Source organism: Salipiger bermudensis, from assembly GCF_020171625.1.
Lineage (GTDB): Bacteria > Pseudomonadota > Alphaproteobacteria > Rhodobacterales > Rhodobacteraceae > Salipiger > Salipiger bermudensis_B.
Map to the genome: position 1 here is coordinate 1 of NZ_JAIUZY010000006.1, position 56361 is coordinate 56361.

At 68.9% G+C, this 56361-nt stretch carries 50 protein-coding genes (1 of these 50 only partly in view); 31 read left to right on the plus strand and 19 right to left on the minus strand.

The annotated features are described in order from the left end of the window. Positions 1-218: SDR family oxidoreductase (locus tag LCM15_RS11995; protein ID WP_224856690.1), on the plus strand; the 218-nt coding region annotated here is incomplete at its 5' end. 195 nt (positions 219-413) lie between these two features. Here LCM15_RS11995 and LCM15_RS12000 read toward each other — a convergent pair. Then, positions 414-1148 (minus strand): FadR/GntR family transcriptional regulator, encoded by a 735-nt coding sequence (locus tag LCM15_RS12000; RefSeq protein ID WP_224856692.1) that lies wholly within the window; start codon positions 1146-1148, stop codon positions 414-416. Positions 1149-1589: 441 nt separating this feature from the next. Between LCM15_RS12000 and LCM15_RS12005 the strand changes: the two genes are divergently transcribed. The 3 genes from LCM15_RS12005 to LCM15_RS12015 are packed head-to-tail and all read left to right on the plus strand — an operon-like array spanning position 1590 to position 4138. Beyond that, a complete protein-coding gene (locus LCM15_RS12005) occupies positions 1590-2651 on the plus strand; it encodes a methionine ABC transporter ATP-binding protein (RefSeq protein WP_224856694.1) in 1062 nt (353 codons plus the stop codon). Next, positions 2641-3315: a methionine ABC transporter permease gene (locus tag LCM15_RS12010; protein WP_224856696.1), complete on the plus strand. Its 675-nt coding sequence runs from the start codon at positions 2641-2643 to the stop codon at positions 3313-3315. The genes LCM15_RS12005 and LCM15_RS12010 overlap by 11 nt, the downstream gene beginning before the upstream one ends. 46 nt (positions 3316-3361) lie before the next feature. Then, a complete protein-coding gene (locus tag LCM15_RS12015; RefSeq protein WP_224856698.1) occupies positions 3362-4138 on the plus strand; it encodes a MetQ/NlpA family ABC transporter substrate-binding protein in 777 nt (258 codons plus the stop codon). A 229-nt stretch (positions 4139-4367) separates the two neighbouring features. Here LCM15_RS12015 and LCM15_RS12020 read toward each other — a convergent pair whose 3' ends face one another. The 3 genes from LCM15_RS12020 to LCM15_RS12030 form a co-directional block, all read right to left on the minus strand. After that, positions 4368-5321, minus strand: a complete 954-nt coding sequence (locus tag LCM15_RS12020) for an MYG1 family protein (protein ID WP_224856700.1) — start codon at positions 5319-5321, stop codon at positions 4368-4370. 288 nt (positions 5322-5609) lie between these two features. Beyond that, positions 5610-6590: a zinc-binding dehydrogenase gene (locus LCM15_RS12025; protein ID WP_224856702.1), complete on the minus strand. Its 981-nt coding sequence runs from the start codon at positions 6588-6590 to the stop codon at positions 5610-5612. A gap of 22 nt (positions 6591-6612) precedes the next feature. Further along, the gene (locus tag LCM15_RS12030) at positions 6613-7215 is read right to left on the minus strand and encodes a TetR/AcrR family transcriptional regulator (RefSeq protein ID WP_224856704.1); all 603 of its coding nucleotides are present in this window, start codon (positions 7213-7215) and stop codon (positions 6613-6615) included. A gap of 448 nt (positions 7216-7663) precedes the next feature. On the opposite strand from LCM15_RS12030, the gene LCM15_RS12035 reads away from it, so the two are divergent. The 8 genes from LCM15_RS12035 to LCM15_RS12070 all read left to right on the plus strand — a co-directional run bounded on the left by LCM15_RS12035 (position 7664) and on the right by LCM15_RS12070 (position 17232). Further along, positions 7664-8545, plus strand: a complete 882-nt coding sequence (locus LCM15_RS12035; protein WP_263619638.1) for a LysR substrate-binding domain-containing protein — start codon at positions 7664-7666, stop codon at positions 8543-8545. A gap of 470 nt (positions 8546-9015) precedes the next feature. Then, the gene (locus tag LCM15_RS12040) at positions 9016-10176 is read left to right on the plus strand and encodes an acyl-CoA dehydrogenase family protein (protein ID WP_224856706.1); all 1161 of its coding nucleotides are present in this window, start codon (positions 9016-9018) and stop codon (positions 10174-10176) included. A 3-nt stretch (positions 10177-10179) separates the two neighbouring features. After that, positions 10180-12225: an acetate--CoA ligase family protein gene (locus LCM15_RS12045; protein WP_224856709.1), complete on the plus strand. Its 2046-nt coding sequence runs from the start codon at positions 10180-10182 to the stop codon at positions 12223-12225. Next, a complete protein-coding gene (locus LCM15_RS12050) occupies positions 12222-13004 on the plus strand; it encodes a carnitinyl-CoA dehydratase (RefSeq protein WP_224856711.1) in 783 nt (260 codons plus the stop codon). Before LCM15_RS12045 ends, LCM15_RS12050 begins: the two co-directional genes overlap by 4 nt. Before the next feature lie 10 nt (positions 13005-13014). Next, positions 13015-13935 carry a 3-keto-5-aminohexanoate cleavage protein gene (locus tag LCM15_RS12055; protein WP_224856713.1) on the plus strand — a complete coding sequence of 307 codons (921 nt, stop codon included), beginning with the start codon at positions 13015-13017 and terminating at the stop codon, positions 13933-13935. Next, positions 13932-15353, plus strand: coding sequence for a carnitine 3-dehydrogenase (locus tag LCM15_RS12060; RefSeq protein ID WP_224856716.1), 1422 nt, complete (start codon positions 13932-13934; stop codon positions 15351-15353). The genes LCM15_RS12055 and LCM15_RS12060 overlap by 4 nt, the downstream gene beginning before the upstream one ends. A gap of 15 nt (positions 15354-15368) precedes the next feature. After that, the gene (locus LCM15_RS12065) at positions 15369-16103 is read left to right on the plus strand and encodes a class II aldolase/adducin family protein (RefSeq protein WP_224856718.1); all 735 of its coding nucleotides are present in this window, start codon (positions 15369-15371) and stop codon (positions 16101-16103) included. 121 nt (positions 16104-16224) lie between these two features. Beyond that, complete coding sequence (locus LCM15_RS12070) at positions 16225-17232, plus strand: zinc-dependent alcohol dehydrogenase family protein (RefSeq protein ID WP_224856720.1); 1008 nt, start codon at positions 16225-16227, stop codon at positions 17230-17232. A 335-nt stretch (positions 17233-17567) separates the two neighbouring features. Here the strand turns inward: LCM15_RS12070 and LCM15_RS12075 are convergent, their stop codons facing one another. Next, positions 17568-18470, minus strand: coding sequence for a LysR family transcriptional regulator (locus LCM15_RS12075; protein ID WP_224856722.1), 903 nt, complete (start codon positions 18468-18470; stop codon positions 17568-17570). Between the two features lie 125 nt (positions 18471-18595). Here LCM15_RS12075 and LCM15_RS12080 point away from each other — a divergent pair, with 125 nt between their 5' ends. The 6 genes from LCM15_RS12080 to LCM15_RS12105 all read left to right on the plus strand — a co-directional run bounded on the left by LCM15_RS12080 (position 18596) and on the right by LCM15_RS12105 (position 24153). Continuing rightward, on the plus strand, positions 18596-19771 hold the full coding sequence (locus LCM15_RS12080) for a cytochrome P450 (RefSeq protein WP_224856724.1): 1176 nt from the start codon (positions 18596-18598) through the stop codon (positions 19769-19771). 38 nt (positions 19772-19809) lie between these two features. Further along, positions 19810-20133 (plus strand): 2Fe-2S iron-sulfur cluster-binding protein, encoded by a 324-nt coding sequence (locus LCM15_RS12085; RefSeq protein ID WP_224856726.1) that lies wholly within the window; start codon positions 19810-19812, stop codon positions 20131-20133. After that, positions 20130-21308, plus strand: coding sequence for an NAD(P)/FAD-dependent oxidoreductase (locus LCM15_RS12090; RefSeq protein WP_224856728.1), 1179 nt, complete (start codon positions 20130-20132; stop codon positions 21306-21308). Before LCM15_RS12085 ends, LCM15_RS12090 begins: the two co-directional genes overlap by 4 nt. Before the next feature lie 72 nt (positions 21309-21380). Next, a complete protein-coding gene (locus LCM15_RS12095; RefSeq protein WP_224856730.1) occupies positions 21381-22361 on the plus strand; it encodes a TRAP transporter substrate-binding protein in 981 nt (326 codons plus the stop codon). After that, on the plus strand, positions 22361-22858 hold the full coding sequence (locus LCM15_RS12100; RefSeq protein WP_224856732.1) for a TRAP transporter small permease: 498 nt from the start codon (positions 22361-22363) through the stop codon (positions 22856-22858). Before LCM15_RS12095 ends, LCM15_RS12100 begins: the two co-directional genes overlap by 1 nt. Further along, on the plus strand, positions 22855-24153 hold the full coding sequence (locus LCM15_RS12105; protein ID WP_224856734.1) for a TRAP transporter large permease: 1299 nt from the start codon (positions 22855-22857) through the stop codon (positions 24151-24153). Before LCM15_RS12100 ends, LCM15_RS12105 begins: the two co-directional genes overlap by 4 nt. Before the next feature lie 252 nt (positions 24154-24405). Here LCM15_RS12105 and LCM15_RS12110 read toward each other — a convergent pair whose 3' ends face one another. From LCM15_RS12110 to rocF, 8 genes are all read right to left on the minus strand, one after another. Further along, entirely contained in the window at positions 24406-26106 is a 1701-nt protein-coding gene (locus LCM15_RS12110) for an ABC transporter ATP-binding protein (RefSeq protein ID WP_224856736.1), read from the minus strand. Between the two features lie 9 nt (positions 26107-26115). Further along, entirely contained in the window at positions 26116-26889 is a 774-nt protein-coding gene (locus LCM15_RS12115) for an ABC transporter ATP-binding protein (protein ID WP_224856738.1), read from the minus strand. After that, a complete protein-coding gene (fhuB, locus tag LCM15_RS12120) occupies positions 26886-28823 on the minus strand; it encodes a Fe(3+)-hydroxamate ABC transporter permease FhuB (protein WP_224856739.1) in 1938 nt (645 codons plus the stop codon). Before fhuB ends, LCM15_RS12115 begins: the two co-directional genes overlap by 4 nt. After that, the gene (locus LCM15_RS12125) at positions 28820-29599 is read right to left on the minus strand and encodes an ABC transporter substrate-binding protein (protein WP_224856740.1); all 780 of its coding nucleotides are present in this window, start codon (positions 29597-29599) and stop codon (positions 28820-28822) included. The genes fhuB and LCM15_RS12125 overlap by 4 nt, the downstream gene beginning before the upstream one ends. Before the next feature lie 104 nt (positions 29600-29703). Continuing rightward, complete coding sequence (locus tag LCM15_RS12130) at positions 29704-31815, minus strand: TonB-dependent siderophore receptor (RefSeq protein WP_224856741.1); 2112 nt, start codon at positions 31813-31815, stop codon at positions 29704-29706. Positions 31816-31852: 37 nt separating this feature from the next. Next, the gene (locus tag LCM15_RS12135) at positions 31853-32770 is read right to left on the minus strand and encodes a helix-turn-helix domain-containing protein (RefSeq protein WP_224856742.1); all 918 of its coding nucleotides are present in this window, start codon (positions 32768-32770) and stop codon (positions 31853-31855) included. Positions 32771-33185: 415 nt separating this feature from the next. Next, on the minus strand, positions 33186-34250 hold the full coding sequence (locus LCM15_RS12140; RefSeq protein ID WP_224856744.1) for an ornithine cyclodeaminase: 1065 nt from the start codon (positions 34248-34250) through the stop codon (positions 33186-33188). After that, positions 34250-35182, minus strand: coding sequence for an arginase (rocF, locus tag LCM15_RS12145; protein WP_224856746.1), 933 nt, complete (start codon positions 35180-35182; stop codon positions 34250-34252). The genes LCM15_RS12140 and rocF overlap by 1 nt, the downstream gene beginning before the upstream one ends. A 120-nt stretch (positions 35183-35302) precedes the next feature. Between rocF and LCM15_RS12150 the strand changes: the two genes are divergently transcribed. The 7 genes from LCM15_RS12150 to LCM15_RS12180 all read left to right on the plus strand — a co-directional run bounded on the left by LCM15_RS12150 (position 35303) and on the right by LCM15_RS12180 (position 43206). Beyond that, complete coding sequence (locus tag LCM15_RS12150) at positions 35303-35770, plus strand: Lrp/AsnC family transcriptional regulator (RefSeq protein ID WP_224856748.1); 468 nt, start codon at positions 35303-35305, stop codon at positions 35768-35770. 325 nt (positions 35771-36095) lie between these two features. Continuing rightward, positions 36096-36737: an aldehyde dehydrogenase iron-sulfur subunit PaoA gene (paoA, locus tag LCM15_RS12155; protein ID WP_224856750.1), complete on the plus strand. Its 642-nt coding sequence runs from the start codon at positions 36096-36098 to the stop codon at positions 36735-36737. After that, positions 36734-37684, plus strand: coding sequence for an FAD binding domain-containing protein (locus tag LCM15_RS12160; RefSeq protein ID WP_224856752.1), 951 nt, complete (start codon positions 36734-36736; stop codon positions 37682-37684). The genes paoA and LCM15_RS12160 overlap by 4 nt, the downstream gene beginning before the upstream one ends. 1 nt (position 37685) lies before the next feature. Beyond that, on the plus strand, positions 37686-39866 hold the full coding sequence (locus LCM15_RS12165) for a xanthine dehydrogenase family protein molybdopterin-binding subunit (protein ID WP_224856754.1): 2181 nt from the start codon (positions 37686-37688) through the stop codon (positions 39864-39866). Positions 39867-40400: 534 nt separating this feature from the next. After that, positions 40401-41411 carry an ABC transporter substrate-binding protein gene (locus tag LCM15_RS12170; protein WP_224856756.1) on the plus strand — a complete coding sequence of 337 codons (1011 nt, stop codon included), beginning with the start codon at positions 40401-40403 and terminating at the stop codon, positions 41409-41411. Further along, positions 41408-42445 (plus strand): FecCD family ABC transporter permease, encoded by a 1038-nt coding sequence (locus tag LCM15_RS12175; protein WP_224856758.1) that lies wholly within the window; start codon positions 41408-41410, stop codon positions 42443-42445. The genes LCM15_RS12170 and LCM15_RS12175 overlap by 4 nt, the downstream gene beginning before the upstream one ends. Beyond that, positions 42442-43206: an ABC transporter ATP-binding protein gene (locus tag LCM15_RS12180; RefSeq protein ID WP_224856760.1), complete on the plus strand. Its 765-nt coding sequence runs from the start codon at positions 42442-42444 to the stop codon at positions 43204-43206. The genes LCM15_RS12175 and LCM15_RS12180 overlap by 4 nt, the downstream gene beginning before the upstream one ends. 163 nt (positions 43207-43369) lie before the next feature. Here the strand turns inward: LCM15_RS12180 and LCM15_RS12185 are convergent, their stop codons facing one another. The 4 genes from LCM15_RS12185 to LCM15_RS12200 are packed head-to-tail and all read right to left on the minus strand — an operon-like array spanning position 43370 to position 47805. Continuing rightward, a complete protein-coding gene (locus tag LCM15_RS12185) occupies positions 43370-44200 on the minus strand; it encodes a hypothetical protein (RefSeq protein WP_224856762.1) in 831 nt (276 codons plus the stop codon). Next, positions 44197-45810 (minus strand): acyl-CoA synthetase, encoded by a 1614-nt coding sequence (locus LCM15_RS12190; RefSeq protein WP_224856764.1) that lies wholly within the window; start codon positions 45808-45810, stop codon positions 44197-44199. Before LCM15_RS12190 ends, LCM15_RS12185 begins: the two co-directional genes overlap by 4 nt. Then, entirely contained in the window at positions 45807-46976 is a 1170-nt protein-coding gene (locus tag LCM15_RS12195; RefSeq protein ID WP_224856766.1) for an acetyl-CoA acetyltransferase, read from the minus strand. The genes LCM15_RS12190 and LCM15_RS12195 overlap by 4 nt, the downstream gene beginning before the upstream one ends. A gap of 10 nt (positions 46977-46986) precedes the next feature. Continuing rightward, the gene (locus LCM15_RS12200) at positions 46987-47805 is read right to left on the minus strand and encodes an IclR family transcriptional regulator (protein ID WP_224856768.1); all 819 of its coding nucleotides are present in this window, start codon (positions 47803-47805) and stop codon (positions 46987-46989) included. A 194-nt stretch (positions 47806-47999) separates the two neighbouring features. On the opposite strand from LCM15_RS12200, the gene LCM15_RS12205 reads away from it, so the two are divergent. The 5 genes from LCM15_RS12205 to LCM15_RS12225 all read left to right on the plus strand — a co-directional run bounded on the left by LCM15_RS12205 (position 48000) and on the right by LCM15_RS12225 (position 52907). Continuing rightward, positions 48000-49001, plus strand: coding sequence for a DctP family TRAP transporter solute-binding subunit (locus LCM15_RS12205; RefSeq protein WP_224856770.1), 1002 nt, complete (start codon positions 48000-48002; stop codon positions 48999-49001). 70 nt (positions 49002-49071) lie between these two features. Beyond that, positions 49072-49560: a TRAP transporter small permease gene (locus LCM15_RS12210; protein ID WP_224856772.1), complete on the plus strand. Its 489-nt coding sequence runs from the start codon at positions 49072-49074 to the stop codon at positions 49558-49560. After that, on the plus strand, positions 49553-50881 hold the full coding sequence (locus tag LCM15_RS12215; protein WP_224856774.1) for a TRAP transporter large permease: 1329 nt from the start codon (positions 49553-49555) through the stop codon (positions 50879-50881). The genes LCM15_RS12210 and LCM15_RS12215 overlap by 8 nt, the downstream gene beginning before the upstream one ends. 12 nt (positions 50882-50893) lie before the next feature. After that, positions 50894-51658 carry an SDR family NAD(P)-dependent oxidoreductase gene (locus LCM15_RS12220; protein WP_224856776.1) on the plus strand — a complete coding sequence of 255 codons (765 nt, stop codon included), beginning with the start codon at positions 50894-50896 and terminating at the stop codon, positions 51656-51658. 274 nt (positions 51659-51932) lie between these two features. Further along, positions 51933-52907, plus strand: a complete 975-nt coding sequence (locus LCM15_RS12225) for a calcium/sodium antiporter (protein WP_224856778.1) — start codon at positions 51933-51935, stop codon at positions 52905-52907. An 83-nt stretch (positions 52908-52990) separates the two neighbouring features. Here the strand turns inward: LCM15_RS12225 and LCM15_RS12230 are convergent, their stop codons facing one another. Next, the gene (locus LCM15_RS12230; RefSeq protein WP_224856781.1) at positions 52991-54769 is read right to left on the minus strand and encodes an SLC13 family permease; all 1779 of its coding nucleotides are present in this window, start codon (positions 54767-54769) and stop codon (positions 52991-52993) included. A gap of 236 nt (positions 54770-55005) precedes the next feature. On the opposite strand from LCM15_RS12230, the gene LCM15_RS12235 reads away from it, so the two are divergent. Continuing rightward, positions 55006-55962: an NAD(P)-dependent oxidoreductase gene (locus tag LCM15_RS12235; protein ID WP_224856783.1), complete on the plus strand. Its 957-nt coding sequence runs from the start codon at positions 55006-55008 to the stop codon at positions 55960-55962. Positions 55963-56002: 40 nt separating this feature from the next. Here the strand turns inward: LCM15_RS12235 and LCM15_RS12240 are convergent, their stop codons facing one another. Further along, positions 56003-56361: the end of an ABC transporter permease gene (locus tag LCM15_RS12240; RefSeq protein WP_224856785.1), read on the minus strand. It continues 472 nt past the right edge of the window; only the last 359 of its 831 coding nucleotides appear in the window; the start codon falls outside the window, past its right edge; it ends in the stop codon at positions 56003-56005.

A 56361-nucleotide genomic window follows, 5' to 3' on the forward strand; every position in this document is an offset into this window, starting at 1 on the left:
CCGTCAACGCCATCGCGCCGGGCTATATCGCGACCAACAACACCCAGGCCCTGCGCGACGATCCCGACCGCTCTGCCGCGATCCTCGACCGCATCCCCGCCGGGCGTTGGGGCGATCCCACGGATATCGGCGGGACGGCGGCCTTCCTCGCCTCCCCGGCGGCGACATACATCACCGGGGCCGTGCTCAACGTCGACGGCGGCTGGCTGGCGCGCTGAGTTTGTGTGATGCCGTGAAGGGGCCCCGTCGGATGCGACGGGGCCTTTTCGTTCGCGGTGCTGGCTCTTTTCTCGCGAAGGGGAGCTGACCCTTCAGGCTGGCCCGAGACATGCGCAGCCTCGTTGCAGTCTCCATTTGCCGCAGGCGCGCCCACGAGAACTGTCTGACAACCTTGTTCGCAGGCTGGCGCTACCTCAGACCTTCCCGACGCTGCTTGAACGCAGCAACGCCCGATAGCGCGCCTGGCTGCCCTTGAGATGCTGGCGCATGGTGGCGCGCGCCGCGTCTTCGTCGCCGTCGAGGATGGCGCCCACGATCTGCTGGTGCTCGGCGGAGATCACGTCGAGATACTCGCGCGCGACCGGCTCGGTCTCGGTGTCGGCGAGCGCCTTGCGCGGGATCAGGTTCGACCCGATCATCGACAGGAAGTCGCCGAACCGGGGGTTGTTGGTGGCCTCGGCAATGGCGAGGTGCAGCGCGAAGTCGGCATCTGCGGTGACCTCCCCGGCCTTGGCCGCGCGTTCGACCTCGCGCAGGCAGTCGATGATCTTCTCCTCCTGCGCCGGCGAGCGGCGCTGCGCGGCCAGCGCGGCGGCGTCTGCCTCGACCGCGGTGCGCAGCTCGAGCAGTTCGATCATCGAGGAGATGCGGACGAAATCGATGTTCTGGAACGGCAGCGCCACCGGGGCCGGGGGCGCGAGCACGAAGACGCCGGCACCCTGCCGCGGCTCGACCAAGCCGTCGGCGCGCAGCGAGGAGATCGCCTCGCGCACCACCGTGCGGCTGACGCCGAACTCCTGCGTCATCCGCGCTTCGCTCGGGAGGCGTGCGCCCGGTGGATAGCTGCCAGAGACGATCTGGTCGCGCAGCGCCTCGCGCACCGTCTCGACAAGCGTGCGCCCGGTTTCGGACCGGTCAGAGCGTCGCATCTTGGCTGGCATATCCATGGCTCGCGGGTTCACTTCTCAGACAGGAGGGTGCGCGCGAGTGTGGCATCTGTTCGATTCGTTGTCCATGCAGCGTGCATGAGGGGCGGGGGAGGAGATTGGCGTCGGATTGGTGCCGGGAACAACGGGTTTCAGGCGGCTCGGTGTGAATCTGTCGAACAAGCGCGTAGAAATGTATGACCGCAGGAAGGCTATCCTTCCCGGCGACGACGCGCCTGAACAGGCGGTAACCGCGTCTACCAAAGCCGCCCGCGCACCCCGCCCCATAACACCGGCCCTCCACCGGCGAGCAGAGGTGCCACAATCCGACCGTCTCGGTGGCCCCTCCGGCGCCGGTTTTGCACCGACTGCCCCTTGCGTCCGCCCCTCTAATCCGGTCTATCGCCCCGCACGGAGGAGGCCGGACGCTAGCGAGAGGCTCAGATGGCCGAGACACAGACAACCGGCGCCGCGATCAGCTTCGCGGCCCTTGGAAAGTCCTTTGAGAAAAAGGGCTCGGGTCAGGTCATGGCCCTTGAGGACGTGAGCCTCGAGGTGCCGGCCGGGACGATCACCGGAATCATCGGGCGCTCGGGCGCCGGCAAATCGACGCTTCTGCGCATGGTCAACGGGCTGGAACAGCCGACCACGGGCAGCGTGACGGTCGCCGGGCACGATGTCGGGCGCGCCAGCGCCGCCGAGCTGCGCCACATCCACCGCGATGTCGGGATGATCTTCCAGCACTTCAACCTGCTGAGCTCGCGCACCGTTTACGGCAACGTGGCGCTGCCGCTCGAGATTGCCGGCGTGCCGAGCGCCGAGATCAAGCCGCGGGTCGACGACCTGATCGCGCGCGTGGGTCTCGAGGAGCTGAGCCGGCGCTACCCGGCAGAGCTGTCGGGCGGGCAGAAGCAGCGCGTCGGCATCGCGCGGGCGCTGGCCACCCGGCCCAAGGTGCTGCTCTCGGACGAGGCCACCTCGGCGCTCGATCCCGAGACCACGCAGACGGTGCTGAAGCTGCTGGCCGACATCAACCGCGATCTCGGCCTGACCATCCTGCTGATCACCCACGAGATGGCGGTGGTGCGCGACATCGCCAGCCACGTGGCGGTGATCGACGGTGGCCGCATCGTCGAGCAGGGCACCACCTACGATGTCTTCGCCGAGCCCAAGCATCCGACCACGCGCTCGTTCCTGTCGGGCATCACCGGCGTGACCCTGCCGAGCTTCATCGCCGACCGGCTGCAGCCCGAGCGCCCGCAGGGCGCGGCGCAGGAGGTGATCCGCATCACCTTTGCCGGGCAGCACGCCACCGATCCGATGCTGGCCATGCTGACCTCTGAGCTGGGCATCGCCGTCAACATCCTTGCCGGCGCCATCGAGGAGATCGGGCCGCACCCGTTCGGCAACCTGCTGGTCTCGGTCGAGGCCGGGCGCGGCGCCGAGGCGCGCGCCTATCTGGAACGTCACGCGCTGCTCACGGAGGTGCTGGGCTATGTCGGCTAACCTGATCAACATGCTGCTCGAAGCAACGCTGCAGACGCTCTACATGGTGGCGATCTCCGGCGCGCTCGGCACGATTTTCGGCCTGCCCATCGGCGTCTACCTCGCCGTCTCGCAGCGCGGCGAGCTGCTGTCGTCTCCGGCGGTGAACAAGGTTCTGGGGCTCGTGGTCAACGCCACCCGCTCGGTGCCGTTCATCATCCTCGTGGTGGCGATCATCCCGTTCACGCGACTGATCGCCGGCACCTCCATCGGCACCACCGCCGCCATCGTGCCGCTGACCATCGCCGCGGTGCCGTTCATCGCGCGGCTGGTCGAGAACGCCATCCGCGAGGTCGACAGCGGCCTGATCGAGGCCGCCCGCGCCATGGGCGCCACGCCGCTGCAGATCATCCGCAAGGTGCTGATCCCCGAGGCGCTGCCCGGCATCACGCTGGGCCTGACCCTCGCGGCGGTGAGCCTCATCGGCTATTCCGCCATGGTCGGCGCGGTCGGTGGCGAGGGCTTGGGCGATCTCGGCATCCGCTACGGCTACCAGCGCTTCATGCCCGAGGTCATGCTGGCGGTGGTCGTCATCCTCATCGTGCTGGTCCAGCTCGTGCAGTCCCTCGGCGAGGGTCTGGCCAGACTGGTCGACAAACGCGCGCCGCGCAATCGCGGCCGCTGATCCCTAAATCAAGCATCAGAAGAATGCAGCAAGGAAGGAAAACCCCATGAAGCGACTGATCCCCGTCGTCTCCGCGCTGGCGCTCATCGCCGGCACCGCCTCTGCCGAGGACATCAAGGTCGGCGTCTCGCCCGGCGAACATGCCGAGATCATGGAAGAGGTGGCCAAGATCGCCGAACCAATGGGCCTGAACATCGACGTGGTCGAGTTCTCGGATTACGTGGTGCCGAACCAGGCGCTGGCCGATGGCGACATCGAGGCCAACTCGTTCCAGCACCAGCCCTATCTCGACAACCAGGTCAAGGACCGCGGCTTTGCGCTGGTGCCGGTGGCGACCACCATCACCACCCCGATGGGCGTCTACTCCGACAGTATCACCGACATGGAGGCCTTCCCCGAGGGCGGCTCCATGGGCATCCCGAACGACCCGACCAACGGTGGCCGCGCGCTGCTGGTGCTGCAGAGCCTCGGCCTGCTGAAGCTCGCCGAGGGCACCGGCCTCGTGCCGACGGTGCTCGACATCGTCGAGAACCCCAAGGGCATCAAGTTCCGCGAGCTCGACGCCGCGCAACTGCCGCGCTCGCTGGCCGATCTCGATGCGGCGCTGATCAACACCAACTACGCCATCGCCTCGGGCCTGAACCCGAAGGAAGATTCCATCGCGATGGAAAGCGCCGACAACCCCTACGTGAACATCATCGTGGTGCGCGAAGGCGACGAGGAGCAGCCCTGGGTGCAGCCGCTGATCGACGCCTATCACAGCCCCGAGATCAAGGCGTTCATCGACGAGAAGTACCAGGGCACCGTGCTGACCTCCTGGTAAGCGCAGTCCTCTTGTGACAGCGAAAGGGCGGCCCGTCGGGGCCGCCCTTTTTGCTTTGTGCTTGGGGGGGAATTGGCGCTGGCCCGATCCGGGGGAACGTTGCTGTGTCAGGCGCGGCACGGGCGACGAGGCCAGTGGCTTGTAGTGAAGAGCCACCGTGCGGCAGAGCGAAAGCGGCGCGCCACCGCCGTCGGCTCGTCCTGATCAGGGAAACCGCCCGCCGGAGGCCTCAGGCCTTGGCGACCGGGGCTGCGTCTGCCTCGAGACGGGCCTCGATCACGGCAAGCTCGGCCATCTTGAGGATCGCGTCGCGGCTCGAGGCCGCGGCGATGAAGCGCGCCTTGTGGCAGAACTTGGCCCCCGTCACGCCCGACGCCTGCTCGAGCTCCGCGCCCGACAGGCCTGCCCAGGCCGCCGGCAGGTCGGCCCGTTGCTCGAAGCCCTGATCGTGCTTGCGGATGCCGCCCAAGGTCCATTCGCCGGCGCCGCGCGGGGTCACCACGAAGAGCAGGTGCTCGGCACCCGCCTCGATCACCGCGGGCCGGAAGGGCATTCCCATCGGCAGCTCGAGGATCGGGCTGTCGCCCGCCGCGCGGATGGCCTCGGCGGCCAGCGTTTCGGCGCGCCGCTTGGCGGCGCTGCGCGCGACGCGGGCCTCGACGAACTGCCGCGCGATCTCGACCGCGGCGTGGAAGGCGCGGGTCTCGCTCTCGGGGTCGGTGTCGTCGAAGACCGGCTTGAGGGTCTCGATCAGCCCGGGCAGGGTCAGCGACGACAACGGGCCCCCCTCGGAGAGGCTCACCGTGCCGTTGTCGACCTGATCGACGGGCAGCACGAAGCTGCGGTCGAACGAGGCGTGGACCGTCTCGAGATCCGCCTCGGGAATGTCGAAGCTCCTCAGGAAGTCGAGGCCGAAATGCTTCCAGACAAGCCCGAACGAGCTGTAGGGGGTGCCGTCCTCGCGCAGCGGGCTTTCGCGCTGGTGATGGTCGAAGATCCCGCCCTCGGGGTCATAGGCGCCGCCGACGTCGTAGATCAGGCGGCCTTCGGCGGGCGTGATCCACTCGGGGGCGCGACTGCGCACGACCTCGGCCTCGGGATGCAGGCGGGTGAGGATGACGGTCGACAGCACTTCATCGGCATGGAAGCCGCCGGAATGAGTGACAAGGGTGCTGATGGTCATCTGGGTCGTCCTGCTGCTGGGAATGCCCGCCCCCTATGGCATCGCTCGCGGCGCCGCAAGATGCGAGGGCGGCTGGATCGGCGTGCAAGGGGGCCGGTTGGGGCGAGGAGATGATGGGGCTGGGCGACCGGTCTACGCGTCGGCGGGCGCCGCGACGCGGTGAGGCTTGCCGCCCGTCACGCCGGTGGCGGAGCCGCCGTCAAAGGGACGGGGGCCTGCCTTGGATCAGGTGAGCACCGCTGGCCGCCTCACGCGGCCAGCAGTCTTGACTGGGTGAGCGCGCGGCGCTCAGGGGCGCAGCATGACCTTTCCCGAACGGCCCGGGGTCAGCGCGGCTTTCATCGCATCGGCACATCGCGACAACGCGTAGCTGCCCTCGCTTTCGAGCGGCAGCTCGCCGCGTGTGGCCAGCTCGACCAGTTCGCCGATCAGGCGGCGGCGGGTCTCGGGGGCCATCTCCTTGCTGACGCGCGCGCCCCAGAAGCCCTTCACCGTGACATGCTTGGTGATCAGCTCGCCTGAGGACAGCGCCAGCGGCGCCCCGGTCGCGGTGCCGAAGACGACCAGCTCGCCATCGGTGCCGAGCAGGTCGACGAGGTGCGTGGCCATCTCTCCGCCCACCGAGTCGATGGCAGAGACCGCGCCGGCCTCGCCGATCAGCGCCCGGGCCTTCGATTTCCAGTCCGGATCGGCGGTGGAAAGCACGTTGGTCATGCCGGAGCGCAGCAACTCGTTGGCCGCCTCGTCGCGGCGCACGAGGTTCAGCAGGTGGATGCCGCGCGCCTTGGCGAGACCGGCCATGATCTTGCCGACCGCGCCGTTCGCGGCGGTCTGGACCAGCCATTCGCCCTTGCCGACCTTGAGCGTTTCGAGCAGCGACAGGGCGCTGAACGGCATCGCCACGAGCTGGGCGCCGGCGGTGTCCGAGATGGCCTCGGGCAGCGGCAGAAGCGTCGCGGCGGGGGCGGTGAAATACTCGGCCCACGCGCCGTGCACCCCGGCGACGGACACGCGTTTCCCGAGCAGATCGGGATCGACGCCCTCGCCAAGCGCCTCGACGATGCCGAGCGCTTCAGAGCCGCCGATGGCGCCGGGAAGCGGCGGCTTGTAGCCGTAGTTGCCGCGGATCGTCCACAGATCATGGTTGTGGATCGGCGACAGAACCATGCGGATCAGCGCCTCGCCGGCGGCCGGCTCGGGGCGCTCGATTTCGCGCGCGGCAAGTACATCGGCGGGCTCGCCGAAGGTGTCGTGGATGGCAGCGAACATGCTGGTTGGTCCTTTCGGTTGGTCAGGAGGCCCCGGTGGGGGCAAGCTGGGCAGAGGTTTCCTCGCGCGCCATGAGGAGAGCCGCGTCGCTCTGGGCGAGCTTGGCCAGCACCGCGGCGCCGAGCCACTTGGCGTAGAGCATCCGGGCCGTGGCCTCGGGATCGTCGACGCGGGCCACGGTGCCGTCTTCGGCGCCGTCCCGCAGCAGCCGGGCGATGCGGTCGACCACGGCGTCGACGCCCCGGTCGAGGATCTCGCGCATCGGCGCCGACAGGTCGGCCACCTCTGCGCCAAGCTTCACCACGAGACACTCTCCGGCGATGCCCGCCTGTCCGGCCTCGGTCAGCCACGCATCCCAGAACCGCATGAGCTTGCCGCCCGCCGGGCCGGGCGCGGCGATGAGGGCGTCGAACCGATCGAGATAGCCCGCGACGTACTCCTCGAGCAGCGCCGTGCCGAAGGCCTCCTTGGAGGCGAAGTAGTAGTAGAACGACCCCTTCGGTACGCCGCTTTCGGCGAGGATGCGCGACAGGCCCACTCCCGAGAACCCGTGCCGCAGCAGCAGGCTGCGCCCGGCGTCGAGAATGCGTTTCCGCGTGAGATCCGATTTGCTTTCCTCTGTCATGGGCGGTGAGTTAATCAGTAATAGACCGGTCGTCTAGTGCTGGTCGCGAAGCTGTGATGGGCTTGGCTGTCGCGCCGGATCTTGTCATGCGGAGGCAGGTGCGAGACCTGAGGCGAGGTCGCGGAGCGCTGCGCCGGGGAGGGCGTGCCCAAGAGAGGAGCTTGCGTGGCGGAGGAGCCGCTTTGGCCGCGCGCCGCAAGCGCGCTGGCTTTGCAGTGATGCGGAGCCGGGCCTGCGAGCCGCTTTGCCTCACCGGTCCTGATCCGCGCGACACCGGGCTGCGAGGGCTGCTCTGTCCGACGCGCGCAGCGTCCGAAACACCACGCCCCGACGCCCCACGCGCCACAACGCGGCGCGCCATGCCTCGCAAGCAGGCGCCCGTCGGTGTATCCAGCGCCGACACCCACGCGCGAGGCCCGTCATCAAACGCTACCCCTCCATCCAGGCGCTGCGCGCCATCGAAAGCGTTGCCCGCCATGGCGCGCTCTGGCGTGCCGCGGCCGAGCTCAACGTCACCCGCAGCGCGATCAGCCACCAGCTTCGGCTGCTCGAGGCTGATCTGGGCTTCAAGATCGTCGAGCGCAGCGGCAACAAGTCCGAGATCACGCCCCGCGCGCGGGCCTATGCCGAGGACGTGCGCCGCGCCCTGAGCATGATCGCCAGCTCGACCGCGCGGGTGGCGCAGGCGGGGCTGACCGGGTCGCTGACGATCAGCGCAACGCCCGGCTTCGCCGACGGCTGGCTCTGTCTGCATCTCGGCGATTTCGTCGCCGAGCATCCCGACGTGGTGGTCAGGGTGCTCAGCTCGCACAGGATGGCCGACACCACCAATCCCGAGATCGACACCTTCATCACCTTCGGCCACGAGCCGCGCCCCCATCTCAGAAGCACGCCGCTGTTCTCGGTCGAGTTCACGCCGCTGTGCAGCCCGGCCTATCTCAGCCGGTTCGAGAATTTCAACGACCTGCGCATTCTGCAGCAGGCCACGCTTCTGCACATGACCGATTTCAGCGACTGGGAAGACTGGATGACCCGCTCGGGGCTGCCCCCCGAGGAGGCCCGGCGCGGCATCTGTTACTCGGACATGAACATCGTGCACACGGCGGTGCTCGCGGGGGAGGGGATCGCCATCGGCGACACCGTCCTGTGGGGCAAGGACCTGCGCGCGGGGCGCCTGATGCGGCCCTTCGCGGCCTCCCTGCACAAGAAGACGGGGTATTTCATTTGCACGCCGGAGGAAAACATCGACAACCCCATTGTCGAGGCGTTCCACAAGCGGCTGTTGTCAAAGGTGGAATTCGAGCCTCTCTCACCGGATCGGACCGCGTGACAAATTTGGTTTGTCGCGCGCCTGAATAGGTTTCATTTGCAGTCCACCGCCTCACGCCGCAGTTTCGGGCCAACACGGACAGCAATGAAGAGCGAGGCGATTGTGGGCGACACAGCGCAGATCGAAGCCCGTTCGGTCGGACGGACATGCGGGGCCTCCCGTGCGCGGCGAGACACGTTTCAGCGTAACACCCGAGGCGCGGTGCTTGCCCTGCGGGGTCCTTTCGGCGCGGGAAAAACCCCCTGTCTCATACCGCCCGGCGGCAAAGCGCAGATGGCCGCGACACCCGCATCGATGACGTGACCGACGCCCCGCCGCGCTTACGTCGGCGCGTCTGACCCTCACCATCCCGGTGCTGCCCGCCAGTCGCGCCGTCAGGGGCGTGTGCCCGGCGTGACCCGATCCGCTCCGGACGTGCGCGGCTTCCCCCTGCAACCCACACACTCCCGACGCCAAGAAAAGGGTGACCCATGCATTTTGGACTGACCGAAGAACAGGAGATGATCGTCTCCACCGTGCGGAGCTTTGTCGAGAACGAGATCTATCCGCACGAGGCGCTTGTCGAGCGCACTGGCGAGGTCCCGGCGGAGATCGCGCAGGAGATCAAGCAGAAGTGCCTCGACCTCGGCTTCTACGCCTCGAACTTCCCCGAAAGCGTCGGCGGGCCGGGCCTGAGCCACGTCGATTTCGCGCTGGTCGAGCGCGAGCTTGGCCGTGGCTCTATGGCCCTGACCCACTTCTTCGGGCGCCCGCAGAACATCCTGATGGCCTGCGAGGGCGCGCAGGTTGAGAAATACCTGATGCCCGCCGTGCGCGGCGAGAAGATGGACGCACTTGCGATGACAGAGCCGGATGCGGGCTCGGACGTGCGCGGCATGAAGTGTCAGGCGGTGCGGGACGGGGGCGACTGGGTCATCAACGGCTCGAAGCACTTCATCTCGGGCGCCGAGCACGCCGATTTCGTCATCGTCTTCGTTGCCACCGGCGTCGACGAGACCCCGCGCGGCCCCAAGAAGCGGATCACCTGTTTCCTCGTGGATCGCGGCACGCCCGGCTTCGAGATCGCGCGCGGCTACAACTCGGTGTCCCATCGCGGTTACCAGAACTCGATCCTCTATTTCGACAATTGCCGCCTGTCGGATGCGCAGGTGCTGGGCGAGGTCGACGGCGGTTTCGAGGTGATGAACGAATGGCTCTATGCCACCCGCATCACCGTGGCGACCAACTCGGTGGGCCGCGCCCGCCGGGTCTATGATCACGCGGTCGCCTATGCCGCCGAGCGCAAGCAGTTCGGCCAGCCGATCGGCAGGTTCCAGGGCGTGAGCTTCCAGATAGCCGACATGATCACCGAGATCGACGCCGCCGACTGGCTCACCCTCGCCGCGGCATGGCGCCTCGATCAGGGGCTGCCCGCGAACCGCGAGATCGCCTCGGCCAAGCTCTATGCCTCGGAGATGCTGGCGCGGGTGACCGATGCGGCGCTGCAGATCCATGGCGGCATGGGCCTGATGGACGAGCTGCCGATCGAGCGGTTCTGGCGCGACGCGCGCGTCGAGCGGATCTGGGACGGCACCTCGGAGATCCAGCGCCACATCATCAGCCGCGAGATCTTCCGGCCGCTGGGGGCCTGAGCCATGTCGCCGCTGAGCCGTTTCTTCTCTCCGCAGGCTATCACCGTGATCGGCGGTGGCGCGTGGTGCGAGGCGGTGGTGCGCCAGTGCCGCGCCACCGGCTTCACCGGCCCGATCTGGCCGGTCCACCCGACGCGATCCGAGGTCGGGGGCGAGCCGGCCTATCCCGACCTCGCCGCGCTGCCGGGGGTGCCGGATGCTGCCTTCATCGGCGTCAACCGCGCGCTGACCGTCAGGATGGTGGGGGCGCTATCCGAGATGGGCTGCGGCGGCGCTGTGTGCTTCGCCGCCGGCTTCTCGGAGGCGGTGTCCGAGCTTGCCGACGGCGAGGAGCTGCAGGCGGAGCTGGTCGCCGCGGCGGGCGAGATGCGCGTGCTGGGGCCGAACTGCTACGGCATCGTCAACGCGCTTGACGGCGTGGCGCTCTGGCCCGACCGGCACGGCATGAGCCCGGTCGAAAGCGGCGTCGCGGTGATCGGTCAGTCGTCGAACGTGCTCATCAACCTGACCATGCAGCGCCGGGGCCTGCCGCTTGCCGCCGTGGTCGCGGCTGGCAATCAGGCGCAGACCTCGATGTCGGCTCTCGGCATCGCGCTGCTGGAGGACCCGCGCATCACCGCGCTTGGCCTGCATATCGAGGGCATCAGCGACCTGCGTGCCTTCGAGGCGCTTGCCGCCCGCGCCGCCGAGCTCGGCAAGCCCATCGTGGCGCTGCGGGTCGGCGCGTCCGAGCAGGCGCAGGCGGCGGCGGTCTCGCACACCGCCTCGCTCACCGGCTCGGATGCGGGCGCGCGGGCGCTGCTACGGCGGCTGGGGATCGCGCAGGTGGACACGCCCTCCGAGCTGGTCGAGACGCTGAAGATCCTGCACGTCACCGGCGGTCTGCTTTCGGCGCGCATCGCCTCGGCCTCGTGCTCCGGCGGTGAGGCCTCTCTGATGGCCGACATGGGCGCGCGCGCCGGGGTCGCATATCCCGCGCTCACCGACACGCAGGAGACCGGGTTGCGCGACGCGCTCGGCCCCAAGGTCGCGCTCGCCAACCCGTTGGATTACAACACCTATATCTGGGGCGACGAAGACGCGCTCACCGCCACGTTCACGGCGCTCTGTGATCCCGGGGCGGAGCTTGGCCTTGGCTGCGTGGTGGTGGATTATCCGCGTGACGACCGCTTCGACGCACCCGATTACGAGCAGGTTCTGCGCGCCGTGGCCAAGACCCGCGATGCCACCGGCACGCCGATGGCGGTGGTGTCGCTGCTGGCGGATGGGCTGCCCGAGGCCGTGGCGCAACGGGCGCTCGGGATGGGCATCGTGCCGCTCTGCGGCATGGGCGACGCGCTGACCGCGATCCGGGCCGCCGTCGCGGCGCCCTCGGGCGCCAACGCCCGCCCCGAGCCGGTGACCCTGCCGCTGAACGGCCAAGGCGCGGCGCGGGTGTTCTCGGAGGCCGAGGCGAAGACGCTGCTGCAACGCTTCGGTGTGCGCGTCCCCGGATCGGGACGCGCCGGTGAGGCCGGGGAGGCCGCCGAGACCGCGACGCAGATCGGCTTTCCGGTGGTGCTCAAGGGCGAGGGCATCGCCCACAAGACCGAGGCCGGGGCCGTGGTGCTCAACCTCGGCTCCGCGCAGCAGGTCAGCGACGCTGCGGCAGGGATGCCGGCGACGAGCTTCCTCGTCGAGGAGATGATCACCGACACCGTGGCCGAGCTGATCCTCGGGGTGACGCGCGATCCGGCGCATGGCTTCGTGCTGACGCTGGGCCTCGGGGGCATCCTCACCGAGCTGATCCGCGATACCGCCTCCGTGCTGATCCCGGCCAGCCGCGAGGACATCCGCGCGGCGCTCGAAAGCCTGCGCACCGCGCCGCTGCTCACCGGCTACCGCGGCCGACCCGGCGCCGATATTGACGCGGTCATCGAGACCGCGATGGCCGTGCAAACGCTGGTGCAGGACCACGCCAGCGCCCTGCACGAGATTGAAATCAATCCGCTGATCTGCCGTGCCACGGACGCGGTGGCGGCGGATGCCCTCATCAGGATGGAAGAATGACCCAGAACGTCTTGACGACCCGCCGCGGCGCGGTGCTCGAAGTCACCCTGAACCGGCCCAAGGCCAACGCCATCGACATGGCCACGAGCCGCGAGCTGGGCGAGATCTTCACCGAATTCCGGGACGATCCAGAGCTGCGCGTGGCGCTCCTCACCGCGCAGGGTGAGAAGTTCTTCTGCCCGGGCTGGGATCTCAAGGCCGCGGCCGAGGGGGAGGCGGCGGACGCAGATTACGGCGTCGGCGGCTTCGGCGGCCTGCAGGAGCTGCGCGGCCTCAACAAGCCGGTGATCGCCGCGGTCAACGGCATCGCCTGCGGCGGCGGGCTCGAGCTGGCGCTCGGCGCCGACATCATCCTCGCTGCTGATCATGCGAGCTTTGCGCTGCCCGAGATCAAGTCCGGCACCGTGGCCGATGCCGCGACGATCAAGCTGCCCAAGCGCATCCCCTACCACATCGCCATGGAGCTGCTCTTTACCGGGCGCTGGTTCGATGCCGAGGAGGGCCATCGCTGGGGTCTGATCAACCGCATCCTGCCCGCCGCCGAGCTGATGGCCGAGGCGCGCAAGATGGCCGACGAACTGGCCGCGGGCCCGCCGCTGGTCTTTGCCGCGATCAAGGAGATCGCCCGCGAGGCCGAGGACATGAAGTTCCAGGACGCGCTCAACCGCATCAACGCCAGCCAGTTCGAGACGGTGGAAAAGCTCTACCGCTCCGAGGACCAGAAGGAAGGCGCCCGCGCCTTTGCCGAGAAACGTGACCCGGTCTGGAAAGGCCGGTAAGGAGACCCCCATGACCCTCCAGATGAACCGCAAGCCCTTCATCACCGCCGCCATCACCGGCGCGGGTGCCACGCAGGACAAGAGCCGTCTGGTGCCGCGCTCCCCCGCCGAGATCGCCGATGCCGCCATCGACGCCGCCAAGGCCGGGGCCGCGGTGGTGCATTGCCACGTCCGCGATCCCGAAACCGGCGCGCCCTGCCGCGACCGGGCGCTGTTCCGCGAGGTGACCGACCGCATCCGCGCCTCCGATGTCGACGTGGTGCTGAACCTGACCGCCGGCACCGGAGGCGATCTGACCTTCGGCGATGTCGAGACCCCGATGGAGCTCGACGGTCCCAACACCGACATGCCCGGCGCCACCGAGCGCATGGCGCATATCCGCGACTGCCTGCCCGAGATCTGCACCCTCGATTGCGGCTCGATGAATTTCGGCGACGGCACCTACGTGATGACCAACACCACCGAGATGCTGCGCGCCATGGGCCGGATGATGACCGAGCTTGGCGTGAAGCCCGAGATCGAGGCCTTCGACACCGGCCACCTGTGGTTCGCCAAGCAACTGGTGAACGAGTGCGTGCTCGAGGATCCGGCGCTGGTACAGCTCTGCATGGGCATCCCGTGGGGCGCGCCGGGCGACATGAACACCTTCATGGCGATGGTGAACAACGTGCCTGCGGGCTGGACGTGGTCGGCCTTCAGCCTTGGTCGGGACGAGATGCCCTATGTCGCCGCCGCGGCGCTGGCGGGCGGCAACGTGCGCGTGGGGCTCGAGGACAACCTCTATCTCGAGCGCGGCGTGATGGCGACCAACGCGCAGCTTGTCGAGAAGGCGGCGAGCATCCTGTCCAACATGGGCGCCTCGCTGATGGGGCCTCAGGAAGTGCGCAACCAGCTCGGCCTCGTCAAGCGTGACATGCCGGTGCCTGCATGAGCCGGGCAGCCCTCATCGGCGGCGGCGTCATCGGCGGCGGCTGGGCGGCACGCTTCCTGCTCAACGGCTGGGACGTGGCGCTGTTCGACCCGGCCCCCGAGGCCGCGCGCAAGCTCGCGGCGGTGCTCGACCGCGCCCGTGCCTCGCTTCCGGCGCTCTACGACCGGCCTTTGCCGCCCGAAGGCGTGCTCCGCGTCTGCGACACGCTCGAAGAGGCCGTAGAGGGCGCCGACTGGGTGCAGGAGAGCGTCTCGGAGCGGCTGGATCTGAAGCAGGGGGTTTATGACCGGATCGCGGCGGTCCTGCCCGAGGGCGGCTTCATCGCGTCGTCGACCTCGGGCTTCAAGGCTTCCGACCTCGCCTCGAATGGTGCGCCCGTCGTGGTGGTGCACCCGTTCAACCCGGTCTACCTGCTGCCGCTGGTCGAGATCACCGGCGCGCCGGAGCTGCGCGCAAGGGCGCTGCCGGTGGTGCAGTCGCTCGGGATGGTCCCGCTCGAGATGCAGACCGAGATCGACGCCTTCATCGGCAACCGCTTCCAGGAGGCGATCTGGCGCGAGGCGCTGTGGATGATCCGCGATGGCATCGCCACCACGGCACAGATCGACGACGCCATCCGCATGGGATTTGGCCTGCGACTTGCGCAGATGGGCCTGTTCGAAACCTACCGCCTCGCCGGCGGCGAGGCCGGCATGGCCAGCTACATCGAGCAGTTCGGCCCCTCGCTGCACTGGCCGTGGTCGCGGCTCACCGACGTGCCCGAGCTCGACGCCGCGCTGATCGGGGCGATCGGCGACCAGTCCGACGCCCAGTCGGGGCACCTGAGCATCGCCGAGCTGGAGCAGCTCCGGGACGACAATCTCGTGGCCATCCTGCGCGGCCTGCGCCGCACCAAGAGCGGCGCCGGGGGCGTCATCGTCGCGCATGAGGCGCGGCTTGCGGCGGGCGGCGAGATCGACGGCCTGCCGATCACCTCGCGCCGCGCCGTGCCGGTCACATGGACCGACTACAACGGCCACATGAACGAGGCCGCCTATCTCGAGCTTGGCACCTGGGCGACCGATAGCCTGATGACGCTGGTGGGGGCCGACGAGGTCTATGTGGCCAGCGGCAAGAGCTTCTTCACCGTCGACACCCGCATCCGCTATCTCGACGAGGTGCACCGGGGCGCGCTGCTTACCGTGACCACGCAGGTGCTCGAGGGCGCCGGCAAGAAGATGAAGCTCTTCCATCGCGTCCTGAAGGAGGACGGCAGCCTTGCCGCCACCATCGAGACGCTGATGCTGCACACCGACCTCACCACCCGCCGGGCCTGCCCGCCCGAGCCGCAGGTGGCGCGGGCGCTCGAGGACCTTGCCGCCCGTCACGCCGGGCGCCCCGCCGAGGGCGCAGGCGGGGCGGTCGGCCAACGCAACTGACCAACGGAGATCGCCATGTCCCCCGAAGAGAAACAGACCCGCGAAGAACTGGCCGCCTGCTACCGGCTGGCGGCGCTGCACAGGTTCACCGACCTGATCTACACCCACATCACCGCCCGGGTGCCGGGCGAAGACGGGCACTTCCTCATCAACCCCTACGGCTGGCGCTGGGAAGAAATCACCGCCTCGTCGCTGGTCAAGATCGATGTCGACGGCAACAAGGTCGACGGCAGCCCGCACCGGGTGAACCCGGCGGGCTTCACCATCCATTCCGCCGTGCACATGCATCGCCATGACGCGGCGTGGATCATGCACACCCACACCCGCGCGGGCGTGGCGGTGTCGTGCATGGAAGACGGTCTGCTGCCGCTCAACCAGATCTCGCTGCAGTTCCACAACCGCATCGCCTATCACGACTTCGAGGGCATCGCGCTCGACCTCGCAGAGCGCGAGCGCATCGTGGCGGATTTCGGCGATCACCCGGTGCTGGTGCTGCGCAACCACGGGCTCATCGCCACGGGGCGCAGCGCGGCGGAGATGTTCAACAACATGTTCTACCTCGAGCGCGCCTGCGAAATTCAGGTCGCGGCAACGTCGTCGGGACAGAAGCTTCGGCTTGTGGATGACGAGACCGCCGGTCATGTCCATGCGCAATACGTGCAGATGAACGAGGAAGACGGCGACCTGCAGCTCGAATGGGAGGCGCACCTGCGCTCCATCGACGGGCTTGGCAGCGACTACCGCGCCTGACCTCGCGGAACGCCATCGCGCAGGGGGCGCGCCGGGATGGCCGCGCCCGCGGCGAAGGCTATGTCAGCGGCAATGCCCGCATCGTGGCGGGCTGAAACGACACAGGACGAAAGGCAGTCTCATGAAACAGGTCTCGATCAAGGCGCCCGGCGGGCTCGACAATCTGGTGGTGAGCGACGCGGCCGAGCCGGCCGCGCCGGGCCGCGGCGAGATCACCGTGCGCCTCCATGCCAGCTCGCTCAACTACCACGACTACCGCGTCTGCGCGGTCGAGGGCGCTCTGCCCGACGGGCGCATCCCGATGGCCGATGGCGCCGGCGTGGTCGAAGCGGTCGGCGCGGATGTCACCGACTTCGCCGAGGGCGATCACGTGGTGTCTGGGTTCTTCCCCGGCTGGCTGACCGGTGACGCGCGCCCCGTCGATTTCGCGACCACGCCCGGCGACGGCTGCGACGGCTTTGCCCGCGAGCGCGTCACCCTTCCGGCCACGAGCTTCACCCGCACGCCCGCAGGCTGGTCGCACGAGGAAGCCGCGACGATCACCACGGCGGGCCTGACCGCGTGGCGCGCACTGGTGGTGGATGCCGGCATCAAGGCGGGCGACGTGGTCGCGGTTCTGGGCACCGGCGGCGTCTCGATCTACGCGCTGCAACTGGCCAAGGCGATGGGGGCGACGGTGATCGCGACCTCGTCCTCGGATGCCAAGCTCGACCGTCTGCGCGAGCTCGGCGCGGACCACGTCATCAACTACCGCAGCACCCCGAAATGGGGCGAGGAAATGCGCCGCCTGACCGGCGGGCGCGGCGTCGACATCGTGGTCGAGGTCGGCGGACCGGCGACGCTGTCGCAGTCGATCGTCGCGGGCCGTCCCGGGGCGCATCTGGCGCTGATCGGCGTGCTGACGGGCGCCTCGGGAGAGATCCCCACGGCGCTGCTCATGGCGCGGCAACAGCGGCTTCAGGGGCTGATCGTCGGCTCGCGGGAGCATCAGCAGGACTTCGTGAAGGCGCTCGAGGTGCTTGACCTGCGCCCGGTCATCGACCGCAGCTTCCCGCTGGAAGAGCTGGCCGAGGCGTTCCGCTACCAGGAGAGCGGCGCGCATTTCGGCAAGATCTGCGTCACCATGTAAGCCCGCGCCGCAAGCTCGACGGCCCACCTTCGTGCGGGCCGTCGGATGCGCGGCGCGTCCCGACGTCGCAACGCTAGGGGCGGTGCCACCGCGTCGGTTGCGTGCCGGAGGCCGCGCCTGTCGGTGTTGGTTTGCCCCGCCCGATGGTGTTTGCCTCTAAGCCGCCGTTTCAGAGGGCTTGCCCTCCCCGCGGCGCGTGACCTCTTCCTGACGCGACGAGGGCTTTTGCCCACCCCCGTCCGCCGCGAGGCTGGTGAGCGTTAGTCCCACGGCCGACGGTTGTTCCAAGTTCCCCCGCGATCGAACACGGGGCGGTCAGACCCTGCGGAGAGGATCTATCGCCGCGCCACGCGCCAGACCAGCTCGCGCACCCAGCGATGCATGGCCGAGGCGTTGGTATGCGCGGCCCAGACCAGCGAGACGTCGAACCGCCCCGGGAACGGGCAGTCGGCCACCTTGAGCCGGTCGGCGTTCCATTCGCCCAACCGGCGCGGCACCGTGGCCACGAGGTCCGACTCGACGATCAGCGTCGCAAGCCCCGCGGGGCTCGGCGCCACCACGACCGGATCGATCCGGTGCCCCGCCGCCTCGAGTTCGCGCAGATAGGCGGATTGCCAGCCGCCGCCGTAGTCGATCAGCACGTGGTTGAGCCCGAGATAGCCCTCGATGTCGAGCGCGGTGTCGGCCAGCGGGTGTGCCGCATCCATCAGGCAGGCATATTCCTCGGCGTAAAGCCTGCGCGAGTGAAAGCCGGATTCCGAGCGCGCGAACGGCCCGATCAGCACATCGGCCTCCCGGTTGAGCAGGCGCAGATGTCCATCGCCAAGCGCGTTGATGACCTTCACCGTCATCCCCGGCGCAGCGCGGCGGATCTCGTTGACCAGCGCCGGGATCAGCAGCACGCGCTCGTAGTAGTTGCAGGCGATGGTGACATTCTGCGTCGCGCTCCCCGGATCGAAGGCATCGGGCTGCAGCATCTCGTCCAGCATCCCGAGGATCTGCAGCGACCGTGCGAGGATCTCCTCGCAGCGGTCGGTCGAGACCTGCCGGCCGCCCTCGCGCACGAAAAGCGGATCGTGAAAGCAGGCCCGCAGCTTGGCGATGGTGTAGCTGACCGCCGACTGGTTGACGTTGAGCTTTTCCGCCGCGGCGGTGAACGAGCCAAGCTCGTGTACCACCCGCAAAAGATTGAGCGCGGCAAAGTCGATGCTGGAGGGATCGGGGGTGGGCTGCGCCATGAAGTCACCTCGCGTCGGCTGGGCACTCATCGAATTTTTCGATGGCAGGTAATCATTCCATCGCATTGCTTGGCAAGGTCGCTTTTCCCTAGAGTGTCGGCAGAGGAGAACTTTGGGAGGAGTTCATGGCACTGGCACCGCTTGACGGGGCGATTACGCTCGATCAACTGAGTTCAGACCCCTATCCGATCTATCGCCGCCTGCGCGCCGAAAGCCCGGTGCTGCGGGTCGCCTCGACGGGCCGGACCCTGCTCACCAAGGCGGCGCTGACCAAGGCGGTCAAGGACAACCCCGAGCTGTTCAGCAGCGATGACCCGCAGACCCCGATGAAGCCGGCCTTCCGAGCGCACACGCTGATGCGCAAGGACGGTCGGGAGCACTTCGTCGAGCGCAAGGCCATCTCCAAGGCGCTCACGCCCACGCGGATCAAGACCGACTGGGGGCCGCTCTATGAACGGCTTGCCGAGGACTACATTGCCCGGCTGCCGCGCGGCGAGACGGTGGATCTCTTCACCGATCTCTGTGGTCCGCTGGCGGCACGTATCCTCGCGCATATCCTCGGCATCCCCGAGGCCAGCGACGAGCAGATGATGCGCTGGTCGCAGTTGCTCATCGACGGGGCGGGCAATTTCGGCTGGAAACCCGAGCCCTTCGCAGCCTCGGATGCGGCCAATGACGAGATGGATGCGCTGTTCGCCGAGCTTGAGCCGATCCGGCGCGTTGAGCCCGACGGCTCTGCCTATTCGCTGATGCTGACCGCCGACGATCCGATCCCGATGAGCCAGATCCACGCCAACATCAAGATCGCCATCGGCGGCGGCATCAACGAGCCGCGCGATGCGCTGGCGACGATCCTCTACGGCCTGCTGACCAACCCCGACCAGCTCGCCGAGGTGCGCGCGCAGGAAGCATGGGACAAGGCCTTCGAGGAGGGCATCCGCTGGGTCGCGCCGATCCAGGCCAGCTCGCGGCTGGTCACCGAGGACACCGAGCTGGGCGGGTTCGACATCCCCAAGGGCGACACGGTGATGACGATCCAGGCCTCGGCCAACCGCGACGAAGAGCTGTTCGAGGATGGCGAGTCGTTCTTCGTGTTCCGCGACAAGAACCCGCATCAGGCCTTCGGCAACGGCCCGCACCACTGCGCCGGGGCGCATGTGGCGCGCCGCACCGTCGGCAAGATCATCCTGCCGATGCTGTTCGACCGCTTCCCGAACATGTCGCTGCCAAACCCGGAGGAGGTGGTGTGGAAGGGCTTCGGCTTCCGCGGGCCGATCAACTTGCCGGTGGTGCTCAACTGAGCCCGTCGGGACGTGAGACAGACGAGGAGGAGAGGACGATGATCAGGGTGACCTACGTGGCCCATGACGGGGCCGAGACGGTGATCGAGGCCGAAGAGGGCACCAGCGTGATGCAGGCCGCGGTCTCGAACGATGTCGACGGCATCGTCGGCGAATGCGGCGGGTCGATGATGTGCGCCACCTGCCACTGCTATGTCGACGAGGCGTGGGAGGCCAAGACCGGCCAGCGCTCCGACGACGAGGACGAGATGCTCGAGGGCGCCGCCTCCGAGGTCACCGGGCGCTCGCGCCTGTCCTGCCAGATCAAGCTCGACCCGTCGCTCGACGGGCTGGTGGTGCACCTCCCGGAGGAGCAGTTGTGAGCCCATCGCGGGTGGTCATCGTCGGCGCGGGGCAGGGCGGTCTTCAGGCCGCGATCAGCCTGCGCCAGAGCGGCTTTGACGGTGCGATCACCCTGATCGGCGCCGAGCCGGGGCTGCCCTATCAGCGCCCGCCGCTGTCGAAGGCCTACCTGCTCGACGGCAAGGCCGAGGCGCTGACCCTGCGCCCCGAGAGCTTCTTCGAGAGCAAGCAGGTGGCCTATCTGCCCGACACGCGGGTGCTTGAAATCGACCGTCAGGCGCAAGAGGTGCATCTCGATGGCCCGGGAGAGGCGCGCCGTATGGGCTACGATCACCTGGTCCTCGCCACCGGCACCCGCAACCTGCGCCCGCCCATCGACGGGCTGGAGCACGCCTGCGACCTGCGCACGCTGGCTGATGCCGCGCGCCTGCGCGAGGCGCTGGCGGCCCCCCGGCGCATCGCGGTGATCGGCGGCGGCTTCATCGGCCTCGAGTTTGCCGCCGTGGCGCGCAAGCTCGGCCACGACGTGAGCGTGATGGAGGCCGCGCCGCGCCTGATGGCGCGGGCGGTGTCGCCGGCGATGTCGCGGCATTTCGAGGCGTGGCACCGGGCACAGGGCGTCGCGCTGCATCTCGGCCGCGCCGCGATCGGCGTCGATGCGGGGGGCGTGTCGCTCGATGATGGCGCGCGGGTCGAGGCCGATTTCGTCCTGCTGGCGGCGGGCGTACGCCCCAACACCGAACTGGCCGAGGCGGCGGGGCTGGAAACCGAGAACGGCGTCTGCGTGAACGCGCAGCTGCTCAGCTCGGACCCGGCGATCTCGGCGCTTGGCGACTGTGCCAGCTTCCCCGATCCGCGCAGCGGTGCCATGGTGCGGCTGGAAAGCGTTCAGGCCGCGACCGATCACGCCCGGCTGATCGCCGCCCGAATCGCCAAGGGCGCCTGTCCGGACTATGCTGCCGTGCCGTGGTTCTGGTCCGATCAGGGCGATCAGAAATTGCAGATCGCGGGCTTTGCCGGCCCAGGGGCGACGGAGGAGGTCGTCGCGGACGGGCTGGTCGCGCGGTTCGACGCGGGCGGCCTTGCGGCGGTGGAGACCGTCAACAATGCACGCGCCCACATGAAGGCGAGGCGGCTTCTGGCGCCGGGGGGATCGGCCGATCTCGCCGCGCTGAAAGAGGCCATCGCCGCCTGAGCGGGAGATTGTCTTGCGCCGCCCGAGAGGGCGGCCCAGGGTCCAAACAAGGGTTCAAACGGGAGGAGAACCATGAAGATCACGTCACTCGCAACGGCAGCAACGCTTGCCGTCTCGCTGGCCGCCTCGACCGAGGCGCAAGAGCTGAAATATGCCAACTGGGCGCCGCCGTTCCACACCATCACCGAAGCGCAGATCGAGCCGCTCGCCAGCGCCCTGGCCGAGGGATCGGCAGACGGCGCGAGCCTGCGCGCCTTCCATGGCGGCGAGCTCGGCGCGGGACCTGCGGACCAGTATGTCCGCATCGTTCAGGGCACCGCGGATATGGGCTGGGGCCTGCCGGGCTACACCTCGTCGCAATTCCCCAAGACGCTGATCGTCGAGCTGCCTGGCGCGCTGCCGCTCGAGGAGCCGGGCTATGCCGCGCTGTGGCGCGCCTACGAGTCCGAGCTCAAGGGCGAGTTCCCGATGACCGAGGCGATCGCGCTCTGGGGTGCCGAGCCCAACATCCTGATGATGAAGGACCGCGAGGTCCTGAGCCCCGGCGATCTCAGCGGTCTGAAGATCCGCGTCGCGGGCTCCATCGCCGCCGAGGCGATGGAGGCGCTTGGCGCGACGCCGGTGCAGCTGCCGATGACGCAGGTCTATAACGGCCTCCAGACCGGCCTGATCGACGGGCTGGTCAGCGGCGCCTCGGTGCTGTCGGACTTCAAGCTCAACGAGGTGGTGAGCTCCGTTACCACCGGGCCGAACCTTGGCCGTCTCACCTTCTACACGGTGATGAACAAGGGCGTCTACGACGGCCTGTCCGACGAGGCGCGCGCGGCGCTCGACGAGATCAAGGGCGAGCCGATCTCGAAGATGACCGAGGAGGCCTGGGTCGCGACCGCCGACAAGGCGCTCGAGGAAGCGCGCAGCTCGGACAGCATCACGGTCAACGATCTCGACGCCGACGCGAGCAAGGCGTTTGACGATGCGCTGGCCGAAGTGACCGATGCCTATGTCGCCGAGGTCGGCGGCGAGGCGGCGCTGGCGGCGATCCAGGGCCAGTGATGCGCGGTCTGCAAAACCTTGCGGAGGGGCTGATCCGCCTCTCCGCGATCATCGGCACGCTCGGCCTGCTCTTCGTGGTGGCCGTGATCGTGATCGACGTGGTCGGGCGCAATTTCGGGGCGCCGCTCTACGGGGCGCAGGATCTCGTGATGATGACGATGGTGATCGTGGTGTTCGGCGGCATGGCGCTTTGCGGTCGCGAGGACGGGCATATCGTCGTCGACATCCTCGAGCCGCGCTTCCCGCCGCGCCTGAACCGCGCCATCGATCTGGTCGCCGGCCTGCTGGGGGCGGCGATCTTCGTGACGATCGCCTACACCGTCTTCAAGAGCGCCCAGCTCAGCCAGATGCTGAACCTGTCGAGCAACCTGCTGCGCCTGCCCACGGCGTGGTTTCAATACGCGCTTTGCGCCCTGTCGCTGGTCGCCGCGCTGGCGCTGATCCTGCGCGCGCTGATCGCGCCGCGCCGCGCCCATCCGGAGCAGAACACACCATGAGCCCGGTTCTGATCGGCAGCGCCGGCTTCGTGCTGCTGCTTGCCCTGCTTCTGCTGCGTATCCCAGTGGCCTTTGCCATGTTCACCGTGGGCTTTGTCGGCATCTGGATCCTGAACGGGCTGCAGGCGGCCACCGGCTTGCTGGCCTCCGAGACCTTCGCGCTGGCCTCCAACTCCGAGCTGATCGTGGTGCCGCTGTTCATCCTGATGGGCAACGTGGCGAGCGTGACCGGCATGAGCCGGCGGCTCTACGAGGCCGCCTATGCCACCATCGGGCAGGTGCGCGGCGGGCTCGCCGCCGCCACGGTGATCGGCTGCGGCGGCTTTGCCGCGCTGTCGGGCTCTTCGGTGGCCTCTGCGCTGACCATGGGCCGCACCGCGCTGGCCGAGATGGACCGCTTCAACTACAGCCCGCGCCTCTCGACCGGGGTGGTCGCGGCGGGCGGCACGCTGGGCATCTTGATCCCGCCCTCCACCGGCTTCGTGATCTACGCCATCCTGACCGAGCAGAGCATCGGGCGGCTGTTCATGGCCGGTGTTCTGCCGGGCATCCTGCTGCTGACACTGTTCCTGCTGACGGTGCTGCTGCTCTGCGCGCTGAAACCCTCGCTCGGTCCGAAGGGCCCGGCCACGACGCTGTCGGAAAAGGGGCGGGCGTTTCTCGGCGCGATCCCGATCCTCGTGGTGATCCTGCTGACCATCGGTGGCATCTACACGGGCGTGTTCTCCCCCACCGAGGCGGCTGGCGTCGGCGCGGCTCTGGTCATCGTGATCGGCGCGGTGAGCCGCACGCTGGATCTGCGCAGCTTCTGGCAGGCGGCGCGCAGCAGTGTCGTCACCACCGCCTCGGTGATGCTGATCCTGATGGCGGCGCACCTGATCAACCCGTTCATCGCCCTGAGCCACCTGCCCGCCGAGGTCAGCCGGATGCTCGTGGCCTTCGATCTGGGCGCCTACGGCACGCTGATCCTGATCCTCGCGATCTACCTCGTGCTCGGCTGCTTTCTCGAGGGGCTGGCGATGCTGGTGCTGACGCTGCCGATCTTCATGCCGGTGATCCTGTCGCTCGGCATCGATCCGATCTGGTTCGGCGTGCTGGTGGTGCTGACGCTCGAGATGGGGCTGATCTCGCCGCCTGTGGGGATCAACGTCTTCATCGTGAAGTCGGTGGCCCGCGACGTGCCGCTGAGCGAGATCTTCTGGGGCGTGATCCCGTTCTGGTTCGCGATGCTGGTGACGCTCGCCCTGCTGGTGGCGCTGCCGCAGCTCTCGCTGTGGCTGCCGGGTATGATGTAGCGCCTGCTTCTGAGAGACCGCGGCCCTTGCGCTGTGTCGCGGTCTGGCGGGGCAGGACAGGGTTCGGCCAAAGCACGCTCGGTGCGGTTCACTTAAGACCTGAGGCGCAGGCCCTGCGCCTCAGGTCTTGGGCTTGGCGGGGAGGGGCGAGGGACGATGCGACGGTTTCGCTCCAGCGCGATCCGCCGACGACGGCACGGGGCTGTGGGGCAGGCCGCAGGCGTCGCGCCTCCCGATCCGCGCCTCTGCACGTCAGTTGAGCAGCCGGAAATACGCCCCCTGCCGGGCGGCGAGGGCGTCGTGGCTGCCGGTCTCGACGATGCGCCCGCCATCCATCACCACGATGCGGTCGGCGTGCCGGATCGTCTCGAGCCGGTGCGCGATGATCAGCGTGGTGCGCCCGACCGCCAGCCGCGCCAGTGCCGCCTGAACCTCGCGCTCGGTCGAGCGGTCGAGCGCCGAGGTCGCCTCGTCGAGCAGCAGGATCGGCGGGTTGCGCAGGAAGACTCGCGCAATCGCGACCCGCTGGCGCTGCCCGCCGGAGAGCATCACGCCGCGCTCGCCCACCATCGCGTCGAGACCGCCCGGCAGGCTCTCGACCAGCGCCCCGAGCTGGGCGTCGCGCACCGCCTCGAGGATCTCGTCGTCGCTGGCGCCGAGCCGGCCATAGGCGATGTTCTCGCGCAGGGTTCCGGCGAACAGGAACACGTCCTGCGACACCAGCCCCACCTGCCGGCGCAGGCTCTCGAGCGTCATCGAGGCCAGAGGCCGCCCGTCGATGCGGATCTCGCCGGCGGTGGGCTCGTAGAAGCGCGGCACCAGCGCCATCATCGTCGTTTTGCCGGCCCCCGAGGGCCCGACCAGCGCCACGGTCTCGCCGGGCTGCACCGTGAGCGACACGCCGTGCAGCACCCCGCGCGCGCCGTCATAGGTGAATTCGACATCGTCGAAGGTGATCTCGCCGCGCAACGCGGGCGCCTTGCGCGCCTCGGGGGCGTCTGCGATCTCGGGGTGCTGGTCCAGCAGCTCGAGATAGCGGCGGAAGCCCGCGATGCCGCGGGGATAGAGTTCGATCACCGCCGCGATCTTCTCGAGCGGGCGGAAGAACACGCCTACCAGAAGCAGGAAGGCGACGTAATCGCCAGTGCTCATCGCGCCCTCGAAGACGAAGCCCGCCCCGGCCACCATCACCACCACCTGAACCAGCCGCATTCCAGAGTATTGCAGCGCGCTCAGTGCCGCCATGATGCGGTAGGCCTCGAGCTTGGTGGTGCGGTAGCGGGCGTTGTCTTCTGCGAAGAGCGCGCGCTCATGCGCCTCGTTGGTGAAGGCCTGCACCACGCGGATGCCGCCGATGCTCTCTTCGAGCCGTACGTTGAAGGCGCCCACGCGGCGATAGATCGCCTGCCACGTCCGGGTCATTCGCCCGCCATAGACCGCCAGAAGCCAACCCATCGCGGGCACGATCACCAGCGTCATCAGCGCCAGCGGCGGGTGCAGCCAGAGCATCAGCCCGAAGGCGCCGGCAAAAGTCATGATCGCGATGAAGAGATCCTCGGGGCCGTGATGCGCGACCTCGCCGATCTCTTCGAGATCGCGGGTCACGCGGGCGACCAGCTTGCCGGTCTCGGCCCGGTCGAACCAGCCCCAGCCAAGCCGGGTGAGGTGGCCGAAGGCGCGAGCACGCATCTCGGTCTCGATATTGATGCCGAGCATGTGGCCCCAGTAGGTCACCACCAGCATCAGCCCGGCATTGACGATGTAGACGCAGACCAGCGCCACCGAGGCCAGCACGATCAGCCCCCAGTCGCCGCCCGGCAGCAGGTGGTCGATGAAGCCCGCGATGGCCAGCGGGAAGGCCAGCTCGAGCAGGCCGGACAGCACCGCCGAGCCGAAATCGAGCCAGAAGAGCCGCATGTGCGGGCGGTAGTAGTCGAAGAACTGTCGAAGCATCTCGGGGCCTTAAACGGGAAGGGCGACGGGGCATCCATCGGCGCGGGTCATGACCTCCATGCGCGCGCCATAGATGTCATGAAGACGGTCCGGCGTCATCAGATCGCCGGGGGCGCCCTCAAAAACCAGCCGCCCGGATTTGAGCGCGACGATATGGTCGCAGTAGCGCGCCGCCATGTTGAGATCGTGCAGTACCACCACCACCGAGCGCTCGCGCGCGTGGCAAAGGCTCTGCACCAGCGTGAGAACCTCGACCTGATGCGCGATGTCGAGCGCAGAGATCGGCTCGTCGAGCAGCAGCGTGCCGGCCGCCTGCGCGATCAGCATGGCGAGCCACGCCCGCTGCGCCTCGCCGCCCGAGAGCGTGTCGACGCGGCGCTCGGCAAGGCTCGCCAGCCCGCAGGCGGCGATGGCGGCGTCGGTGGCGGTGCGGTCCTCCGGGCCGGGACGGCCAAGCGCGCCGTGCCACGGATAGCGCCCGAGCGCGGCCAGCTCGCGCACGCTCAGCCCCTCGGCGGCGGGCGGATGCTGGGGCAGGTAGGCGAGATGGCGGGCGAGGGCCTTCGCCGGCCATTCGGACAGCGGGCGCCCGGCGAACGCGATGGTGCCTCGCGTGGGCCGGCTTTGGCGTGACAGCAGCTTCAGCAGGGTCGATTTGCCCGAGCCGTTGTGCCCGATCAGCCCGGTGACCTTGCCAGGCGGCAGGCACAGGTCGAGCCCGTGCAGCAGGGTGCGACCGGGCACGGTCAGGGTGACGTCGGACAGGGTGTAGAGCGCGGTCATGTTGGGCGCCTCAGCATCAGCCAGATTAGCCAGGGCGTGCCGAGAAGCGACGCGAAGAGGCCGAGCGTCAGGTCATAGGGAAAGCTCGCCATGCGGGCGCCGAAATCGGCGGCGAGCATGAGGGCCGCGCCGAGGCCGGCACTGCCAAGCAGGTGCGGCACCGCCTGCGCCAGCCCGATGCGTCGCGCGAGGTGCGGGGCCATCAGACCGACGAAGCTCAGCGGCCCGACGAGCACGGTGGCGGCGCCGGTGGCCAGAGCGGCCAGAGCGACGACGCCGAGGGTGGCGCCGCGCAGCGGCAGGCCGAGCGCGCGGGCGACCTCGGGGCCGAGCGGCAGGATGGTGAGCCACCGCGCCATCAGCACCGCCGCCGCGCAGGCAAGGGCGAGCAGGGCGACCAGCAGCGCCGCGCCGGACGCCGTGAGCGCCGAGGCCGAGCCCGACAGCCACGCCAGCACGGCAAAGCTCTTCATCGTGCCGGCGGCCATCAGGATCGACAGCAGCGCCGTCGCGAGAGACGAGACCGCGACGCCGGCGAGGAGCAGGCGCTCGGGGCGCGCATCGCGGCCCAGCACCACGCCGGTGAGCACCGCCATCGACAGCGCCCCGCCAAGCGCCGCGCCGCCGCTCAGCGCGAGCGCCGAGGGCGTGGCGGCGAGGAACAGCACCCCGGCATAGCCGATCGCGGCACCGCCCGAGACGCCCAGAACCTCCGGCGAGGCCAGCGGGTTGGCCGTCAGCCGTTGCAGCGCGGCCCCGGCCAGCGCCAGCAGGCCCCCGGCGGCAGCGGCTCCGGCGAGCCGTGGCAGGCGGTTCGGCAGGAACAGGGCGAGGCTGTCGCGGTCGAGCAGGCTCCAGCCCTCGGGCGTGCGCCCGAGCATCAGCAGCAGGCCCAGCAGCACGAACGTGATAAGCGCGATCAGCAACACGCGCCGCAGCGGGCGCGCGGCACGCGGAAGCTGCGCGTCGGGCGCGGGGGGCGGCGTGGCGCGCAGGCGCGGCAGCAGCCACAGCAGCAGCGGGCCACCGATCAGGCCGGTGACGGCGCCGGTCGGGAACATCTCGGCACCGTGACCGGCGGCGGTCAGCACCAGCCCATCGACCAGCGACAGCAGCGCTGCGCCGGTGAGCGGCGCCAGCGCGAGCATCTGCCCCGGGCGGCGCGCCCCCAGCGCGCGGGCCAGCGCCGGCGCGGCAAGGCCCACGAAGGCCACCAGCCCCACCGCGGCAGACACGCTCGCCGCCAGCACGCAGGCCAGCGTCACCGCCAGCGCCCGGACCCGGCCCACCGACAGGCCGAGCGAGCGGGCGCTTTCGGCCTCGAGCCCGAGCACCGACAGCGGCCGCACCATCAGCGCCGCCAGCCCGCCGCCAAGCGCCAGCACCAGCGCGAGGCTCAGCACCGGCCCCCAGCTTGTCTGCACCAGCGAGCCCCCGGTCCAGACCACCAGCGAGAACAGGTACTGCCCCTGCGCCAGTGTCAGCGCGCCCGCGAGCGAGGAGGCAAAGAGCGACACCAGCATCCCCGCGATCACCATGGTCACCGGGTGGAAGCCGCGCAGCGCCCCCATCCCCATGACCAGCGCCGCCGCCGCGAAAGCGCCCGCCAGTGCCACCGGCGCTCGTCCCCAGCCGAGCAAGCCGGGCGACAGCACCGTCACCGCGACCAGTGCGAGCTGCGCGCCGGACGAGATGCCAAGCGTCGAGGGGTCGGCGATCGGGTTGCGCAGCACCACCTGCAACAGCGCCCCCGAGAGGCCGAGGCACGCCCCCGCCACCAGCGCCATCGCCCCGCGTGGCATGTGGCCGTAGAGCATGAGCAACTCGTCAAGGCTCAGCGCGTCGGGCGCGATGCGTCCCGGCACCCCGGCGGGCGCGGCCAGGGCCCAGAGCAGGGCCGAGAGCAGGAGGGCGAGCGGCAGGACGAGCTTCACGCCATGCGCTCCAGCGCCTCGGTGGCAAGCCGGGCAAAGCGCAGCGCCGCGGGCACCGCGCCGAACGGGTTGACCGGCGGGAGGACCTCGAACCGGCCCGCGGCCACCGGTTCGAGCCGGTTCCACAGCACCGAACGCCGCAGTCCGGGTCTGGCCTCTGGCGGGATCTCTCCGACCGACAGGATGCCCGCCTCGGGACGGGCGGCGAGCCGCTCGAGCGGGGTGGGCGCGGCAAAGCTGAACTCGGTGGGCGCGGTCCATGCGTTCTCGAGGCCAAGCAGGGCTGCGACATTGCCGAACATGCTGTCCGGCCCGAAGGCGCGGAAGTGCCGCGCGTCGCCGATCTGGACGATATAGACCGGGCGCGCGCGCAGCGGCGCCAGCCGGGCGCGCAGGGCGTCGAGCGTCTCCATCGCTTCGCGCTCCGCTGCGCGCGCCGCATCCTCGCGGCCCAGCCGCTCGGCCAGCGCGGTCATCCCGGCGACGGCCAGCGGGAAGGGCGGGGCGCCCGTGTAGACCGCGTGCGAGAACACCGGCCCGATCGCCGCGAGCCGCGGCGCGATCTGGGCGTACCACGGTGAGGTCAGGATCAGCGACGGGCGGGTGAGCTGCAACAGCTCGAAATTCGGCGACCCGCGCAGGCCGAGATCGGTGACGCCCTCGGGCAGCTCCGGCTCGATGGCGTCGGCGCGGAAGCGGATCAGCTCGCAGGCCGCGACCGGTGTCACCCCGAGCGCCAGCGCCGTCTCGAGCATCGCCCAGTCGATCGCCGCCACACGCGCCTCTCCACCAGCCGCAAGACCGGGGGTCGCCGCGAGGGCCAGCGACGACAAAGCGCCGCGCAGGACCGCGCGGCGCTTCAGGGGTATTGCGCGCGGGCTCACCACTTCCAGGTCAGGCGGGCCTGAACGGTGCGTCCGTCGCCATAGTAGCAGCCGAAGCCGCCGCAATTGGCGACATAAGCCTCGTCGAACAGGTTCGACACGTTGACCGACATGCCGAGATCCTCGGTGAGCGCGTAGGAGGCCTGAAGGTCGACCAGCGTCACGTCCTCGAGATCGTAGCTGTTGGCCGCATCGCCGTAGCGCTCGCCGATGTAGCGCACGCCCCCGCCGAGCTGCAGCCCGTCGAGCGCGCTGGCCGAGGCGAACTCGTAGTTCAGCCACAGGCTCGCGTTGTGCGTGGGCGCGTTTTCCAGCGCGTTGCCAGCATTGTCGCCGCTCAGAACCTTGGTGTCGTTCCAGCTGTACTGGCCGCGGATGTTCCATCCCTGTGCCAGATCGGCGGAGCCTTCAAGCTCGATCCCGCGCGACAGCACCTCGCCCTCCTGCCTGTAATCGCCGATGCCGTTCGCGTCGGTATAGGCCGAGCGCACGTTCTCCTGACGGAGGTTGTAGACCGCCGCCGAGAAGAAGCCGTCGAAGCCGAGCGGCTGGTATTTGACCCCCGCCTCCCACTGCCGCCCGCGGGTCGGCTCGAAGGCGCTGCCGCTGTTGTCGGTGCCGATCTCGGGATCGAACGAGGTGGCATAGCTCAGGTATGGCGCGAGGCCGTTGTCGAAGACATAGGAGAGGCCGGCGCGGCCGGTGGTGGCCTCCTCGTCCTGACCCACGTCCGAGGGATTGCCATTGACCCATGTGGTGCCGGTCTGGCTGGTCCAGTCGTGGCGCAGCGCGAGGCTGGCGCGCCAGTTGCCGAGCGACATCTCGTCCTGCGCGTAGAGGCCGATCTGCTCGAGCGTCAGGTCGTCCGCCGAGACAAACGACGCATCGCCGAGATTGGCGCCATCATAGTCTGGGTCAGAATAGCTGATCGGGTCCGCGGAAAGGAAGCTGCTTCCGCTCTCGACCCCGTAGCGCCGGGCATCAAGGCCGACGACCAGCCGGTGCGCCACGGCACCGGTGTCGAAATACCCGTTGAGGCGCAGGTCGATGTTCTGGGTGTAGCTGTCCTCGGAGGTGTCGTTGGCGCCTCGGCTGATGGTATCACCATCCCCGTCGAGGCCGCTCACATAGAAGCCGGTATAGTCCCAGTCGAATTTCTGGTAGCGGAAATTCGCATCGATCGACCAGTCGGCGGTGAACTCGTGATGCGCCGAGAACCCGAGGTTCAGCATCTCGCGCTCGCTGTCGTCATCGCTCGGATCGCCGGCGTAGAAGCTGCGCAGATCGTCGTCATCGACCTCGCCGACAAGGCCGTAGGGCACGCCTGCGGGGGTGATCGGGCTGTCCTTCAGCCACGAGCCGAGGAACTCGATCTGGGTGGCGGCGGTGGGCGCCCAGCGGGTGGCGAGGCCGAGATACTTGCGCTCGTTGGTCAGCTCCTCAACGTCTTCCTCGCTGTCGCGGGCCACTGCGGTGACACGGGCGGCGAAGGTGTCCGAGAAGGCGTGGTTGTAATCGACGAAGCCCTCAGTCGCTTTGGGGTCACCGACGCCCACGCCAAGCTCGCCGAAGCTCAGGAACTGCGCGCGCTTCTGGATCTGGTTGATCACGCCGCCGGGAATGCCGGCGCCGTAAAGCGCCGAGGACGGGCCCTTGAGCACCTCGACCCGCTCGAGCGAATAGATCTCGAAGGCCGGAGCGCCAAGATCGCGGATCAGGCGCAGCCCGTTCAGATACTGGGCGTCGGCACCGTTGAAGCCACGAATGGTCGGCGCATCGAAGCGCGGGTCGGTGCCGTAGGGCTGCGCCGTCAGGCCGGCGGTGTAGCCCAGCGTGTCGCCGAGGGTGGTGGCGCCCTGATCCTCGATCTGCTCGCCGGTGATCACCGAGACGGACTGCTGCGTCTCGAGGATCGGCGTGCCGGTCTTGGTGGCGGTGGCGGCGGTTGTGGCGACGTAGCCGGGCACCGGGTCGGAGGGATCGGCAGAGCCGTCGACAACCAGCGTGCCGAGGTCGTAGAGGTCGGCGGTCGATTGCGCCGTGGCGGCGGTGGCCAGCGCTAGAAGGCTTGCGCCCGCGGCGAGGGCGGCACGATGGGGAAGGGTCATGTCACTGTCCGGAGGATTGTTGGTATTTCCCGATCAATTATCTCGGATATTGCCGGCCCGCTTGTACCCGACCGGCGGGCTTTGAAGCATCCGGGACAAATCTGCGCCGCCGCCATTCTCCGGGGGTTTCGCCGGTCTGCGCCCGGAACGCCCGTGTGAGGTGCGCCTGATCGGAAAAGCCGCAGGCGGCGGCGATCTCGGCAAGGCTGAGCTTTGCGTCGGGCATCATCGCCGCGGCGGCGTCGAGTCGGAGCGCCATCAGCCATTTCTGCGGCGTCTGCCCGCGGCTGGTGCGAAAGCCGCGGGTCAGCCAGCTTTCCGACAGCCCCGCCACCTCGGCCAGCTCGGCGCTGGTGATGCGCCGGTGCAGCGCCGCGCGGGCGTGGCTCTCGAGCCGCCGCAGCAGATGCGGGGGCAGACCGCCGCGCCCGTACCCGGGGGCGGGCGGGCCGAGATCGAGCACCTCCGACAGCAGCGCCGAGAGCAGGCCGTCGCTCGCGATATCGGGGCGGCCCGGGCGCTCGACCTCGTCCGCGATCATCGAGGCAAGCGTCGCGATGCGGGGCGTGGTGCGGGCGAGGCGGGGCCGTGCCAGCGCCTCGCGCGGCTGATCGCGCAGGCGCTGCTGCAGTGGGCCCGCGTCGAGATGCAGGTCGAGATGGGCGTACTCTCCGCCGGTCTCGAAGCGGCTCCAGAGCGGCACATGCGCCGGCACGTACATCACCGAGACATCACCCTGCCACGGGCTGGCATCGTCGGTGCGCAGCCGGAGACCCTCGCCACCGCCGAGGAACACCACCAGCCGCGGGTCCGGGGCGCTGTAGAACCCGCCTCCACCGGCCTCGCCGCGCACGTGCCACACATCCGCGATCACCCCCGGCCAGCGCCGCCAGCTGAGCGGGCGCAGCGTGCGGATGGCACGGGTTTCGGCGGTCATGCGGGGCATGAAGGTCATCGGGGAACGCTCGGCATAGAAGGGCGGAGGACAGCCTGGCGGGCCGTCCTCCGGCTTGCTGAGCGCCGCCTAACTCGCATTTCTGACAGGATTAGTCAATTAAGCGGAGCGGTGCGCCGAACCGCAGGTGCTTTGGGCCTTTGCAACAGGCACCGCGCGGGGGTTCATCGAATAAGCATTCCACGCCGCGCGGAGCGCGTCGCGCCCGAGCGCCCATGCGACGCGCTTCTGTCAGGGGAGCGGCGCAGCGTGCGGTCTTCTTATCGTCAGGGCCGTGTCCCGCTGCCAGGCTCGCGCCGAGTCACCCTGACCCATGTGGCCCGCGCCGAGGGCCGCGCGAGCTCGCGCCAGACAGATCCGCCGGTTCGGGAGGCAGGGGGCAAAACCGGACGGCGGGCAGAGCCCCCGCGCCGGCTCACCCGGCGGCGCGCGTCAGCATCCCAAAGAGATCGCGCGGGTCGTCGGGGTCGGCCAGCATGTCGAGCGGTTCGGCGAACTCGGTGCCGCGCACCTTGTCGCGGACGTAGCGCAGGGCCGAGAAATCCTCGATCGCGAAGCCCACGCTGTCGAACAGCGTGATCTGCTTTGCGTCCCGCCGCCCCGGCGCCTCGCCCCGCATCACCTGCCAGAGCTCGGTGACCGGGTGATCCGCGTCGAGCGCCTGGATCTCGCCCTCGATCCGGGTCTGCTCGGGGTATTCGACGAAGATGTCGGCTCGCAGCAGGATATCGCGGTGCAGCTCCGTCTTGCCGGGGCAGTCGCCGCCGATGGCGTTGATGTGCTGCCCGGCGCCGACCATGTTGTCGGTGAGGATGGTGGCGTACTGCTTGTCTGCGGTGCAGGTGGTGATGACCTGCGCGCCCTCCACGGCCTCCTGCCCCGAGCCGCAGCGCGTCACCTCGAAGCCCTGCGCGGTGAGGTTGCGGCTGGCTTTCTCGACGGCCTTCGGGTCGAGGTCGTAGAGCCGCAGCCGGTTGATGCCGCAGAGCGCGCGGAACGCCATGGCCTGGAACTCGCATTGCGCGCCGCAGCCGATCATCGCCATGACGCTGGCATCCTTCGGCGCGAGATGGCGCGCCACCAGCGCCGAGGTCGCCGCCGTGCGCAGCGCGGTCAGCACCGTCATCTCGCTCAGCAGCACCGGGTAGCCGGTGGCGACCTCCGAGAGCACGCCGAACGCGGTCACCGTCTGATGGCCGGTGCGGGTGTTCTTGGGGTGGCCGTTGACGTACTTGAAGCCGTAAAGTGCGTTGTCGGCGGTCGGCATCAGCTCGATCACGCCGCCGGGCACGTGCGAGGCGACGCGCGGCGTCTTGTCGAATTCGGGCCAGCGTTTGAAATCGGCCTCGATGTGGTGCGCGAGTTCGGTGAGGAAGGTCTCGATGCCGACATGGTGCACGAGGCGCATCATGTTCTCGACCGAGACGAAGGGCACGTAGGCCAGATCCGAGGGGGCGGGCTTGGCGGTGTCGGCGGTCATCAATAGGCACTCCGGGTCATGCGGTCCATGACGCGGCGGCCGAACAGGCTCGCGGTCAGGTCGCACATCAGCTTGGCGGTCTTGCCGCGCTCGTCGAGGAAGGGGTTCAGCTCGACCAGATCGAGCGAGCTGACCAGCTCGCTGTCGCAGAGCGTTTCCATGATCAGGTGCGCCTCGCGGAAGGTGGCGCCGCCGGGCACGGTGGTGCCCACCGCGGGGGCGATGGAGGGGTCGAGGAAATCCACGTCGAAGGAGACGTGCAGCATCCCATTGGCCGCGCGGACGCGGGAGAGGAAACGGCGCAGCGGCTCGAGCACGCCGGTCTCGTCGATGGCGCGCATGTCGTGCACCTCGACGCCCAGCTCGCGGATGCGGATCTGCTCGGCCGCATCGACCGAGCGGATGCCCATCATGCAGATGTTGGCCGGGTCGACCGGCGCGGCGGGCAGGGCCGGGTAGGCCTCGCAGCCCGGCTGGCCGGTGAAGTAGCCCACCGGCGTGCCGTGCAGGTTGCCGCTTTCGCTGGTGTCGAGGGTATGAAGGTCCGGGTGCGCGTCGAGCCAGAGCACGAAGAGCGGGCGGCCTGCCTCCTGCGCGCGGCGCGCCATGGCGGGCACGGTGCCCGCCGCCATCGAGTGATCGCCGCCCATGAAGATCGGCAGGTCGCAGGCGGCGCCCGCCTCATAGGCGGCCTCGTGCAGCGCGGCGAGCCAGGCCGAGGTTTCGGCAAGGTGATGCAGCGCGGGGTTGGCGTGCGGCTGCGGCCCCTGCGGGGGGATGCTCGCATCGCCCCGGTCCGCGACCTCCCAGCCAAGCCCGGCGAGGCCCTCGGCAAGGCCCGCGGTGCGCAGGCTGGCGGGCCCCATGATGCAGCCGCGCTGCGAGGCGCCGGTCTCGATGGGGGCTCCGAGCAGGGCACAGGTTCCGGGCATGTCGTTCGTCCTTTGCGCAAATTGGTCAGGTTTTAGGGCACTGTCCCACGACCCGTTGACTTTTCTGACCAAATTTATGATCAGTTCCCCAGTTAATCTGGTCAAGATGGGCAGTATATCTTGCAAAATGATCAGGCATCGGCGCACACGCCAACTCTTTCGGCGTCGGATCAGGCGCTGATCTCGGCGCTGCGCGACGACGCGCGCCGCTCGGTCACCGAGCTGGCCCATATCACCGGCCTGTCCCGCACTACCGTGCGCACGCGGCTCGACCAGCTGGTGCGCTCCGGTCGCATCCGGCGCTTCACCATCGAAACCGACGTCGATGTCGAGGGCGAGGTCCGCGCCATCACCATGGTCGAGCTTCAGGGGCAGATGTCGCATCAGGTGATCCGGGCGCTGGCGAAGATCCCCGGCGTGACGACGATCTGGTCGACCAACGGCGCGTGGGATCTGGTGGTCGACATCCGCACCGGCAGTCTCGTGGCGTTCGACACCGTCCTGCGCGAGATCCGGGGCGTGCCGGGGGTGGTGAATTCGGAGAGCAGCCTGCTGCTGGCGCACGCCGCCGGCATGGGCCGCCGCTGAGGTCGGTAAATGGCTGTCCGACAGGATGCAGAGCGCCCTGCAACGCCGCGACATCGCTGCAGGATCGCGGTTCCGCGCGCCGTCGAAGAGGGGCCGGACGGGGCCTTGAGCCCTGTCGCGCCGTCCTGCACAGCGCAGGGTTGCGGTGCTGTCGGAGCCACAACGAAAGGCTGCTCTCCGGTCCGATTTTGCAGCGTTGACCTCGGGTATCGCAGGGCGCAAGCCGCTTTGCTTGTGCCTTTCGCGCGCTAGAATTCCTTTCACTACGATCTTTTGGCGCGGCCAGCGACCGCCCGACAGACCCATGCGAGAGGAAGGATCTCTTATGAGCCCACCCATCGATTTCAAGCTGCGCCGCCGAACCCTGTTGGCCGGAACCGCCGCCGCTGCGGCCTTCGCGTCGGTCCCTCGTGGCGAGGCCGCGGCCCAGACGCAAAGCAAGCCCGCCGGGCCCGAAACCACCACCGTCACGCTCAACGTCAACGGAGAGGCGCGCAAGCTGACCGTCGACAACCGCACCACGCTGCTCGACGCGCTGCGCGAGCATCTGAAACTGACCGGCACCAAGAAGGGCTGCGATCACGGCCAGTGCGGCGCCTGCACCTGCACGGTCAACGGCGAGCGCATCAACTCGTGCCTGAGCCTTGCGGTGATGCACGATGGCGACGAGGTCCAGACCATCGAGGGCATCGGCCAGCCCGAGAGCATGGACCCGATGCAGGCGGCCTTCGTCGAGCATGACGGCTTCCAGTGCGGCTATTGCACGCCGGGACAGATCCAGTCGGCCCGCAAGGTCATCGAGGAGATCCGCGCCGGCATCCCCTCCCACGTCACCGGCGACCTGACCGCCGAGATCGCCATCACCGACGCCGAGATCCGCGAGCGCATGTCGGGCAACATCTGCCGCTGCGGCGCCTATGCCAACATCCTCGCGGCAATCACCCAGGTTGCGGAGGAAAGCGCATGAGGGCCTTCTCCTACGAAAAACCCGCCGATCCCGCCGCTGCCGCGGCGCGGGCCGCCGAGGTCGAGGGCGCCAAGTTCCTCGCCGGGGGCACCAACCTGCTCGACCTGATGAAGCTCGAGATCGAGACGCCCGTGCACGTGATCGACGTCAATGGGCTTGGCCTCGACGAGATCACCGAGACCGAGGAGGGCGGGCTGCGCATCGGCACGCTGGTGACCAACACCGCGCTCTCGGCCGACAGCCGCATCCGCCGCGACTATCCGCTGCTGACCCGCGCCATCGCCGCCGGTGCGACCGGCCAGCTGCGCAACAAGGCGACCACCGGCGGCAACCTGCTGCAGCGCACCCGGTGCCCGTATTTCTACGACACCAACATGCCCTGCAACAAGCGCAAGCCCGGCTCGGGATGCGGCGCGCTCACCGAAGGCGCGTTCTCGCGTCAGCTTGGCGTCATCGGCACCTCGGACGCCTGCATCGCGACGCACCCTTCGGACATGGCCGTGGCGATGCGCGCGCTCGACGCGGTGGTCGAGACGGTGACCCCTGCCGGCATGACCCGCGAGATCCCGATCGAGGAGTTCCACCTGCTTCCGGGCGACACGCCCGAGCAGGAAACCGCGCTGATGCCGGGCGAGCTGATCACCCATGTGCGGCTGCCCGCGCCGGTGGGCGGCACGCAGGAATATCACAAGGTTCGCGACCGTGCCTCCTATGCCTTCGCGCTGGTCTCGGTGGCGCTGGTCCGTCAGTCCGACGGGTCGGGCCGCGTGGCGCTTGGCGGCGTCGCACCGAAACCGTGGCGCTCGGACGCCGCGGATAAGGAGCTGCCCAACGGTGCCTCTGCGGTGATGTCGGTGCTGCTCGACGGCGCCCGCCCCACCGAGGAGAACGCCTTCAAGATCACCCTCGCCGAGCGCACGCTCGCCGCCATGCTCAAGGAGGCCTGAGATGAAGTTCACCCAACCGGTCGACAGCAATCTCTTCGACGACGCCAAGGTCGTGGGCAAGCCGATGCAGCGCATCGACGGCCCGCTCAAGGTCACCGGCACCGCGCCCTACGCATATGAGCGCAACGACGCGGCGCCGGACGCGCTCTATGGCTACCCGCTCGGGGCCGCCATCGGGCACGGCCGCATCACCCGCATGGATGCCGAGGCCGCGCGCAGCGCGCCCGGCGTGCGCGCCGTGGTCACCACGCTCGAGATCGACCCGCTCGAGAAAGGCATCAACAACGTTGCCCGCCTGTTCGGCGGCGCCGAGGTGCAGCATTACCATCAGGCCATCGCGGTGGTCGTGGCGGACACGTTCGAGCAGGCGCGCGCGGCGAGCGCCCTGATCGAGGTCGACTACGAGGAGGGCACGCCCGCCGATCTCGATCTCGACGCGGCCTTCGAGCGGATGCAGGGCACCGGCGAGCCCGACACGCTGGTGGGCGATGTCGAGGCCGCCTTCCGCGATGCCCCCCACGTCATCGACCAGATGTATCATACGCCCGCCGAGAGCCACACGATGATGGAGCCCCACGCCTCCACCGTCGACTGGTCCGATGGCGAGGACATGACAGTGTGGACCTCAAACCAGATGATCAACGTGAACCTCAAGTCGATCGCCGCCACCTTCGGCATCGACCGTGAGCGCATCCGGGTGGAAAGCCCCTATGTGGGCGGCGGGTTCGGGTCCAAGCTCTGGCTGCGCGCCGACGCGGTGCTGGCGGCGCTCGGCTCGCGCGCCGCGGGCGTGCCGGTGAAGCTGGCGCTGCCGCGTCCGATGGTGATGAACAACACCACCCACCGCTCGGCCACCGTGCAGCGCATTCGTCTCGCCGCCCGCGCGGACGGCCACCTCACCGGCATCTGGCACGAGGCCGCGGCCTATTGCCTGCCCGGCGGTCGGGGCGAGAACCCCACCGCGCAGACCCCGATCTTCTATGCCGGCGACACCCGTCGCGTGAAGAACCACGTGGTCGACATGCCGCTGCCCGAAACCGCCGACATGCGCGCTCCGGGCGAGGCCTCGGGCCTGATGGCGCTCGAGATCGCCATGGACGAGATGGCCGAGGCGCTCGACATGGACCCGGTGCAGTTCCGCATCATCAACGACACGCAGGTGGACCCCGCCAACCCCGACATCCCGTTCAGCGACCGGCATTTCGTCGAATGCCTCGAGCGCGGGGCCGAGGCCTTTGGCTGGTCGAAGCGCAACACCACCCCCGGTGAACAGCGCGACGGCGACTGGCTGATCGGACACGGCGTGGCCGGGGCCTACCGCGGCGCGCTGGTGCTGCCCTCGGGCGCGCGGGCGATCCTCGATGGCGGCAAGCTGATCATCGAGACCGACATGACCGATATCGGCACCGGCTCCTACACCATCCTCGCGCAGACCGCCGCCGAGACCATGGGGATGGACGTGGCAGACGTCGAGATGCGTCTGGCCAACAGCGCCTTCCCGGCCTCGTCCGGCTCTGGCGGGCAGTTCGGCGCCCCGAGCTCAGCCTCGGGCGTCTATGCCGCCTGCATGGCGTTGCGCGACAAGATCGCCGGCAATCTCGGCATCGAGGACGCCTCGTTCAACGGCGGACGCGTTACCGGCGGCGACACCGACATGGCGCTCTCGGAGATCAACGAGGAGGTCTCGACGGAGGACGCGATCCAGTGGGGCGACTTCCAGAAGGACTATGCCATGGGCACCTTCGGGGCGCATTTCGTCGAGGTGGGCGTGCACGCCTATACCGGCGAAACCCGCGTGCGGCGAATGCTCGCGGTCTGCGATGCGGGCCGCATCATCAACCCGATCACCGCGCGCAGCCAGGTCATCGGCGGCATGGTGATGGGCGTCGGCGCGGCGCTCTCCGAGGACATGGCGCTCGACCGGGGCCGGGGCTTCTTTGCCAATCACGACATGGCCAATTACGAGGTCGCCGTCCATGCCGATATCCCCGAGCAGGAGGTGATCTTCCTCGATACGCTCGACGGGGTGGCGACGCCGCTGAAGGCCAAGGGCGTCGGTGAGCTGGGCCTCTGCGGGGTCGCGGCGGCGATTGCCAACGGCCTCTACAATGCCACCGGCATCCGGGTCCGCGACTACCCTCTGACCATGGACAAGTTCATCGACCGCCTCCCGGCGATCTGAGCCGGATTAGATGACTTCGGCGGGGCGCCTCTTGAAAGGGGCGCCCCGTCGCGTTTCGCCGGGGGCGGGACCTGCGGCTTGGTTGGCCGTGAGTCTGTGAGGGCCAGCCCCGGCTTGCCGCCCGGCATTCTGCCGCTGCTGCCGCGACGCATCTCCAAACCCACCGCGCATCGAACCGTGAGGCCGTCCACAGACCGCTGAAAGGAGATGCCATTCTGTGTCTTCCTCGCAGCGCCCTCGGCGCGCATCTTTCGACGGCTTCCTGACGACCAAGCGGCCAACTGTCGCGGTTTGCGCCAGTATCCCGCCCGTCGACCTCCGGACTGTCCCACCCTCCTTCAGTGCACAAATCACGAGGCTGCCCCTATGCGGCACGCGCTGTCTCGGTTCCGGCGCGGTGCAAGTTCGGCCTGCCACGCACCCTTCTCCTCCGACACGAGACCCTCTCGAGACTGTGAGCCAATGCGCTTGCAGCGCTTTCCAGAACCTTGTAACGCATCTCCGACAAAAACACTCAGTAAAGTGGTCCTCGACATGATGAACATCTCGACCCTTGCCCTCACAGCCACCGCGCTGGTCCTCTCGGTCGCCTCGGCGCAGGCGGAGACGACCTACCCGCTGACGATCGAGAACTGCGGCCAGTCGGTGACTTTCGAGAAGGCGCCGCAAAATGCCGTGGCGCTTGGTCAGAACAGCGCCGAGATCATGCTGATGCTGGGGCTCGAGGACCGCATGGCGGCGACGGCCTTCTGGCCGAACGATGTGCTGCCCGAACTGGCCGAGGCCAATGACGAGGTGGAGCTTCTGACGGTCGAGTTCCCGACCCTCGAGTCGGTGCTGTCGAAGCAGCCGGATTTTGTCGCGGCCATGCTGGTGACGCTTCTCGGGCCGGACAGCAAGGTCGCCAAGCGCGAGGATTTCGAGCGCCTCGGCATTCCCACCTACCTGTCGCCGAGCGCCTGTTCGGTCACCGAGGTGTCCACCGACATCTACGGCGCCCGCGACGAGCTCTGGACCATGGATCAGCTCTACAAGGAGATCGATGACATGGCCCGGATCTTCGACGTCGCCGAGCGCGGCGAGGCGGTGATCGCGGACCTGAAGGGGCGCGAGGCGGCCCTGCGGGAGCGCTTCGAGGATCGCGAGGACCTGACCTTCCTGTTCTGGTTCTCGAGCCCCTCGCCCGAGGACGACGCCTACCTCGCGGGTGGCAACGGGCCCTCGACCTACATCGCCGACCTGCTGGGCGGGTCGAACGCCGTGAAGGCCGAATCGGAATGGCCGACCCTCGGCTGGGAAGGCATCATGGCCACCGACCCGACGGTGATCGTCGCGGCGCAGGTCGACCGTGAGCGCTGGAGCCTCGACGAGGCGGAGAACAAGATCGCGTTCCTGGAATCCGATCCCATCGTCAGCCAGATGGAGGCGGTGCAGAAGGGCCGCATCGTGGTGATGCCGGGTGCGGCGACGAATGCCAGCATCCAGACGCTGTACGGGGCCGAGATCGTGGCCGAGCAGATCGACGCGCTCGACCTGTCGGAATGAGCGTGGGCGTCCAGGACGGCAGCGGGGTGCGGCTCGCGCTTCTGACGCTGGTCTCGGCGGTGGTTCTGGTCTTCGCCATCGGCGTGGCCACCGCCATCGGCGACTACACGATCGGGCTGGGCAACGTGTTCCTCGCGATCGGCAACGGCCTTGGCCTGACCGGGGCCGAGCTGCCGCCGATCGAGGAGAGCGTGGTCTGGGACCTGCGGCTCAGCCGGGCGCTGGTGGCGGCGCTGGCCGGGGCGGGGCTGGCGCTGTGCGGGGCGATCCTGCAAGCGCTGCTGCGCAACCCGCTGGCCGAGCCCTTCGTGCTGGGGATCTCGGCGGGCGCCTCGACCGGGGGCGTCTGCGTCATCGTGCTGGGCCTCGGCGCGGGCAGCCTGTCGCTGTCGGCAGGCGCCTTTGCGGGCGCCTTTGCCGCCTTCGGCCTCGTGGCGCTGCTGTCGAACGGTGCGACCAGCGGGCCCAACCACACGATCCTCGCGGGCGTCGCCGCATCGCAGCTCTTCAACGCGCTGACCTCCTACATCGTGACGACCTCGGGCAATGCCGAGCAGGCGCGCAACGTCATGTTCTGGCTTCTGGGCAGCTTCGGTGGCGTGCGCTGGCCCGATTTCCACCTGCTGCTGGTGGTGGTGCCGATGGGGCTCGCGATCTGCATCTACCTGGCGCGCGCGCTCGACGCGTTCACCTTCGGGGACGAGGACGCCGCCGCGCTCGGGGTGCCGGTGGCGCGCATCCGGTTGGCACTGTTCGCGGTGACGGCGGTGATGACGGCGACGATCGTCAGCATGGTCGGCGCCATCGGCTTCGTCGGCCTCGTTGTGCCGCACGCGGCGCGCTACGTGGTGGGGCCGATGCACATGCGGCTTCTGCCCGCCTGTGCCGCCATCGGGGCGCTCTTCATGGTCGTCGCCGACATCGTCTCGCGGGTGATCGTGGCGCAGCAGACCATCCCCATCGGGGTCGTCACGGCGCTGGTCGGCGTGCCCTTCTTCGCGATCATTCTCTACCGCGCGAGGCCCCAGACATGAGCATCGTCGCCGAGAACCTGAGCTGGGGCGTGCGGCGACGGACCATCGTGTCCGACGTCTCGCTGAGCGTCGCGCCGGGAGAGACCCTTGGCCTCATCGGTCCCAACGGCTCGGGCAAGTCGTCGCTGCTGCGGCTTCTGGCCGGGCTGAAGCGCCCGGCCTCGGGCCGCGTCGAGATCAACGGCGAGGACATCGCAGCGGTGCCGCGCAAGACGCTGTCGCGGCAGGTGGCCTTCGTGCAGCAAAGCGCCGCCACCGACACCAACGTGTCGGTGAGCGATGTGGTGCGGCTTGGACGAACACCGCACCGCTCTGCGCTGGCGGGGTGGTCCGAAGGCGACGAGGCCGCGGTGCGCGATGCGCTCGAGCGCGTCGGCATGACGTCGCGCCGCAAGCAGGCGTGGCAGACGCTCTCCGGCGGGGAGCGGCAGCGCGTGCACATCGCGCGGGCGCTCGCGCAGGCCCCTCAGGTGATGTTCCTCGACGAGCCGACCAACCATCTCGACATCCATCACCAGATCGAGATCCTCCGCATGGTGCGCGACCTCGACCTGACCAGCGTGATCGCGCTGCATGACCTCAATCTGGCAGCGATGTATTGCGACCGGATCGTGGTGCTGCATGGCGGGCGCATCCACGCCTGCGGCTCGCCCGCAGAGGTGCTGACCCCGCGGCTTCTGAAGGACGTGTTCCGCGTCTTTGCCCATGTCGAGGCGACCGCCGACGCCGCGCGGCCGCATATCCGGTTCAGCGCAGACTGACTCTCACGCCCATGCACCGGCCCCGCAGGCGGTCCCGTCAATGACGGGACGGCGCGCGAAAAATTGCGACAACCCGCGACAGCCGGCCCCGGGAAGCGGCCGCCCGACAGGCCGGCGTCACCCGCCCCGCCAGCCTCTGCCGGGGATCGCGATGTCACCTCCCTCAGGGCGCGAGCAGCAGAAGCTCCGCGGTGATGCAGATTCGGTTCGCCCCGGACTGAAGGGTGCCGCTCAGGGGCACCCCATCGAACCCGACCGAACTGGCCTCGAGCCTCACCGCGCCATCCGAGATCTGCCCGTCGTGCAGCAGCACCTCGGTGGCATAGCTGTCCTGCGCGGCGCCCTCGAAGCGGGTGGCGATCAGGCTGCCGATGCCTTCGATCCGTGCCCCCGGCATAGCGCGGGCGGCCTCGGCGAGCAGGGCGTGGGGGTCTTCGTTCGGCGCCAGCTTGCAGAGCAGGGCATTGGGCTCGCGCTTCGGGCGCCCGTGCGGCACCGGAGTGAACAGGTCAAAGCCGGTCTCCGCGTCGGGGCGCACCTCGAAGCGCGCGCCGCTCAGGCCCCAGCCCTCGGCCACGACCGTCTCTGCCAGCACCGAGTCCGGCGCAAGCAGATGCCCCATGCGGCAAACGCCATCCTCGCCTGCCCAGAGGCCATGGCAATGGAGGAAGGGCGCGCCGTCCTTCCGTCCCAGATGCAGACCGGCCTCGATCAGCCGGCCCGGTTGCAGAACATGCGTGGCGCTGTACCACGCGGCGCGCCCATCGCCCGGCGCGGGGGTCGGGATGACGTAGGCCAGCCGCGCAAGCTCGGCGGCTGGCAGGCGCAGATAGGCCGCCTCGAAGCCCGCCTTCGCGGCGGCATCGACGATCGCCCGGTCAAGCGGGATCCCGGCCTCGAGCGACAGGGTAACCGGCTCGGCGTAGCAGGGCAGCGAGACGGCCCGCGCCTTCGCGCGCGGACCGGGATGGCTTAGGGGCGGCGGCAGGCTCATCCCGCGGGCGCCGCCTCGGGCAGATCGCCGCGCGCCGTCAGCTCCTCGCGGATCAGCTTCTTGGTGATCTTGCCATAGGCGCTCTTGGGCATCTCGTCCCAGAAGACCACGTGGCGCGGCATCTTGTAGCGCGCGACCTTCGGCCCGAGCCAGACCAGAAGCTCCTGCGCCTGCACGCCCTCGCCGCGCGGCACGCAGACCGCGACGCCGATCTCGCCCCAGACCGGGTCGGGCACGCCAAGCACCGCGACCTCCGAGATGCCGGGGTGTTGCAGGATCTTCTCCTCGATCTCGCGCGGGTAGATGTTCGAGCCGCCCGAGATGTACATGTCCGAGGCGCGCCCGGTCAGGTAAAAGAACCCGTCCGCGTCCATGTGACCGAGGTCGCCGGTCAGGAACCAGCCGTTGCGGAAACTCTTGGCGTTGGCCTCGGGGTTGTCGAAATAGCCCGCGAAGACCGCCGGGCCGATCACCGCGATCTCGCCGGTCTCACCCGGTGCGACCTCTGCGCCCTCGGCGTTCTGGATCTGCACCTGCATCCCCGTCCGGGCAAACCCGCACGAGCCGATGCGCATCGCCCCGTCGTCGGTGGAATGAAGCGCCGGTGGCAGCACGGTGATGTTGCCGGTGACCTCGCCAAGGCCGAAATACTGCACCAGCTTCGGGCCCAGAACCTCGAGCGCGCGCACCTGATCGGCGCGGTACATCGGGGCACCGGCATAGATCATGTAGCGCAGGCTGGAATGGTCATGCGCGTGCACCGAGGGGTGCTCGACCAGCAGCTTGACGATGGTGGGCACGGTGAAGAGGTTGCTCACCTTCCAGCGCGCCACCAGCCGCCAGATCTCGTCGGGGTCGAACTTGGCCCCGGCGGGCAAGATCGTCTTCACCCCGTGCGCCACCTGCGCAAGCTGGTGGATGCCCGCGCCATGCGATAGTGGCGCGACCACGACCGAGGCGTCCTCGGGCCCGGTGCCGGGCATCAGGTCGCACAGGTGGTTGGTCACCACGAAGGCCATCTGCCCGTGCGTCAGCACCGCCGCCTTGGGCCGCCCGGTGGTGCCGGAGGTGAAGAAGAACCAGCAGGGATGGTCGCGCCGGACCTCGGCCACCGCGGGGTGCTCGCCGAGATGCGCGGCAACGAGCGCCTCATAGCTCTCACCCAGCCCCTCGCCGATGCCGATGACGAACTCGAGCCCGTCGCAGGCGGCGGCGTGGTCGGGAAACTCGGCGCCGCAGAGCAGCCCCTTGGCCTGCGCGCTTTGCGCCTGATAGGCGAGGTCGTCGGGCGACTGGCGGTAGTTGGCCGGCACCCAGATCGCCCCGAGACGCCAGCAGGCGAACATCGCCTCGAACATCTGGTTGTTGTTGGCCGACTGCACCAGCAGCCGGTCGCCCTTGCCCAGCCAGAAGCGCTGCGACAGGGCAGCGGCGAAGGCGCTCGAGCGCGCCTCCATCTCGGCCCAGCTCCAGCTCTGCTCGCCCCAGACGAAGCCGATTTCGTCCGGATGCCGGCGGGCGCTCTCGGTGAGGAAATGCGACAGGTTCATCACCCGGGTCGAGACCGGTGCCAGCCCGGCGGAAAGGTCGATCGCGCCGGGCTGGCTCATTTCACCCGCTCCAGGATCGAGACGTAGTTGGTCACCGCGGCACCGCCCATGTTGAACACGCCGGCGAACTCGGCGCCGGGGATCTGCATGTCGCCGGCCTCATCTGCCAGTTGCATCGCCGCCATCACGTGCATCGACACGCCGGTGGCGCCGATCGGGTGGCCCTTGGATTTCAGCCCGCCCGAGGCGTTCACCGGCAGCTTGCCGTCCTTGGCGGTGATGCCGTCGCGGATGACGCGCCCGCCCTCGCCGCGCTCGGCGAGGCCCATGGCCTCGTATTCCAGCATCTCGGCGATGGTGAAGCAGTCATGCGTCTCGACCAGCGACAGGTCGTCGAGGCCAAGCCCCGAGGCCTCGAAGGCCTGCGCCCACGCGCGGCGGGCGCCGGCGAATTCCAGCACGTCGCGGCGCGACAGCGCCATGATCTCGTTGACGTGGCTGCGGGCGCGGAAGGCGATGGCGCGGCGCATCTCGGCCGCGGTCTCGGCATCGGCCAGCACCAGCACCGCCGCGCCATCCGAGACCAGCGAGCAGTCGGTGCGGCGCAGCGGACCGGCGACGATGGGGTTCTTCTCGGAGACGGTGTTGCAGAAGGCGGTGCCGAAATCCTTGCGCATATGCGCCAGCGGGTTGGCCATGCCGTTGGAGTGGTTCTTGGCGGCGATCATCGCCAGCTCTTCGCTCTTGTCGCCGTAGCGCTGGAAGTAGCTGCCGGCGATCTTGCCGAAGAGCCCGGCAAAGCCACCGCTGATGTCGGCCTCTTCCTTGCAGTAGCTGGCCCCGAGAAGGATGTCGCCGACCTCCGCCGTGGGCGTGGCGCTCATCTTCTCGGCGCCCACGACCAGCGCGATGCGGCCCCGTCCGGCGGCGATGAAGTCCATCGCGCCGTGCAGCGCCGCCGAGCCGGTGGCGCAGGCATTCTCGTAGCGCGTGGCGGGTGTGTGGGCGAAGCGTTCGTCGCCCATCGCCACGAGGGCCCCCTGGAAGTCCTGCTGCGAAAAGCCGTTGTTGAACACGCCGGTGAAGATGCCGTCGACATCCTCGGGGGTGATGCCGGCATGATCGAGCGCTTCGGCCACGGCGGCGGCCATCAGGCTCTCGGTGTCGGGGTGCTCGGATTTGCCGAACGGCGTGTGGCCCCAGCCGACGATCTGCGGATCTTGCATTCTGTCCTCCTCAGGTGCGGGTTGGCGCGGCGTGGAGCCGGGCCAGGATTGTCTCGATGCTGCGCGCGCCGGCCTGCAACTGCGCCACCAGCGCGTCGCGGCGGGGCGGTTGCATCCGGCTCTCGACCGCTGCCAGCGACAGCGCCCCGGCAAGGCTGCCATCGGGGCGGCGCAGCGCCACCCCAAGGCCCCATGAATCGGGCATCACGAGGCCGGGGTTGAGCGCGAAGCCGCTGTCACGGGTCTGCGCCACGCGGGCGCGGATCTCGTCCGGTTGCAGCAGCAGGTAATCGGCGGCGAGCCGTGCGGCGTTGAGCTCGAGCATGGCCTCGACCTCGTCGTCGGGCAGCGCGGCGAGCATGGCGAGCGAGCCGGCGCCCACCCCGAGCGGATGCATCCGCCCGGCAAGCAGCGCGTAGCTGCGAATCGGATAGGTGCCGTCTTCGCGATGCAGGCAAAGCGCCGAGGCGCCGCGCGGCACCGACAGGAAGGCGGCGTCGCCGGTCTCCTGCGCCAGCCGCTTGAGGGTCTCGAGCGACAGCTCCAGCAGGCCGTGCCGGCGGGCCGCGAAGGTGCCGAGGACATAGGCCTCTTCACCAAGGTAGTAGCGGCGGCTCTCGGGATTCTGCTCGACCATGCCGTTGCGCATCAGCGCCAGCAGGAGGCGGCGCAGGGTGGACTTGTTGAGCCCGCTCCGGGCGACCAGCTCGGTGAGGCTGGCGCCGTCCTCGGTCTGCCGTCCGACCATGCCCAAGAGCGCCAGCGCGCGATCGACGCTCTGGCTTCCTGCAGGGCCGGGCGCTGTGCCCTCCGTCGACTTTTGTTCCACATTATGGACCAGCTTGAGAGACCTTTCCGGCGATGTGTATCGAAAGTTTCGCAATACCTATTTGCTTCATTCCCAATATTGCAAGTTCTTGTTGCGCGTGGCAATGAAGGCATTCCACGATATGGACGCCGCGGGGGCAGGGAGGCCGCGCGCGGCAGGGTCAGACAGGCCCGGACTTTGGGAGGACGGATTTGATGTTCGCGAAATTTGGCAAGACTGCCCTGGCCACCATGCTGGCGGGCGCGATGACGGTCGGCGCAGCCTCGGCCGAGACGCTGCGGCTGTCGCACAACACCGGCGACACCACGACCTGGCAGAAGGGCGCGGACAAGTTCGCCGAGCTGCTCTCCGAAGCGACCGGCGGCGACGTCTCGGTCCGGGTGTTCCCCAACGCGCAGCTCGCCGGTGGCGACCAGATGCGCCAGGCCGAGATGGTCGGTCGCGGTGCGCTCGATCTGGTGGTGACCTCGGCGATCAACGTCACGCCGCTGGTGCCCGAGATGGCCGCCTTCTCGCTGCCCTATCTCTACTCCGATTACGATGAGGTCGATGCCACCACGCAGGGCGCGCCGGGCGAGCAGCTCGCCGAGATCCTCGCCGAGAAGGGCATCATCGTTCTGGCCTGGGGCGAGAACGGCTTCCGCGAGGTGACCAACAACACCCGCCCGGTGAAGACCCCGGAGGACATGCAGGGCCTCAACATGCGCGTCGCCGGCCCGATGTATATCGACGTGATGAACGCGCTCGGCGCCAACCCCCAGCAGATGCAGTGGGGCGAGACGCTGACCGCGCTGCAGCAGGGCGTGGTCGACGGTCAGGAAAACCCGATCGGCGCGGTGATCATCCCGCAGCAGGTCTACGAAGTGCAGAAGTACCTCACCACCTGGCACTATTCCTATGACCCGATCTTCATCGGCATCAGCCAGAAGAAGTGGGACAGCTACGACGCCGACATGCAGGCCACCCTCCGCGAGGCCGCGCAGGAGGCGATGAGCTACCAGCGCGAGATCAGCCGCGAGGCCACCGCCTCCGGAATCGAGTTCCTGCGCGAGAAGGGCATGGAGGTCTATGAGCCTTCCGCCGAAGAGCTTGCCGCCTTCAAGGAGGCCACCCAGCCGGCCTTCGACGAGTGGGCCGCCAAGGTCGGCCCCGAGCTGGTGAAGAGCTTTCAGGACGCCATCGCCGGCGCGAACTGAGCCACTGCCAAGACCGGCGTGTCCCCGCGGGGACACGCCTTTCGCGTCTGTCTGAGTATCGGGAGGCCTGATGTCCTTCATCCTGCGCGACGCCGAGAAGATCATCTGCTCGGTGCTCTTCCTGGCCATGACCTTTCTCGGGTTCGCCAACGTGGTGGTGCGCTACGGGACGCATTATTCTCTGGCCGCGACCGAGGAACTGCTGACCAACGGCTTTCTGCTGCTGACCATCTTCGGCGCCGCCATTGCCGCCCGCCGGGGCGAGCATCTGGCCGTCGGACTGGTGCACGACCTGCTGCCAAAGCCCGCGCGGCGCGTGGTCTTCGTGCTCTCGGTGGCGGCCTCGGTGTCGTTGCTGGCGCTGTCGGCGTGGTTCTCCTGGCAGGCGATGACCAACATGATGGGCAACGGGATGCGGTCCTACGGTCTGCAGATCCCGGCCTGGTACTATCAGGCGGCGGTGCCCTTCGGCTTTGCACTGGTCCTTGTGCGCTACCTGCAGCACGCGGTTCTGGTCTGGCGCACCGGCGCGGATGACGAGGTGATCCCGGATGTATGATCTTGTTCCCGGGCTGCCTGCGGGCACCGAGATGGTCATCCTGTTCTTCATCCTGCTGGCGCTGCGCGTGCCGGTGGCCTTCTCGCTCGGCCTCTCGGCGCTCTATGCGATGTGGCAGATCGGCTTCGGACTGGATCTGGCGGGCGACCTGATCGCCACCGGCATCACCAAGTTCTCGCTGCTCGCCATCCCGTTCTTCATCCTCGCGGGCACGCTGATGGGCTCGCTCGGCATCGCCGAGCGGATGATCCGCTTCTTCCGGGTGCTGATCGGCGCCACCCCCGGCGGCATGGGGGTCGTCGGCACCGTGGTCTGCCTGTTCTGGGGCGCGGTCAGCGGCTCTGGGCCGGCCTCGGTCGCCGCGATCGGGCCGATGATCATCAAGGGCATGGTCGAGGACGGCTATCCCAAGCCCTACGCCGCCGGGCTCGTCTGCACCGGCGCGGCGCTGAGCATCGTGATCCCGCCCTCGATCGGGCTGGTGATCTACGGGGTCATCGCCGAGACCTCGATCTCCAAGCTGTTCCTCGCCGCCATCCTTCCGGGGATCTTCATGGGCCTCATCATGCTGCTGACGCTGCCCTTCGCCAAACCAGGCGGCGGTGGCTCCGCGACGCTCGAGTCGCTGAGCCCGGCCCCCTACGCTGGTCGGCCCTACCTCGTGCAGCTCTGGCTGTCGTTCAAGGAGAGCTTCTGGGGCCTGATGACCCCGGTGGTGATCCTCGGCGGCATCTATTCCGGCATCTTCACCCCGACCGAGGCGGCGCTGGTCGCCACCGTCTACGCCCTGCTGGTCGGCGGTCTGATCTACCGCACGCTGACTTTACGGGGCCTTTACGACTCGCTCTCGAACGCTGCCGCGTCCTCGGCCACGGTGATGCTGGTGGTCGCCTATGCCAGCCTCTTCGGCTGGGTGGTGACCGTCGAGGACCTCGTGGGCACCTATTCCGGCGCGCTGCTGGGCCTCAGCGGCAACGAAATGACGATCCTGCTGGTGATCATGCTGATCCTGCTGGTCGCAGGCATGTTCATGGATGCGGTGACGGTGATGTTCATCTGCCTGCCGATCTTCCTGCCGGTGGTGCGCGAGCTGGGTTGGGACCCGGTGTGGTTCGGGGTGCTGGTGATGGTCAATCTTGCCATCGGCCTGATCACCCCGCCGGTCGGCATCAACCTCTACGTCGCCGCCAACGTCACCCGCCTGCCGATCGAGCGGGTGGCCAGAGGCGCCGTCCCGTTCCTGCTGGTCTGTATTGTCGGGCTGGCGGTGATCGCCTTCGTGCCGCAGCTGTCGCTTGTCCTGCTCGGCCCCGCCAACTGAGGAGACCTTTCCATGTCGCAGCAAACCGAGCAGAAGACCGCCATCGTCACCGGGGCCGCCCGTGGCATCGGCCTTGCCACCACCAAGCAGTTCCTCGCCGAGGGGCGCCGGGTGGCGATGATCGACCGCGACGCCGAAGCGCTGATGGCCGAGGCGGGCGCGCTCGAGAACGTGTTGCCGGTGGTCTGCGACGTCTCGCAGCCCGATCAGGTCGACGCGATGATCGCGGAGGTGGCCGGCGCCTTCGGCCGCATCGACGCGCTGGTCAACAATGCAGGCGTGGCGGATTTCGGCCCCATCGAAGAGACCACGTTCGAGCGCTGGCGCACCGTCATGGCGACCAATCTCGACGGCGTGTTCCTGTGCTCGCAGGCCGCGATCCCCGAACTGCGCAAGACCTCCGGCGCCATCGTCAACATCGCCTCGATCTCGGGGCTGCGCGCCTCGACGCTGCGGGTGGCCTACGGCACCTCGAAGGCCGGGGTGATCCAGCTGACGCAGCAACAGGCGGCAGAGCTTGGCGAGTATGGCATTCGGGCGAACTGCGTCGCCCCCGGCCCGGTGCGGACCAAGCTTGCCATGGCGGTGCACAGCCAGGAGATCATCGACGCCTATCACGATGCGATCCCGCTCAACCGGTATGGCTCCGAGGACGAGATCGCCTCGGTCATCGTCTTCCTGTGCTCGGACAAGGCTAGCTACGTGACCGGCCAGACCATCGCGTCGGACGGGGGCTTCCAGTCCACCGGCGTCGGCCTGCCGGCGCTGCGGACCTAAGCGACCCGCCCTGGGCGCGGAGCCTCCGCTGCCCGGGCTCAGGCGCTTTGCGCGCGGCGGATCCGATGCGATCCGCGTTTCGCGAGGGCCAACGCGGGCGCCGCGATGAGGGGGCCTTGCAGACTGCCGCCGCGCGGCGCATCGCCGGCGGCTATCCTCTTAGCAGCGCGACAGATATATATCTGCACGGCCCGGTGATCCGGCCCTTGAAGCCCGTCGCGGACATCGCCACCTGCCTCTTCGATGCGCCGGCTGGTCGGCGCCGGAGTTCAATATGATCGAGACATGGGTTCCGCTTATCGCGGGGTTTCTGCTGCTGGTGGCCGGCGGCGAATTGCTGGTGCGGGGGGCGGTTCAGGCCGCCGAGCGTCTCGGGGTCTCGCCCCTCGTCATCGGCCTGACGCTGGTCGGCTTCGGCACCTCGATGCCGGAGCTGGTGACCTCCGTGCAGGCCGGGCTGAACGGATCGCCGGGCATCGCCTATGGCAACATCGTCGGCTCCAATATTGCCAACATCCTGCTGATCGGCGGCATCTCGGCGCTGCTCTGCCCGGTGATCGTGGCCGAGTCCGCGCTGCGGCGCGATGCGGCGTTGATGCTCGGGGTGGCGCTGCTGTTCGCCGCGCTGGCCTTCGTGCTCCCCATGGGCCGCCTGCTTGGCGCGGTGTTCGTCGCGGGACTGGTGAGCTACATCGTCTTCGTCATCCGGCAGGAGCGGACTACGGAGGCCCGCGGCGCCATCCATGACAAGAGCGCGGCGCTGCTGCAGGTCGATCCGGGCCTGGCGAAACCGTCGCGGGGGCGCGGGCTGATCCTGCCGCTGCTGCTGGCGCTTGCCGGGCTTGGTTTCGTGGTGCTGGGCGGCGCGGCTCTGGTCGATGGCGCGACCGCGCTCGCGCGGGCCTTCGGCATCGGTGAGACGGTGATCGGCCTGACCATCGTCGCGGTCGGGACCTCGATGCCCGAGCTCGTGACGTCGGTGATCGCGGCGCTGAAGAGGCAGGGCGACGTGGCCTTCGGCAACATCGTCGGCTCCAACATCTACAACATCCTCGGCATCGGCGGCACCACGGCGCTGATCGCCCCGAGCGCCGTGCCCGCCGAGATCGTCGCCTTCGACGCGCCGCTGATGGTGGGGGTGAGCGCCGTGCTCGTGGTCTTCGCGGCCACCGCGCGCCGCATCGACCGCTGGGAAGGGCTGGCCCTGCTGGCGGGCTATGGCGGCTATCTCTACCTGCTCTGGCCCTGACCGCCTGACGACAGGTTCCGTCACCGCCTGAGTTTGGCGCCCCGAGACCTCGGGGCGCCGCGCCGGCCGTCCTCGGCCCCGCGTCAGGGCTGCAGCGGCCAGAACACCGGCGCGAGCAGCACTGTCACGATACCGGCCATTATGTTCATCGGCAGCCCGAGCCGGAGGAAGTCGGTGAAGCGGTAGCCGCCGGCGTTGTAGACCATCGTGTTGGTCTGGTAGCCGATCGGGGTGGCGAAGCTCGCGCTCGCTCCGAACATGACCACCACGACGAAGGCCCGCGGGTCGAGGCCGAGCGCCTGCGCCACGCCGACGGCAATCGGGGTCATGATCACCGCGACCGCGTTGTTGGTGACCACCTCGGTCAGCACCGAGGTCACCGCGTAGATCACCGCCAGCGCGAGGATCGGGCTGAGGGTGCCCAGCGGACCAGACAGCCCGTCCACGATCAGCGCCATGGCGCCGCTGCGCTCCATCGCGGTGCCCAGCACCAGCATGCTGACGATCAGCAGCAGCAGGCGGCCGTCGATGGCGCCGAGGCCTTCGTCGGGCTCGACGCAGCGCGTGAGCAGAACGACCGCCGCGCCGATGATGGCCAAGGGCAGGATCGGCGCCAGCTCCAGCGACGCGCCCAGCACCACGATGGCGAGCACCGCCAGCGCGATCGGTGCCTTGTTGCGCCGGAAGGCCCGGGCCTGCAGCGGGGCCAGCAGGATCAGGTCCTCGTCCCGTGCGAGGCGCGCAAGGTCCTCGGCGGGGCCGTCCAGAAGCACCGTGTCGCCGGGCTCGAGTTGCAGGCGCTGTTCGAGCAGGTCGCGCGAGCTGCCCTTGCGGTGCAGCGCGATGGGATAGACCCCGTGGCTGCGGCGCCAGCCCAGCTCTGCCACCGCGCCTTTGCGATCCTTCACAAGCGCTTCGACCACCTGGTGACGGCGCGCGTTTGCCGGCTCGAGCCCGGGAATGGCCAGCCCGCGAGAACCTTCGCCCCGGTAGCCCGCCAGCTCGGTCTCTGAGGTGTGGAGGACGACCCGGTCACCGGGCTGCAGCACCTCGGCCTGCAGCTTGCGCCGCAGCGAGACATCCTCGCGGATCAGGTCGACGAGCCGGGTGGCGCTGCGGCGGAAATCGGGGATGTCGCTCACCTTCCGCCCGATCAGCGGAGAGGTGGCGGGCACGAACAGCTCGACCCGCCACGACCGTCCGCTGCGCGGCGCCTGCGCCTCGGCCAGCGCCATCCGGTCGGGCAGCAGGCGCGGCGCGGCGACGGCCAGAAAGAGGCTGCCCAGCACCGCCAGCGCGATGCCGAGCGGGGCAATCTCGAAGAGAGAGAACGGCGCCAGATCGAGATCGCGCGCGACCCCGTCCACGAGGATGTTGGTCGAGGTGCCGATCAGCGTGCAGGTCCCGCCCATGATCACCACGAAACTCAGCGGCATGAGGAAGCGCGAGGCACTGGTGCCAAGCTGGCGGGCCAGCCCGAAGACCACCGGGATCAGGATCATCACCACCGGCGTGTTGTTCATGAAGGCCGAGGCAATGGCCGCCAGCGCAAAGAACATCAGGATGGTCCGCCGCGGATGCTGCTGCATTCCGCGACCCAGCCATTCCGCCACCGCCTCGAGCACGCCGGTGCGCACCAGCGCGGCACTCAGCACGAACATCGCCCCGATGGTGGCCGGGGCGGAGTTGCTCAGGGCCTTGAGCACGTCGTCGGTGCTCGCGAGGCCCAGCAAAAGCGCGAGGGCGACGCCGCCAAGGGCGGTGACCTCGGCGGCGAAGCGTTCGCTCAGGAACAGCGCAAAGACGGCAGCCACCAGAAGAAGGGCGCCCTGAGGCGCGTAGGAGCCAAGATCGAAAAGCATGGGATGCACCCCGAAAAAGCGCCGCGCTGCACATGCGCCGACGGCAAGGCGCAGGGGCGCGCGGGTCGTTGCCCGGCCACACCCTTTCGGGGCCGAATATGCCACCGGTTGCGCTCCGCGAGAATAGGGATTCTCGCGCGGTGCTGCGCGGGCGTTGCCGGTCGGCAAGGTTCGCAATGGCAGTTGTTTTACAAATGTGCAATAAGATGACCTGTTTTGCAAAGGGAGCCGCAACCATGCCCGAGCCATCCGCGATCACCGGCGTCTACCTCAGTGCGACGGCCGACCTCGACGCGCTTTACGGCGATGCGCTTCGCCGCACCGCAACAGATGTCGTGCTGCGCCATCCGGATCAGATCGAGCGGCCCGAGGAGGTGCGCTTCGCGATCTGCTGGGAGCCGGAAGAGGACGCCTTTGCGCCCTATCGCAATCTCGGCCTTGCCATGTCCGTAGCCGCGGGGGTGGACGCGCTTCTGGCGCATCCGGGCCTGCACGAGGATGTCGCCGTGGCGCGGGTGCGCGATCCGCATCAGGCCGCGCTCATGGCGGGCTACGCCGTACACGAGGTGCTGCATCACGAGCGCGGCTTCGGAGAGATGGCCCGCAATGCGGCGCAGGCGCGTTGGGCGCCGGTCCCGATGCGCGCTCCGGGCGCGGTGCAGGTGGCGGTGCTGGGTCACGGCACCATGGGGCGCGCCGTGGTGCGGGGGCTCCGGGCGATGGGCTTTGCCGTCCGCGTGGCCTGTCGCAACCTGCCCGAGGACCGGCTCGAGGGGGTGCACTACCTTTCCGGCCCCGGCGCGGTGGCGCTTGCCGCCGAGGGGGCGGATCACCTCGTCAACGTGCTGCCGCTGACCGCCGAGACCGAGAACGTGCTGAACCGGGCGCTGTTCGAGCGGCTCGCGCCGGGGGCCTCGCTGGTGCAGATCGGGCGCGGCGAGCATCTCGTCGAGGCCGATCTCGAGGCCGCGCTGGACAGCGGCCAGCTCGGGGGCGCGACGCTCGATGTGTTCCGCGAGGAGCCGCTGCCGGCAACGCACCGTTTCTGGCGCGACGCGCGGCTGCGGCTGACGCCGCACGTGGCCAGCGACTCGCTGCCGGAGGTGGTGGCCGCGCAGGTGGTCGAGACCGCGCGGGCGCTGCGCGACGGCCAGCCCTTGGCCTATGAAGTGGACCGGGCGCGCGGCTACTGACGGGCTTGGATCAGTTCGGGTTAAGCCAGACCGGGCGGGCCTAGTGCCCGCTCGGCACCCTGCCCTCGAGCCAGCGCAGCACGATCGTCAGCGTGCCGCTCAGGCACAGGTAGATGGCGATCAGCAACAGCAGCGGCTCGTAGGTCAGAAAGGTGTCCTGCCGCACGCGGGTGATCACCGCGTAGAGGTCGGTGACTGTGATCGTCGCCACCAGAGGCGTCGCCTTCAATTGCAGGATGATCTCGCCCGCCAGCGTCGGCAGCGCGCGGTGCACAGCGCGCGGGAACCAGACCCGGCGGAACACCATGAGCCGCGGCATCCCGAAGGCGCGTGCGGCCTCGAGCTCGCCGCGCGGCACCCCGGCAAAGGCGCCGCGCATGATCTCGCCCTGATAGGCGG

Bases quoted from the DNA above. Each gene is read 5' to 3' on its own strand.
- LCM15_RS12000 (WP_224856692.1), bottom strand. From the start codon at position 1,148: ATGCGACGCTCTGACCGGTCCGAAACCGGGCGCACGCTTGTCGAGACG.
- LCM15_RS12005 (WP_224856694.1), top strand. From the start codon at position 1,590: ATGGCCGAGACACAGACAACCGGCGCCGCGATCAGCTTCGCGGCCCTT.
- LCM15_RS12010 (WP_224856696.1), top strand. From the start codon at position 2,641: ATGTCGGCTAACCTGATCAACATGCTGCTCGAAGCAACGCTGCAGACG.
- LCM15_RS12015 (WP_224856698.1), top strand. From the start codon at position 3,362: ATGAAGCGACTGATCCCCGTCGTCTCCGCGCTGGCGCTCATCGCCGGC.
- LCM15_RS12020 (WP_224856700.1), bottom strand. From the start codon at position 5,321: ATGACCATCAGCACCCTTGTCACTCATTCCGGCGGCTTCCATGCCGAT.
- LCM15_RS12025 (WP_224856702.1), bottom strand. From the start codon at position 6,590: ATGTTCGCTGCCATCCACGACACCTTCGGCGAGCCCGCCGATGTACTT.
- LCM15_RS12030 (WP_224856704.1), bottom strand. From the start codon at position 7,215: ATGACAGAGGAAAGCAAATCGGATCTCACGCGGAAACGCATTCTCGAC.
- LCM15_RS12040 (WP_224856706.1), top strand. From the start codon at position 9,016: ATGCATTTTGGACTGACCGAAGAACAGGAGATGATCGTCTCCACCGTG.
- LCM15_RS12045 (WP_224856709.1), top strand. From the start codon at position 10,180: ATGTCGCCGCTGAGCCGTTTCTTCTCTCCGCAGGCTATCACCGTGATC.
- LCM15_RS12050 (WP_224856711.1), top strand. From the start codon at position 12,222: ATGACCCAGAACGTCTTGACGACCCGCCGCGGCGCGGTGCTCGAAGTC.
- LCM15_RS12055 (WP_224856713.1), top strand. From the start codon at position 13,015: ATGACCCTCCAGATGAACCGCAAGCCCTTCATCACCGCCGCCATCACC.
- LCM15_RS12060 (WP_224856716.1), top strand. From the start codon at position 13,932: ATGAGCCGGGCAGCCCTCATCGGCGGCGGCGTCATCGGCGGCGGCTGG.
- LCM15_RS12065 (WP_224856718.1), top strand. From the start codon at position 15,369: ATGTCCCCCGAAGAGAAACAGACCCGCGAAGAACTGGCCGCCTGCTAC.
- LCM15_RS12070 (WP_224856720.1), top strand. From the start codon at position 16,225: ATGAAACAGGTCTCGATCAAGGCGCCCGGCGGGCTCGACAATCTGGTG.
- LCM15_RS12075 (WP_224856722.1), bottom strand. From the start codon at position 18,470: ATGGCGCAGCCCACCCCCGATCCCTCCAGCATCGACTTTGCCGCGCTC.
- LCM15_RS12080 (WP_224856724.1), top strand. From the start codon at position 18,596: ATGGCACTGGCACCGCTTGACGGGGCGATTACGCTCGATCAACTGAGT.
- LCM15_RS12085 (WP_224856726.1), top strand. From the start codon at position 19,810: ATGATCAGGGTGACCTACGTGGCCCATGACGGGGCCGAGACGGTGATC.
- LCM15_RS12095 (WP_224856730.1), top strand. From the start codon at position 21,381: ATGAAGATCACGTCACTCGCAACGGCAGCAACGCTTGCCGTCTCGCTG.
- LCM15_RS12100 (WP_224856732.1), top strand. From the start codon at position 22,361: ATGCGCGGTCTGCAAAACCTTGCGGAGGGGCTGATCCGCCTCTCCGCG.
- LCM15_RS12105 (WP_224856734.1), top strand. From the start codon at position 22,855: ATGAGCCCGGTTCTGATCGGCAGCGCCGGCTTCGTGCTGCTGCTTGCC.
- LCM15_RS12110 (WP_224856736.1), bottom strand. From the start codon at position 26,106: ATGCTTCGACAGTTCTTCGACTACTACCGCCCGCACATGCGGCTCTTC.
- LCM15_RS12115 (WP_224856738.1), bottom strand. From the start codon at position 26,889: ATGACCGCGCTCTACACCCTGTCCGACGTCACCCTGACCGTGCCCGGT.
- LCM15_RS12130 (WP_224856741.1), bottom strand. From the start codon at position 31,815: ATGACCCTTCCCCATCGTGCCGCCCTCGCCGCGGGCGCAAGCCTTCTA.
- LCM15_RS12135 (WP_224856742.1), bottom strand. From the start codon at position 32,770: ATGACCTTCATGCCCCGCATGACCGCCGAAACCCGTGCCATCCGCACG.
- LCM15_RS12140 (WP_224856744.1), bottom strand. From the start codon at position 34,250: ATGACCGCCGACACCGCCAAGCCCGCCCCCTCGGATCTGGCCTACGTG.
- rocF (WP_224856746.1), bottom strand. From the start codon at position 35,182: ATGCCCGGAACCTGTGCCCTGCTCGGAGCCCCCATCGAGACCGGCGCC.
- paoA (WP_224856750.1), top strand. From the start codon at position 36,096: ATGAGCCCACCCATCGATTTCAAGCTGCGCCGCCGAACCCTGTTGGCC.
- LCM15_RS12160 (WP_224856752.1), top strand. From the start codon at position 36,734: ATGAGGGCCTTCTCCTACGAAAAACCCGCCGATCCCGCCGCTGCCGCG.
- LCM15_RS12165 (WP_224856754.1), top strand. From the start codon at position 37,686: ATGAAGTTCACCCAACCGGTCGACAGCAATCTCTTCGACGACGCCAAG.
- LCM15_RS12170 (WP_224856756.1), top strand. From the start codon at position 40,401: ATGATGAACATCTCGACCCTTGCCCTCACAGCCACCGCGCTGGTCCTC.
- LCM15_RS12175 (WP_224856758.1), top strand. From the start codon at position 41,408: ATGAGCGTGGGCGTCCAGGACGGCAGCGGGGTGCGGCTCGCGCTTCTG.
- LCM15_RS12180 (WP_224856760.1), top strand. From the start codon at position 42,442: ATGAGCATCGTCGCCGAGAACCTGAGCTGGGGCGTGCGGCGACGGACC.
- LCM15_RS12185 (WP_224856762.1), bottom strand. From the start codon at position 44,200: ATGAGCCTGCCGCCGCCCCTAAGCCATCCCGGTCCGCGCGCGAAGGCG.
- LCM15_RS12190 (WP_224856764.1), bottom strand. From the start codon at position 45,810: ATGAGCCAGCCCGGCGCGATCGACCTTTCCGCCGGGCTGGCACCGGTC.
- LCM15_RS12195 (WP_224856766.1), bottom strand. From the start codon at position 46,976: ATGCAAGATCCGCAGATCGTCGGCTGGGGCCACACGCCGTTCGGCAAA.
- LCM15_RS12205 (WP_224856770.1), top strand. From the start codon at position 48,000: ATGTTCGCGAAATTTGGCAAGACTGCCCTGGCCACCATGCTGGCGGGC.
- LCM15_RS12210 (WP_224856772.1), top strand. From the start codon at position 49,072: ATGTCCTTCATCCTGCGCGACGCCGAGAAGATCATCTGCTCGGTGCTC.
- LCM15_RS12215 (WP_224856774.1), top strand. From the start codon at position 49,553: ATGTATGATCTTGTTCCCGGGCTGCCTGCGGGCACCGAGATGGTCATC.
- LCM15_RS12220 (WP_224856776.1), top strand. From the start codon at position 50,894: ATGTCGCAGCAAACCGAGCAGAAGACCGCCATCGTCACCGGGGCCGCC.
- LCM15_RS12225 (WP_224856778.1), top strand. From the start codon at position 51,933: ATGATCGAGACATGGGTTCCGCTTATCGCGGGGTTTCTGCTGCTGGTG.
- LCM15_RS12230 (WP_224856781.1), bottom strand. From the start codon at position 54,769: ATGCTTTTCGATCTTGGCTCCTACGCGCCTCAGGGCGCCCTTCTTCTG.
- LCM15_RS12235 (WP_224856783.1), top strand. From the start codon at position 55,006: ATGCCCGAGCCATCCGCGATCACCGGCGTCTACCTCAGTGCGACGGCC.